General features: G+C 61.0%; 58 protein-coding genes and 4 tRNA genes (2 of these 62 running past the window's edge). 16 read left to right on the top strand and 46 right to left on the bottom strand.

The annotated features are described in order from the left end of the window. Positions 1–283: the beginning of a CaiB/BaiF CoA-transferase family protein gene (locus tag AAC029_RS05795; protein ID WP_339745014.1), read on the bottom strand. It extends 812 nt beyond the left edge of the window; only the first 283 of its 1,095 coding nucleotides appear in the window; the start codon lies at positions 281–283; its stop codon lies off the left edge, out of view. A 93-nt stretch (positions 284–376) separates the two neighbouring features. On the opposite strand from AAC029_RS05795, the gene AAC029_RS05790 reads away from it, so the two are divergent. Further along, positions 377–1,693, top strand: coding sequence for a hypothetical protein (locus AAC029_RS05790; RefSeq protein WP_339745012.1), 1,317 nt, complete (start codon positions 377–379; stop codon positions 1,691–1,693). Here the strand turns inward: AAC029_RS05790 and mfd are convergent. Next, complete coding sequence (gene mfd, locus AAC029_RS05785; protein ID WP_339745009.1) at positions 1,690–5,193, bottom strand: transcription-repair coupling factor; 3,504 nt, start codon at positions 5,191–5,193, stop codon at positions 1,690–1,692. The genes AAC029_RS05790 and mfd overlap by 4 nt on opposite strands. A gap of 28 nt (positions 5,194–5,221) precedes the next feature. Then, complete coding sequence (locus AAC029_RS05780; RefSeq protein WP_339745007.1) at positions 5,222–5,515, bottom strand: succinate dehydrogenase assembly factor 2; 294 nt, start codon at positions 5,513–5,515, stop codon at positions 5,222–5,224. 76 nt (positions 5,516–5,591) lie between these two features. Here AAC029_RS05780 and recG point away from each other — a divergent pair, with 76 nt between their 5' ends. Further along, the gene (gene recG, locus AAC029_RS05775; RefSeq protein ID WP_339745005.1) at positions 5,592–7,676 is read left to right on the top strand and encodes an ATP-dependent DNA helicase RecG; all 2,085 of its coding nucleotides are present in this window, start codon (positions 5,592–5,594) and stop codon (positions 7,674–7,676) included. Here the strand turns inward: recG and AAC029_RS05770 are convergent. Further along, positions 7,673–8,347, bottom strand: a complete 675-nt coding sequence (locus AAC029_RS05770) for a DUF502 domain-containing protein (RefSeq protein ID WP_339745003.1) — start codon at positions 8,345–8,347, stop codon at positions 7,673–7,675. The two genes, recG and AAC029_RS05770, sit on opposite strands and share 4 nt — an antisense overlap. A gap of 149 nt (positions 8,348–8,496) precedes the next feature. On the opposite strand from AAC029_RS05770, the gene AAC029_RS05765 reads away from it, so the two are divergent. Continuing rightward, positions 8,497–9,693 (top strand): DUF3089 domain-containing protein, encoded by a 1,197-nt coding sequence (locus AAC029_RS05765; protein WP_339745001.1) that lies wholly within the window; start codon positions 8,497–8,499, stop codon positions 9,691–9,693. A gap of 10 nt (positions 9,694–9,703) precedes the next feature. Here the strand turns inward: AAC029_RS05765 and kdsA are convergent, their stop codons facing one another. Next, positions 9,704–10,552, bottom strand: a complete 849-nt coding sequence (kdsA, locus tag AAC029_RS05760) for a 3-deoxy-8-phosphooctulonate synthase (protein WP_339744999.1) — start codon at positions 10,550–10,552, stop codon at positions 9,704–9,706. Positions 10,553–10,699: 147 nt separating this feature from the next. On the opposite strand from kdsA, the gene AAC029_RS05755 reads away from it, so the two are divergent. The 3 genes from AAC029_RS05755 (at position 10,700) to metC (ending at position 14,463) form a co-directional block, all read left to right on the top strand. Next, complete coding sequence (locus tag AAC029_RS05755; RefSeq protein ID WP_339744997.1) at positions 10,700–12,166, top strand: deoxyribodipyrimidine photo-lyase; 1,467 nt, start codon at positions 10,700–10,702, stop codon at positions 12,164–12,166. A 309-nt stretch (positions 12,167–12,475) separates the two neighbouring features. Further along, positions 12,476–13,318: a sulfurtransferase gene (locus AAC029_RS05750; protein ID WP_339744995.1), complete on the top strand. Its 843-nt coding sequence runs from the start codon at positions 12,476–12,478 to the stop codon at positions 13,316–13,318. Then, positions 13,315–14,463 carry a cystathionine beta-lyase gene (gene metC / locus AAC029_RS05745; RefSeq protein ID WP_339744993.1) on the top strand — a complete coding sequence of 383 codons (1,149 nt, stop codon included), beginning with the start codon at positions 13,315–13,317 and terminating at the stop codon, positions 14,461–14,463. The genes AAC029_RS05750 and metC overlap by 4 nt, the downstream gene beginning before the upstream one ends. A gap of 115 nt (positions 14,464–14,578) precedes the next feature. Here the strand turns inward: metC and AAC029_RS05740 are convergent, their stop codons facing one another. The 11 genes from AAC029_RS05740 to AAC029_RS05690 all read right to left on the bottom strand — a co-directional run bounded on the left by AAC029_RS05740 (position 14,579) and on the right by AAC029_RS05690 (position 22,143). Then, positions 14,579–15,769: a hypothetical protein gene (locus AAC029_RS05740; protein ID WP_339744990.1), complete on the bottom strand. Its 1,191-nt coding sequence runs from the start codon at positions 15,767–15,769 to the stop codon at positions 14,579–14,581. Between the two features lie 172 nt (positions 15,770–15,941). After that, positions 15,942–16,018: transfer RNA gene (locus tag AAC029_RS05735), tRNA-Arg, on the bottom strand. 110 nt (positions 16,019–16,128) lie between these two features. Beyond that, positions 16,129–16,434 carry an ETC complex I subunit gene (locus tag AAC029_RS05730; protein ID WP_339744987.1) on the bottom strand — a complete coding sequence of 102 codons (306 nt, stop codon included), beginning with the start codon at positions 16,432–16,434 and terminating at the stop codon, positions 16,129–16,131. 48 nt (positions 16,435–16,482) lie between these two features. Then, positions 16,483–16,559 (bottom strand) — tRNA-Pro (locus AAC029_RS05725). A gap of 39 nt (positions 16,560–16,598) precedes the next feature. Continuing rightward, entirely contained in the window at positions 16,599–17,210 is a 612-nt protein-coding gene (locus AAC029_RS05720) for a DUF192 domain-containing protein (protein WP_339744984.1), read from the bottom strand. 74 nt (positions 17,211–17,284) lie between these two features. Continuing rightward, a complete protein-coding gene (locus AAC029_RS05715) occupies positions 17,285–17,809 on the bottom strand; it encodes a cold shock domain-containing protein (protein WP_339744982.1) in 525 nt (174 codons plus the stop codon). 315 nt (positions 17,810–18,124) lie between these two features. Beyond that, positions 18,125–18,655, bottom strand: a complete 531-nt coding sequence (locus AAC029_RS05710; RefSeq protein ID WP_339744980.1) for a 6-carboxytetrahydropterin synthase — start codon at positions 18,653–18,655, stop codon at positions 18,125–18,127. A gap of 116 nt (positions 18,656–18,771) precedes the next feature. Beyond that, positions 18,772–18,846 (bottom strand) — tRNA-Glu (locus AAC029_RS05705). A gap of 66 nt (positions 18,847–18,912) precedes the next feature. Beyond that, positions 18,913–20,742 (bottom strand): single-stranded-DNA-specific exonuclease RecJ, encoded by a 1,830-nt coding sequence (recJ, locus tag AAC029_RS05700; protein ID WP_339744976.1) that lies wholly within the window; start codon positions 20,740–20,742, stop codon positions 18,913–18,915. A gap of 26 nt (positions 20,743–20,768) precedes the next feature. After that, positions 20,769–21,725, bottom strand: a complete 957-nt coding sequence (gene glpX, locus AAC029_RS05695; RefSeq protein WP_339744974.1) for a class II fructose-bisphosphatase — start codon at positions 21,723–21,725, stop codon at positions 20,769–20,771. Between the two features lie 67 nt (positions 21,726–21,792). Continuing rightward, entirely contained in the window at positions 21,793–22,143 is a 351-nt protein-coding gene (locus AAC029_RS05690) for a hypothetical protein (RefSeq protein ID WP_339744971.1), read from the bottom strand. Between the two features lie 83 nt (positions 22,144–22,226). Here AAC029_RS05690 and phaC point away from each other — a divergent pair, with 83 nt between their 5' ends. Continuing rightward, the gene (phaC, locus tag AAC029_RS05685) at positions 22,227–24,293 is read left to right on the top strand and encodes a class I poly(R)-hydroxyalkanoic acid synthase (RefSeq protein ID WP_339744968.1); all 2,067 of its coding nucleotides are present in this window, start codon (positions 22,227–22,229) and stop codon (positions 24,291–24,293) included. Positions 24,294–24,406: 113 nt separating this feature from the next. On the opposite strand, the gene AAC029_RS05680 is transcribed toward phaC, so the two are convergent. From AAC029_RS05680 to rplM, 4 genes are all read right to left on the bottom strand, one after another. Beyond that, the gene (locus AAC029_RS05680) at positions 24,407–24,976 is read right to left on the bottom strand and encodes an HdeD family acid-resistance protein (RefSeq protein ID WP_339744966.1); all 570 of its coding nucleotides are present in this window, start codon (positions 24,974–24,976) and stop codon (positions 24,407–24,409) included. Positions 24,977–25,321: 345 nt separating this feature from the next. Beyond that, positions 25,322–26,683 carry a hypothetical protein gene (locus tag AAC029_RS05675; RefSeq protein WP_339744964.1) on the bottom strand — a complete coding sequence of 454 codons (1,362 nt, stop codon included), beginning with the start codon at positions 26,681–26,683 and terminating at the stop codon, positions 25,322–25,324. 197 nt (positions 26,684–26,880) lie between these two features. After that, positions 26,881–27,276, bottom strand: a complete 396-nt coding sequence (gene rpsI, locus AAC029_RS05670) for a 30S ribosomal protein S9 (RefSeq protein WP_339745255.1) — start codon at positions 27,274–27,276, stop codon at positions 26,881–26,883. Between the two features lie 100 nt (positions 27,277–27,376). After that, a complete protein-coding gene (gene rplM / locus AAC029_RS05665) occupies positions 27,377–27,841 on the bottom strand; it encodes a 50S ribosomal protein L13 (protein WP_339744962.1) in 465 nt (154 codons plus the stop codon). Between the two features lie 217 nt (positions 27,842–28,058). On the opposite strand from rplM, the gene AAC029_RS05660 reads away from it, so the two are divergent. Further along, on the top strand, positions 28,059–29,474 hold the full coding sequence (locus AAC029_RS05660) for an alkaline phosphatase PhoX (protein WP_339744960.1): 1,416 nt from the start codon (positions 28,059–28,061) through the stop codon (positions 29,472–29,474). Next, positions 29,375–30,460, top strand: coding sequence for a hypothetical protein (locus AAC029_RS05655; RefSeq protein ID WP_339744958.1), 1,086 nt, complete (start codon positions 29,375–29,377; stop codon positions 30,458–30,460). The genes AAC029_RS05660 and AAC029_RS05655 overlap by 100 nt, the downstream gene beginning before the upstream one ends. 85 nt (positions 30,461–30,545) lie before the next feature. Here AAC029_RS05655 and AAC029_RS05650 read toward each other — a convergent pair whose 3' ends face one another. The 8 genes from AAC029_RS05650 to AAC029_RS05615 all read right to left on the bottom strand — a co-directional run bounded on the left by AAC029_RS05650 (position 30,546) and on the right by AAC029_RS05615 (position 36,001). Beyond that, on the bottom strand, positions 30,546–31,568 hold the full coding sequence (locus AAC029_RS05650; protein ID WP_339744956.1) for a COX15/CtaA family protein: 1,023 nt from the start codon (positions 31,566–31,568) through the stop codon (positions 30,546–30,548). A 120-nt stretch (positions 31,569–31,688) separates the two neighbouring features. Continuing rightward, a tRNA-Pro gene (locus AAC029_RS05645) sits at positions 31,689–31,765 on the bottom strand. Between the two features lie 160 nt (positions 31,766–31,925). Further along, on the bottom strand, positions 31,926–32,297 hold the full coding sequence (locus tag AAC029_RS05640; protein WP_339744953.1) for a hypothetical protein: 372 nt from the start codon (positions 32,295–32,297) through the stop codon (positions 31,926–31,928). 149 nt (positions 32,298–32,446) lie between these two features. Then, positions 32,447–32,899 carry a MerR family transcriptional regulator gene (locus AAC029_RS05635; protein ID WP_339744949.1) on the bottom strand — a complete coding sequence of 151 codons (453 nt, stop codon included), beginning with the start codon at positions 32,897–32,899 and terminating at the stop codon, positions 32,447–32,449. Positions 32,900–32,934: 35 nt separating this feature from the next. Continuing rightward, positions 32,935–33,240, bottom strand: coding sequence for an integration host factor subunit alpha (locus AAC029_RS05630; protein ID WP_339744946.1), 306 nt, complete (start codon positions 33,238–33,240; stop codon positions 32,935–32,937). 98 nt (positions 33,241–33,338) lie between these two features. After that, positions 33,339–34,319 (bottom strand): beta-ketoacyl-ACP synthase III, encoded by a 981-nt coding sequence (locus AAC029_RS05625; protein ID WP_339744943.1) that lies wholly within the window; start codon positions 34,317–34,319, stop codon positions 33,339–33,341. Further along, entirely contained in the window at positions 34,316–35,371 is a 1,056-nt protein-coding gene (gene plsX / locus AAC029_RS05620; protein WP_339744940.1) for a phosphate acyltransferase PlsX, read from the bottom strand. Before plsX ends, AAC029_RS05625 begins: the two co-directional genes overlap by 4 nt. Before the next feature lie 96 nt (positions 35,372–35,467). Beyond that, entirely contained in the window at positions 35,468–36,001 is a 534-nt protein-coding gene (locus AAC029_RS05615; protein ID WP_339744937.1) for a ubiquinol-cytochrome C chaperone family protein, read from the bottom strand. A gap of 100 nt (positions 36,002–36,101) precedes the next feature. Here AAC029_RS05615 and bamE point away from each other — a divergent pair, with 100 nt between their 5' ends. Beyond that, positions 36,102–36,599, top strand: coding sequence for an outer membrane protein assembly factor BamE (gene bamE / locus AAC029_RS05610; protein ID WP_339744934.1), 498 nt, complete (start codon positions 36,102–36,104; stop codon positions 36,597–36,599). Between the two features lie 104 nt (positions 36,600–36,703). On the opposite strand, the gene AAC029_RS05605 is transcribed toward bamE, so the two are convergent. The 10 genes from AAC029_RS05605 to glyA form a co-directional block, all read right to left on the bottom strand. Further along, positions 36,704–38,794: a sodium-translocating pyrophosphatase gene (locus AAC029_RS05605; protein WP_339744931.1), complete on the bottom strand. Its 2,091-nt coding sequence runs from the start codon at positions 38,792–38,794 to the stop codon at positions 36,704–36,706. 201 nt (positions 38,795–38,995) lie between these two features. Beyond that, on the bottom strand, positions 38,996–39,496 hold the full coding sequence (locus tag AAC029_RS05600; protein WP_339744928.1) for a hypothetical protein: 501 nt from the start codon (positions 39,494–39,496) through the stop codon (positions 38,996–38,998). 40 nt (positions 39,497–39,536) lie between these two features. Continuing rightward, entirely contained in the window at positions 39,537–40,505 is a 969-nt protein-coding gene (gene thiL / locus AAC029_RS05595) for a thiamine-phosphate kinase (RefSeq protein WP_339744925.1), read from the bottom strand. A 3-nt stretch (positions 40,506–40,508) separates the two neighbouring features. Beyond that, positions 40,509–40,991 (bottom strand): transcription antitermination factor NusB, encoded by a 483-nt coding sequence (gene nusB, locus AAC029_RS05590; RefSeq protein ID WP_339744922.1) that lies wholly within the window; start codon positions 40,989–40,991, stop codon positions 40,509–40,511. Further along, a complete protein-coding gene (gene ribH, locus AAC029_RS05585; RefSeq protein WP_339744919.1) occupies positions 40,988–41,419 on the bottom strand; it encodes a 6,7-dimethyl-8-ribityllumazine synthase in 432 nt (143 codons plus the stop codon). The genes nusB and ribH overlap by 4 nt, the downstream gene beginning before the upstream one ends. Continuing rightward, positions 41,416–42,540 (bottom strand): 3,4-dihydroxy-2-butanone-4-phosphate synthase, encoded by a 1,125-nt coding sequence (ribB, locus tag AAC029_RS05580; protein ID WP_339744916.1) that lies wholly within the window; start codon positions 42,538–42,540, stop codon positions 41,416–41,418. Before ribB ends, ribH begins: the two co-directional genes overlap by 4 nt. Then, complete coding sequence (locus tag AAC029_RS05575) at positions 42,537–43,148, bottom strand: riboflavin synthase (protein WP_339744914.1); 612 nt, start codon at positions 43,146–43,148, stop codon at positions 42,537–42,539. The genes ribB and AAC029_RS05575 overlap by 4 nt, the downstream gene beginning before the upstream one ends. Next, the gene (locus AAC029_RS05570) at positions 43,149–43,727 is read right to left on the bottom strand and encodes a RibD family protein (RefSeq protein ID WP_339744911.1); all 579 of its coding nucleotides are present in this window, start codon (positions 43,725–43,727) and stop codon (positions 43,149–43,151) included. Next, a complete protein-coding gene (gene nrdR, locus AAC029_RS05565) occupies positions 43,724–44,227 on the bottom strand; it encodes a transcriptional regulator NrdR (RefSeq protein WP_339744908.1) in 504 nt (167 codons plus the stop codon). Before nrdR ends, AAC029_RS05570 begins: the two co-directional genes overlap by 4 nt. Before the next feature lie 9 nt (positions 44,228–44,236). After that, on the bottom strand, positions 44,237–45,544 hold the full coding sequence (gene glyA, locus AAC029_RS05560) for a serine hydroxymethyltransferase (RefSeq protein WP_339744905.1): 1,308 nt from the start codon (positions 45,542–45,544) through the stop codon (positions 44,237–44,239). Positions 45,545–45,830: 286 nt separating this feature from the next. On the opposite strand from glyA, the gene AAC029_RS05555 reads away from it, so the two are divergent. Next, entirely contained in the window at positions 45,831–46,253 is a 423-nt protein-coding gene (locus tag AAC029_RS05555) for a MucR family transcriptional regulator (RefSeq protein WP_339744902.1), read from the top strand. A 19-nt stretch (positions 46,254–46,272) separates the two neighbouring features. On the opposite strand, the gene AAC029_RS05550 is transcribed toward AAC029_RS05555, so the two are convergent. The 8 genes from AAC029_RS05550 to AAC029_RS05515 all read right to left on the bottom strand — a co-directional run bounded on the left by AAC029_RS05550 (position 46,273) and on the right by AAC029_RS05515 (position 52,609). Further along, entirely contained in the window at positions 46,273–46,509 is a 237-nt protein-coding gene (locus tag AAC029_RS05550) for a hypothetical protein (RefSeq protein ID WP_339744900.1), read from the bottom strand. Positions 46,510–46,522: 13 nt separating this feature from the next. Next, positions 46,523–47,746, bottom strand: coding sequence for a 5-aminolevulinate synthase (gene hemA, locus AAC029_RS05545; RefSeq protein ID WP_339744897.1), 1,224 nt, complete (start codon positions 47,744–47,746; stop codon positions 46,523–46,525). A 123-nt stretch (positions 47,747–47,869) separates the two neighbouring features. Next, positions 47,870–48,361, bottom strand: coding sequence for a MarR family transcriptional regulator (locus AAC029_RS05540; protein ID WP_339744894.1), 492 nt, complete (start codon positions 48,359–48,361; stop codon positions 47,870–47,872). Positions 48,362–48,428: 67 nt separating this feature from the next. Then, positions 48,429–49,322, bottom strand: a complete 894-nt coding sequence (gene mmsB / locus AAC029_RS05535) for a 3-hydroxyisobutyrate dehydrogenase (RefSeq protein WP_339744891.1) — start codon at positions 49,320–49,322, stop codon at positions 48,429–48,431. 45 nt (positions 49,323–49,367) lie between these two features. Continuing rightward, positions 49,368–50,429 (bottom strand): enoyl-CoA hydratase/isomerase family protein, encoded by a 1,062-nt coding sequence (locus AAC029_RS05530; RefSeq protein WP_339744888.1) that lies wholly within the window; start codon positions 50,427–50,429, stop codon positions 49,368–49,370. 4 nt (positions 50,430–50,433) lie between these two features. After that, positions 50,434–50,898, bottom strand: a complete 465-nt coding sequence (locus AAC029_RS05525; protein ID WP_339744885.1) for a hypothetical protein — start codon at positions 50,896–50,898, stop codon at positions 50,434–50,436. 97 nt (positions 50,899–50,995) lie between these two features. After that, entirely contained in the window at positions 50,996–51,400 is a 405-nt protein-coding gene (locus AAC029_RS05520) for a hypothetical protein (protein ID WP_339744882.1), read from the bottom strand. Between the two features lie 72 nt (positions 51,401–51,472). Continuing rightward, positions 51,473–52,609 carry an isobutyryl-CoA dehydrogenase gene (locus AAC029_RS05515; protein WP_339744879.1) on the bottom strand — a complete coding sequence of 379 codons (1,137 nt, stop codon included), beginning with the start codon at positions 52,607–52,609 and terminating at the stop codon, positions 51,473–51,475. Between the two features lie 121 nt (positions 52,610–52,730). Here AAC029_RS05515 and hemB point away from each other — a divergent pair, with 121 nt between their 5' ends. From hemB to AAC029_RS05490, 5 genes are all read left to right on the top strand, one after another. After that, a complete protein-coding gene (hemB, locus tag AAC029_RS05510) occupies positions 52,731–53,711 on the top strand; it encodes a porphobilinogen synthase (protein WP_339744876.1) in 981 nt (326 codons plus the stop codon). An 18-nt stretch (positions 53,712–53,729) separates the two neighbouring features. Beyond that, entirely contained in the window at positions 53,730–54,053 is a 324-nt protein-coding gene (locus tag AAC029_RS05505) for a hypothetical protein (protein WP_339744872.1), read from the top strand. Continuing rightward, positions 54,050–55,192 carry a PLP-dependent transferase gene (locus AAC029_RS05500; protein ID WP_339744869.1) on the top strand — a complete coding sequence of 381 codons (1,143 nt, stop codon included), beginning with the start codon at positions 54,050–54,052 and terminating at the stop codon, positions 55,190–55,192. The genes AAC029_RS05505 and AAC029_RS05500 overlap by 4 nt, the downstream gene beginning before the upstream one ends. 155 nt (positions 55,193–55,347) lie before the next feature. Beyond that, on the top strand, positions 55,348–55,674 hold the full coding sequence (locus AAC029_RS05495) for a hypothetical protein (protein ID WP_339744867.1): 327 nt from the start codon (positions 55,348–55,350) through the stop codon (positions 55,672–55,674). Positions 55,675–55,914: 240 nt separating this feature from the next. Then, a protein-coding gene (locus AAC029_RS05490; RefSeq protein WP_339744864.1) for a GNAT family N-acetyltransferase crosses the window boundary here: on the top strand, positions 55,915–56,384 show its 5' portion. Its footprint extends 7 nt past the window's final position; only the first 470 of its 477 coding nucleotides appear in the window; the start codon lies at positions 55,915–55,917; the stop codon falls past the right edge of the window.

Raw genomic sequence — 56,384 nt, 5'->3', positions numbered from 1 at the left:
CGAGCCGCTCCATCACGCCGGGACGAAAGCCTTCGATCAGAATTTCGGCCTTGGCGATCAGATCACGGCAGATTGTCAGATCACCGGCATCCTTCATATTCAGCGAAATCGAACGTCGGCCGCGCGCCAGCACTTCCGCGGCACCACCGCCATGCGCGCCAGGCCGGTCGATCCGCACCACATCGGCGCCCATATCGGCCAACATCATTGCGCAGAACGGGGCCGGGCCGAGCCCAACAAATTCCAGCACTTTAACGCCTTTTAGAGGTCCTTGCGCTTTCATGGGGCTTCCTTGCGAATCGTCGGTTTTGAAAGCGTGGCACTTGTGACAAACTCAAGAAACACCAAATCATCGGTGTCTGCGGCAGGGGGACGCATGGGGCGCGAACTGAATGTCCTGTTATTCGCGATGACCGACCGTGTGGACGGTCTGGGCCGCGAGCTCGAATCCTATGGCTTGCACGCCCGTGTCGTTCGCGCCGATTCACCGCCGGCGCGCCAGCCACGCGCTTGGGCCTGCAGCATCATACTGGCCGAATCCAACCGCGATGTCGAAGACGGGCTGAGCGCGGTTCAACGCTTCGCGCCAGGCCGCCGGCCAGTGATCGTTGTCCATCCTGATGCCCTGGCCGCCAATGACTCGGTAGATTCCTGGATTCGCGAGCCGACCTTGCCGGTCCAGATCGCTGCGCGGGCCCGCGCCCTCTCGCGCCTGCATGCGATGGAGGAAGTCGCCAAGCGACGCACCGCTGTCACCGCGCTCTATGGGGATCGAGGCCGCAATCTCGACCCGGTCGATCCCACGCCTTGCGTGCTTTATGTTGGCGATGCCTCGCCGCGCTTCATGGCCTTGCAGCATATCCTCAAGGATGCCGATGCCGAGGTGATTGGCGCGTTTTCATCCTATTCCGCCTTCGATTATCTGCATGAACGGCCGTTCGACGCCGTCGTACTCAATGCCGCAGGCAAGCGCGACACAGCCTTCACCATCTCCTCGGCAATGCGGCGCAATGCGCGGCTCTATCACACGCCAGTCCTGCTGCTCGACAGCGAAGACGGCAGCCAGAACGCCGAAGAGGCCTATGCCCGCGGCGTCTCCGACATAATTTCACCGCGCACGAGTGACGTGGAAATGCGTGACCGCATCCTCGCCCTGGCGGCGGAACGCCGGCGTCGCCGCCGCGCCAAGTCGGCACTGGAAGGCTGCCGCGAACCGCGCACGCTCGACATCGAGACGGGCCTGTTTCATGCCGGCTTCATCACCTCACACCTGCAGGATTTGATTCACGCCGCAGCCCGCGACGAGATCTCGCTCACCGTGCTGGCCCTCAAAGCGGTGGCGCCACTGGGCGTGGACCAGCCCGATGCGGCCTCGACCGAAAAGGCGATCCGGCAATTTGCCGCGATGCTGCGCCATTTACTGCGCACCGAGGATGCCGCCGCACGGATCGATTCCGATACATTTCTGGCCATTCTGCCCTTCACCGATCCGGCCGGCGTCGACTGCGTTGCGGCCCGGGTCGCGGCGATTGCCGAATGCACCGCTTTTGAAAGCGAAAACCCGCTGCAACCCTTCCGGCTCGGCATATTGTCAGTCTCGGTCGAGGTTCAACCTGACGAAACCGCCGAAGCACTGATCGAACGCACGGTGCGCCAACTTCACCGCAATGATCCGATGGCGGCGAACGCCTAAGCTGCCGTTTCAGCCAGTTTGCGCGCCCGCACAGCCATATCGGCGAGCGGTGCCAGTGCGCGCTCTACCGCACGCAATCGGTCATCCGGCGCATCCCATTCGGCCCGCAGTACCAGCTTGTGGTCAGGGCGAACCTTGAACAGGCCCTGATTCTTGGAGATGTGCTCGACCAGGCTCATCGGATCGATGAATTTGTCTGCCCGGAAATGGATCACGGCGCCCTTTGGCCCCGCATCAACCTTCTCAACGCCAGCGCGTTTGCAGAGCGTCTTGACCGCGACGACCCGAAGCAGAGTCTCAACTTCTGACGGCAAGTCACCGAAACGATCAATCAATTCGGCAGCAAAACTCTCGCGATCCGTCTTGCTGTCGAGCGAGGCCAGGCGGCGATAGAGCTGCAGCCGGACATCGAGGTCGGCGACATAATAATCCGGGATCAGAACGGCCCCGCCGGCATTGATCTGAGGCGTCCACTCGCCCTCCTCATGCTCCTCACCACCTTCGCGCAAGGAGGCCACCGCCTCCTCGAGCATGGACTGGTAGAGCTCTACCCCGACATCCTTGATATGGCCGGACTGTTCCTCGCCGAGCAGATTGCCACCGCCACGCAGATCGAGATCGTGCGAGGCTAGGGTAAAGCCGGCTCCGAGCGCGTCGAGGGAGTGGAGGACTTTGAGTCGCTTCTCGGCCCCGTCTGAGAGCTTCTGATGGGCCGGTGTCGTCATATAGGCGTAGGCGCGGGTCTTGGAGCGTCCAACGCGTCCACGCAGCTGGTAGAGCTGTGACAGGCCGAAACGGTCAGCCCGGTGAACGATCAGCGTGTTGGCCGTCGGGATATCAATCCCGGACTCGATGATCGTGGTTGAGAGCAGGACGTCATACTGGCCTTCATAGAAGGCCGTCATGATATCCTCCAGCTGCGTCGCCGCCATCTGGCCATGCGCCGCCACAAAGGAGACTTCGGGCACGGATTCGCGCAGGAAGATGATGATCTCCTCCAGATCGCTGATCCGCGGCACCACGAAGAAGGCTTGGCCGCCGCGATATTTCTCGCGCAGCAGGGCTTCGCGGATCGAAACTGTGTCGAAGGGGGCGATATAGGTGCGCACCGCGAGGCGGTCGACCGGCGGTGTCGCGATGATCGAGAGATCGCGAATACCGGTCAAAGCGAGCTGCAGCGTGCGCGGAATCGGGGTCGCCGTCAGCGTCAGGACGTGCACGTCGGCGCGCAATTCCTTGAGCCTTTCCTTGTGCTTGACCCCGAAATGCTGCTCCTCATCGACGATCAGCAGGCCGAGATCGGAGAATTTGACGGTCTTGGCCAACAGCGCATGCGTGCCGATCACGATCTCGACCTTGCCGTCGCGCAGCTCGTCCTTGGTCGCATTGGCCTGTTTGGTGCCGACGAGGCGCGATAATTGCCGCACCTTGACCGGCCAGCCGCGAAAACGGTCGGTGAAGGTCTTGAAGTGCTGGCGCACCAGCAGCGTGGTCGGGGCCACCACCGCCACCTGACGCCCGCTCATCGCGACCACGAAGGCGGCGCGCAGTGCGACCTCGGTTTTGCCGAAACCGACATCGCCGCAGATCAGCCGGTCCATCGGCCGTCCGCGCGCCAGATCACCGAGCACATCCTCGACCGCATTGAGCTGATCATCGGTCTCGGCAAACGGGAAGGCGGTACAAAACTCGTCCCAAGGGCCATGTTCCGGCGTGATCGGATCGGCAGTACGGGCCAGGCGTTTGGCGGCAATCTTGATCAACTGATCGGCCATGTCACGCAGGCGCTTCTTGGCTTTCGCCTTGCGCGCCTGCCAGGCGACGCCGCCGAGCTTGTCGAGCTGGGCCGTGTCGCTATCAGCGCCATAGCGCGACAGCAGCTCGATATTCTCGACCGGCAGGTAGAGTTTCGAAGCGCCGGAATATTCCAGCTCGAGGCAATCATGCGGTGCGTCCTGCACCGGCAGGGTTTTCAGCCCGATGAAGCGACCCAGCCCGTGATCGGCATGGATCACCAGATCGCCCGGCGATAGCGCCCCCGCCTCGACGATGATGTCGGAGGATTTGCGCCGCCGGCGTGGCCGCGCCAGCCGGTCACCGAGAATGTCCTGCTCGGAGAGGATGGCGATGGTCTCGGTCTCGAAGCCGCGCTCAACCGGCAGGATCGCTCGCAGCACAGCTTTTGGCGGGGCCTTGGCGACCTCATCCCAATGCTCGACCGCGATGATCTTGCCGACACCATGATCGCCCAGCACCGAAGCAAGACGATCCGACGCGCCAGCGCTCCATGAAGCGAGCACGACGCGCTTGCCCGATTTGACCAGTGCTTGGACATGCCGGGCGGCGGCATCGAATACATTGGTGTTTTCGGCGGCCCGCTCGGCGGTAAAGATCCGGCCCTGCTTGCCGCCAACATCGATCGTTTGAGGCCCAGCCTCATTAAACGCGGTAAAGCGGCGCACGGCGCGGCCGGCCAAGGTCTTGGCCCACTCTGCCTTGGCGAAATAGAGCTGGCTGGGCGGCAAAGCGCGATAGGTCGGCGCTGACAGGCTGGACTGGTGGGAGGACTGGCTCGCCTCTTGGCGGGCATCGAAATAATCGGTGACCTGTTTGGCGCGCTCGGCAAAGGCATCATCGGCGAGATGGTCAATCGCGATCAGGGCCGTGTCGGGCAGATAATCGAACGCCGTTGCCAGCTGATCATGAAACAGCGGCAGCCAGTGTTCGACCCCGGCTGGCCGGGCCCCCGCGCTGACGGCTTCATAGATCGGATCGCCACCCTTGGCAGCGCCAAAACTGCGCACGAAAGCGGCGCGGAAGTGCGAGATGCTGGCTTCGTCGAGCAGAACTTCGCTGACCGGGTTGAACTCGATGCTCTGCAATTGCCGCAAGGAGCGCTGGGTCTCCGGATCGAAGGAGCGGATCGATTCCAACGTATCGCCGAAGAAATCCAGCCGTACCGGTTCCGGTGCACCCGGCGGATAGACATCAATCACCCCGCCGCGCACGGCATAATCGCCAGGCTCGGTCACGGTAGCGGCGCGGGCATACCCGTTGATGGTGAAATGCTGTTTGAGTACCTCGACATCAACACGATTGCCTGGCCGGGCGATGATCCCGGCCAGCGCCAGCACATCCTTCGGCGGACAGCGCTGGGCCATCGCATTGACCGTGGTGACGATCAGACAGGTTTCCGGCAGATCGCCGGAGGCGAGCCGCGCCAGGGTTGCCGCCCGGCGTGCCGCCACACGCGGCGATGGCGAAATGCGGTCATAGGGCTGACAGTCCCAAGCCGGCAGGCGCAGGATTTCCAGGCCCGGCGCGAAGAATTGCAGTTCCGCGACGAAGGCGGCCGCGCGGCTGTCATCGCGCGCAATGAAGACATTGACGCCGCGCCGCAGCCGCGCCGTATCGGCAAAAACCAGCGCATCCAGACCTTCCGGCGCGCCGCAAACAGTGGCGGTGCCCTGAACCCGGGCGATCATCTCAATTTCGGACATCTAGCCAGTTTTCACTTCTGGTGGGGCTTCAGCGCTTGGGGCCGTCGCCAAAGGCGGCGTCGCGATCAACACGGAAACGCTTGAGGGCAGTCATGACAGGCGTATCAAACGCCGGCGGTGTTGGCGCACTGCCGATGACCCAGCTATAGATATCGGCATCGAGCTGGTCGAGCAGTGTGTCGAAATCGGCGATATCGGTTTGTGACATCGTTTCAAGCGCTTGGTCGGCATAGCGGCCAAGGATCAGATCAGCTTCCTTAAAGCCACGCCGCCAGGCCCGGATGCGAAGTTTCTTGCGGCGGTTCTCGAGTGTTTCGGTCATGGTGGCGGATATAGTCCGGGAATGAAGCCGCGTCGACCAGTGGCAGATGCAGAACTTGGCGATAGAGTGCAAAACGATGCGACCCGAGATTCTCTTCCCCCTGTTCCAGGACGTGATCGTTCTGCCCGGTATCGGCCCGAGACTGGCCGCGCTGCTGTCCAAGGCCGCCGGGCCGCGCGTCAAGGATGTGCTGTTCCAGCTGCCCACCGGCTTGGTTGACCGTAGCCAGACCACCTCCATCGCCGAAGCGCCTGACGGGCAGATCGTCACCCTGACCGCCAAGATCGAGGAACATTTTCCCAGCTCACGCCAGGGCAAGCCCTACAAGGTGCGGCTGTTTGACGGCACGGCCTTTTTGCATCTGGTCTATTTCCACGCCCGCCGCGAATATCTCGAAAAACTCCTGCCGGTTGGCGAGACCCGGATCGTTTCCGGCCGGGCCGAACGTTTCGGCTCGGAAATCCAGATGGTGCATCCCGATCTGATCATGAGCGAGGAGGAGGCCGCCGACACGGCCCTGCTCGAACCGGTCTATCCCCTCACCGCCGGCCTGACCGCGAAGGTGATGCGCAAGGCTGCCGCCGGCGCGCTCAGCCTGCTGCCCGTCATCCCAGAATGGCAGGATGAGGCGCTGTGCATCGAGCACACCTGGCCGGACTTCAAAGGCGCGATGGACGAGGCGCATCACCCGCAAACCGCCGCCGAACTGGAGCCCTTGCATCCGGCCCGCGAACGACTGGCCTTCGATGAATTGCTCGCCCACCAGCTGGCGCTGCAATTGGCGCGGGCGCGCCGCAAGGCGCAGCCAGGACGCAGCCTCGATGGCGACGGGACCAAGACCGGTGCCGTTCTGACCAATGCCCCCTTCAAGCCGACCGGAGCCCAGGCCCGCGCCTATGAGGAAATCCGCGCCGACATGGCCTTGCCCTCGCGCATGACCCGGATGCTGCATGGCGATGTCGGGGCCGGCAAAACATTCGTCGCCGCCCTCGCCGCCGCCAAGGCCGCCGAATCCGGTTGTCAGACGGCGATCATGGCGCCGACCGAAATTCTCGCACGGCAGCACGCCAAGACTCTGGCTGAACTGCTGGAGCCGGCCGGGATGAGCGTCGCCATCCTCACCGGGCGCGACAAGGGCAAGGGCCGCGCTGAGATCCTCGAACAAATGCGCACCGGCGCCGTCGATGTCATCTGCGGCACGCATGCGCTGTTCCAGGACGGGGTCGAGTTTGCCGATCTCGCCCTGGTCGTGATTGACGAGCAGCATCGCTTTGGTGTCTCCGACCGGATGCGGCTCACCGCCAAGGGCCATCGCCCCGACACGCTGGTGATGACCGCCACCCCGATCCCGCGCACGCTGGCTCTGGCCGTCCATGGCGATCTCGATGTGTCCAAGCTCGATGAGAAGCCCGCCGGCCGCATTCCGCCCGATACGCGTCTGGTGCCGATGGAGCGGCTCGACGATGTGATTGAAGGCGTACGCCGCGCGATATCCAAGGGCGACCGGGTTTATTGGGTTTGTCCGCTGGTGGAGGAATCGGAGGTTTCCGAGCTTTCAGCCGCCGAGGACCGCTGGCGGCATTTGCGCGCCGCGTTCGGCGATGAGCGGGTCGGACTGATCCATGGCCGCATGAAAGCCACCGAAAAGGAAAGCGTCGCGACCGCTTTTCGCGAAGGCAAGATGGATGTGCTCGTCGCCACCACCGTGATCGAGGTCGGCGTTGATGCGCCCGATGCGACAGTGATGATTATCGAGCATGCCGAGCGCTTTGGCCTGGCACAATTGCACCAGCTCCGTGGCCGGGTCGGGCGCGGCGAAAAGCCCTCCTCCTGCCTGCTGCTCTATAAGGGCCCGATCGGCGAGACGGCCAAGGCGCGGCTGGAAATGATGCGCGAAACGGATGACGGCTTCGTCATCGCCGAGGAGGATTGGCGCCTGCGCGGCGCCGGCGATCCGCTGGGCTTGCGCCAGAGCGGCTTGCCCGATTTCGCGCTAGCGAAGCTGGAGGCACACGGCCATCTGATCGCCCTGGCGAATGATACCGCCAAGCTGGCGGTCCACCGCGATGCCGAATTGACGACCCCTCGCGGCGAGGCGTTACGCGTCCTGCTCTACCTGTTCGAACAGGATCGTGGCATCCGCCTGCTTAAATCAGGCTAAACGGCAGGATCGGGCGCACCGGCGACTTCCGGCGGCAGCGTGTCACGGACGGTTTTGGGCAACCGGTCCGAAGTGACCATGCCGAAGGAAATGATCAGCTTGGCCGCCTCCTCCACCGTCATATCGATTGGGATGGTGTTGGCGCGCGGAGTGTAGAGCAGGAAGCCCGAGGTCGGATTGGGCGTCGTTGGAACGAACAGGCCAACGACATCATCACCAATCGCCGCCTCCAGCGACCCGCGCCCTTCCGCCGATACGAAGGCGACGACATACAGCCCCTTCATTGGATATTCGATCAACACGACTTCCTTGAAGGAGTTGGCTTTGCCGGAAAAGACGGTCTCGACGATCTGTTTCAGCGCACCATAGACATGGCGCACCAGCGGTACGCCATCGACCAGTCGCTCACCCATCGAGATCAGGGTGCGGCCGAACAGATTGGCGGCCAGCGCGCCAACGAAAGTCAGCAACACGACAGCAATCACGACACCCAGGCCGGGAATGGTGAAATCGCCGGGCAAATAGCTTTCCGGATTATAGCGTGCCGGAATTAGCGGTTTGACGACATTGTCGACGAAACCGACGAAGCTGATGATCAGAAAAAGTGTGACGCCAAGCGGGGTCGCGATGGCGATTCCGGTCAGAAAGCTATTGCGAAGCCATCGAAACATTGTGTGCCTGCATCCTGTCTGCGCGATCCACGCGTCGGGCCACTCTGCCCCCCGGCCGGGTTACAATACGTGAACCCCCCGACCGCGCCAACCGGTTGCACACTCGGAGTGAGGCGGAGATGATGGGACCAGGTTTCGATGGAGCGATTGTGAGTTCAAACCCTGTCGTCCGGCACGCGGTTCCCGCCGTCGGCATTGCCTTGTTGGTCGTGCTGCTTCTGGCTGCTTGGGTGTTTCGTGACCAAGTCTATCGCACATTTCAGGATCCTGGCGTGCCGTTCCAGACCTACACGCCGCCGGCCGGGGCCGACTATGCCAGCGCCGATGGCTGGTATGTCCGGGATGTCTTTGGCGATGAGGACGAACCAGCCGTCTTCTTTGTCCACCCGACGACCTATTCCGGTGGCTCCAACTGGAATGGCCAGCTCGACAAGCCTAGCACGGTCGATGCGGTGACCGAGGTGATACTGCCCAATTATGCCGGACCGTTCGCCAAGGCGGGCGCCCTTTATGCGCCGCGCTACCGGCAGGCCTCCCTCTACGCCTTCATGAATAATCGCGAGGACAGTCTGCGCGCGCGCCGCTTTGCCTATGACGATATCCAGCGCGCTTTCGACGCCTTCGCCGCCCAGATCGGCGACACCCGCCCGATCATCCTGGCCGGCTACGGCCAAGGCGGACTGGATGTGCTCGGCCTGCTGTTGGACCGTTTTGCCACCGACGAAGCCCTTCGCGACCGGCTGGTGGCGGCCTATGTGATCGAATCACCCTTGCCGCTCGACCTGTTTGCCGGACCGCTGCAGACAATCCCGCCCTGCGCCACACCAGAGGCTGTACGTTGCGTCTACAGCTTCACCTCCGCGATGGCGTCGGAAGAGGGTCGGATCCATGTCATCACCGAACGCGCCATGAGCTGGACGCCCGACGGCAGGCTCGATTTCGTCGATGGACGCGGTCTGTTATGCGTCAATCCGCTCTTGTCGGCAGTGACCAATGAATATGCCTCGGCGCGGCAACATCGCGGCGGGGTCGCCGCCGAGGGGCTCGATCCCGATGCCGTGCCGGCGCCGATTCCCAATCAGACCGGCGCCCAATGCGCCGATGGCGTCCTGTTCTTCGAGCAGCCGCGTTCGCGCGCCCTGCACCGGCCGCATCGCCTGGTGGAGGATTACCGCCTGCCCCCCTTCAATCTCTTCTATGAGGATTTGCGCTTCGACGTCGCCCGTCGCAGCTTCAATCTCGCCGCCATCCTACAGGACGAACGCCAATGGGCGCCGGCCTTCGACGCACCGGAAGAGATCGACGATGCGCCGGTTGTGGCGATCCCGGGCCAGCGGCGTTTCTAACAGCGAAAATCTAAACCCGCTTGGCGATGGCGTCGAATTCCAGCAGGGTTTTCAGCAGGTCTTCAAACTCGCTCAGCGGCACCATGTTCGGCCCGTCAGATGGCGCATTGTCCGGGTCGGGATGGGTTTCCATGAAAACGGCGGCGACGCCGATGGCAACCGCAGCACGCGCCAGGGTCGGCACGAATTCGCGCTGACCGCCCGATGTCGCGCCCTGCCCGCCGGGCTGTTGCACGGAGTGAGTCGCGTCAAACACGACCGGGGCGCCAAAACTGGCCATGATCGGCAAGGACCGCATATCGCTGACCAGCGTATTATAACCGAAGCTGACACCGCGCTCGCAGGCCATCACATTTGGGTTGCCGGCGCCGGCAATCTTTTCGAGCACATTCTTCATGTCCCACGGCGCGAGAAATTGGCCTTTTTTGACATTGATCACCTTGCCGGTCTTGGCGGCGGCGACCAGAAGGTCGGTCTGACGGCACAGGAAGGCCGGGATCTGCAACACATCAACTGCTTGGGCGGCGATGGCCGCATGTTCGGCGGTGTGGATATCGGTCAGGACCGGCAGGCCAATGCTTTCGCGAATCTCGGCAAACACCGGCAACGAGGCTTCGAGCCCCATGCCGCGCTGACTGTTGACGCTGGTCCGGTTGGCCTTGTCGAAGGAAGTCTTGTAGATCAGGCCGATATCGAGCCGGTCGGAGATGGCGCGCAATTCCGCCGCCACTTCCAGCCCGTGCTGACGGCTCTCCAACTGGCAGGGCCCGGCAATAATGGTGAGCTTGCGGGCATTGCCGATCTCGATCGGAGCGCGACCGGGTCTGGCAAGAGAGATGACGGCATTGAGCTGGCTCACGAAAAATTCCTCTTGAAAGGACCGAACCGTTAGAAGCGGCTGAATGGCGCCGGTCCGGTCAATATTTCATTTCTGGCATGCGCGACTGATCCGATATCTGGTGTGCCGCGTACCCAATTCAACCCGTTATCTGATCACAGGGCTTTCATGGCAACCATTTCCGCCACCGGCGCCGCGCTCGTCTGGTTTCGCCGCGACCTGCGCCTCGCCGACAATCCGGCCCTGCATGCGGCCATACAGAGCGACCGGCCACTGGTTCTGGTCTTCATCGACCAGCGCGACCACGACCTTGGCGCCTCGCCGGGACCGGCGGCGGACTGGTGGCTGCACGGCTCTCTGGAAGGCTTGGCGCGTGACATAGACGCCCGTGGCGGCCAGCTCACCCTGCTGCGCGGCGATCCGGCCTCGTTGGTCCCTGAACTGGCGCGCAAGCACCACATCGCCGAAGCGTTCTGGAACCGATCTGGCGAACCTGCCATTGATCACCGCGACCACGCAATCGCCGCACGGCTACAGGAAGACAATATCCTGACCCAAATAGTGGCCGGCACAACGCTGATCGATCCCACCGCCCTGCTCACCGGGGCCGGCACACCTTACAAAGTATTCGGTGCCTTCTGGCGCACGGCGCTGCAGAGACTGGCACCCGGTCCAGCCCTGCCCGCTCCGCAGCACTTGCGTCTGGCCACTGATCTGCCCGCTGGCGATCAGCTTGCCGACTGGCAGCTACGTCCGGCAAAACCTGATTGGGCGGCCGGCTTCCACGCCGAATGGAAGCCCGGAGAGGCCGGTGCGGCTGACCGATTGGAACACTTCCTCGATCACGGCCTCAACGGTTATGCAAAAGGCCGCGACCGGCCTGACCAGCCAGGCACCTCAAAGCTCTCACCGCATCTTGGCTTTGGCGAAATCTCGCCGCGTCAGGTCTGGCACAGCGTCCAGGCGCGGCTGGCGACCGGTGCCGATATCCAGGCCAGCGAGCGCTTCCTCGCCGAGATTGGCTGGCGGGAATTCGCCTATTACCTGCTGCATCATTTCAACCATCTCAGAACCGCGAATTTCAACGCCCGCTTTGATCAGTTCGCCTGGCGTAACGATGCGTCGGGATTTGCCGCGTGGACGCGCGGGCAGACCGGCATCCCGCTGGTCGATGCCGGCATGCGGCAATTATGGGAAACAGGCTGGATGCATAACCGGGTGCGGATGGTGTGCGCCTCCTTCCTGGTCAAGCATTTACGCTGTGACTGGCGGGAAGGCATGGCCTGGTTCGAGCGCACGCTGGTCGATGCGGATCGCGCCGTGAATGCCGCCAGCTGGCAGTGGGTCGCCGGTTCGGGTGCCGACGCCGCGCCCTATTTCCGGATCTTCAATCCAGTGCGCCAGGGCGAGCGCTTCGATTCGGACGGGGACTATGTTCGCCAATGGGTACCAGAGCTGGCGGGATTGCCTCCACGCTGGATCCATGCGCCATGGCAGATGCCGGAGGCGGCGCGCCAGCAGTCCGGGTTCACGCCGGGGGAAAGCTATCCCCTGCCGGTGCGTGAGCTTGCGCGCGGCCGTGACGAAGCGCTGGCCGCCTATCGCAGCCTGAAAGACACCCCGGACATCGCCTGAACGGCACAGTCCCAGCATTCGACCGACGCAACGCACCATCCTCAGCGCCTTCTACCGCTGGATGGGCGACGAAAGGAATATCGCGTGCTAATGTGGCGTGATGAGCCAAGCCGTGACCGCAAGCCGATCTGCCAATGACCTGACCGGTCACACGCCGATTCTCCGCCATTCCCCCCGCCGCCTTCCCACCGGGAAGCGTCGGACTGTGGCGCATTCGCCGTGTGATAACGATTTCAGCTTCCATTCCAGGCTCGATATTCCAGTTTCTCCGCGCGAAAAGGGGCTCACAGTGACCGCATGGCTTGACACATGACCGACCCGCTCATCTCCGCCACCGAGGCTCTGACCCGTCTGGGCCAGCCCGGTACAATCTTCATCGATGCCAGCTGGACCTATGATGGCGGCCCAATGGTCGAGTGCGAGGGCTATATTCCCGGCGCGCTGGCCTTCGATATCGATACCGTCAAGGACAAGCGCTCCTCCCTGCCGCACATGCTGCCGGAGCCGGACGTGTTCGCACGCCATGTCGAAACCCTCGGGATCGGCAATGATAGCGAGCTGATCGTCTATGATCGCATCGGCCTGTTCAGCTCGCCGCGCGTCTGGTGGACCTTCCGGGTGATGGGGCATGACAATGTCCGTGTCATGGCGGGCGGCCTGCCAGCCTGGATCGAAGCCGGCGGCCCGATCGAGGACCAGCCCGGCACTGAGGCCGAGGAACCGGGTGTCTACACCCCGCGCTATCGGCGCGAATTGGTGGCCACCGTCACCGACGTCAAAATCGCCAGCCGCAACGCCTCGCACCAGATCCTCGATGCGCGTTCGGTGAGCCGTTTTGCCGGTCTGGAGCCAGAACGCCGCGCCGGCATGCGTAGCGGCCATATTCCCGGCTCCACCAGCCTGCCTTATGAGAGCCTGTTCGACGATGACAACAGGCTGCTCGAAATCGACGAGGAGCTCGCCGAGGATCTCCAGCTTGATCCGGACCTGCCGCTGATCGCCAGCTGCGGCTCGGGCGTCACCGCCTGCATTCTCGCCCTGGCGCTGGAACGCTATGGCCGCACATCGGCGGTCTATGACGGCTCTTGGGCGGAATGGGGCTCGCGCACCGATACACCGATCGTCAAGGGCGGCGGGCGCCGGCCGCGATGAAGGACGAGACCCGTCTCACCCGTCTCGGGCGTCCGCACGACAGCCGCGGTCTGGTCAATCCGGGCGTCGAGCGTGGCTCGACCATCCTGGCGCCTTCGGCGGGCCAGCTCTATGATTTCCCGCTGGGCATGCCGCATTACGGCCGTGTCGGCCTGGAAACCCAGAACGCCCTGCGCGAGGCACTGAGCGGACTACAGGGCGGCGCCGGCTGTGCCCTCACCTCGTCCGGTCTGCTCGCCAATACGCTCGCCATCATGACGGTCGTTGAAGCTGGTGGCACCGTGCTGGCGGCCGATTGCATTTACGGCCCGGTGCGCAATTTCCTGCTCAACACCCTGCCGCGCTTCGGCGTCACGGCGCGCTTCTTCGCGCCGCGGATGGGCGCTGAAATCAGCGATCTGATCACCGGCGACACGCAAGCCATCCTGCTGGAATCGCCCGGCTCGCTGACGATGGAATTGCAGGACATTCCCGCGATCACAAAGGTCGCCCGCGATAAAGGCGTCGCCACGATCATCGACGATACCTGGTCAGCCGGGCTGACGATGAAACCGCTGGCGCTGGGCGTCGATCTCGCGGCCCAATCGCTGACCAAATATGTCGGCGGCCATTCCGATCTGTTGATGGGAGCCGTGATCGCGCGCGATGAGGCGATGGCCAAGCGGCTGCAGACCACCGAGCGCGCCTTCGGCATCCATACCGCGCCCGACGATGCCTATCTGGCCCTGCGCGGCTTTCGCACCATGGCGCTGCGGATGCAGCGCAGCGAAGCGACCAGCCTCATCCTCGCCGACTGGCTCGCCGCACGGCCGGAAGTTGGCGCCATCCGCCACCCGGTCCGCACCGACCATCCCGATCATGCCATCTTCAGCCGCGACTTCACCGGCGGCTGCGGCCTGTTCGCGGTCGAGTTTCCCGGTTGGGACGTGGGCAAGAGCGAACGCTTCCTCGATGCTCTGGAGATTTTCGGCCTCGGCTTCTCCTGGGGCGGCTATGAAAGCCTCGCCATCCATTGCGACCCGCAACTCAAACGCACCAAGACCGCCCACAAGCATGACGGCGCCCTGCTGCGCTTCTCGGTCGGCCTGGAAGCCCGGGAAGATCTGATCGCGGATCTGGAGAAGGGTTTTGCAGCGGCGGGGTGAATCGGGGACATGGTCCTGTCGCAAAGAACCTAGTGTAAGGCTGACATCTCAAAAAGAAGATGACCTAGATAGCGATGTTAGCCCATCCAAATTCCAGACTCGAATCCCAAGGCCTCTACGCCTCTGTGAACGCCGGCAATCCGAAGTTTTCGGTGATGTCGTGAAGATAGGAGAATGGATTAGTGGCTCGGGCCCTTCGTTGAGCGAGGTATCCTCGAACTCCAATGTCAGCCGCCGCGAGCGCCGCCCCAGCACCCAACAAAGCTGGGCCGCTCAATCCGGTGAAGTATGCGAGGGCGCCTGCGGACGGCACCGATATTGTGATCGCCCGATAAGCTCCTTCCCAAACGGTCGAGATCGATTGTTGATCCAATTCCCGTTTCAACGCACGCAGACTGGGTTCAATCCCGGTCTTGTAAGCGGCCTGCGCCTTCTCAAATAACGCTTCGCCGCCGGCATCATCGTCAGTACGGAGCTGTTCCGTCAACTCGCCTAATTTCCCCGCGAAATCGAGGTATTGGTCGCGTCGACTTTCTCGGAACCTTAGGAGTTTCAAAACAGGCACCGATGCATCCACTCGCAACGCCCGCATTACGACACCAAGCATCGCACCTGTGGCATTGGTCGGCGACGAATCCACAACATCATCGAACATGAATCGGAACGCCATTCCCTGCGCGGTCTCATTCGAAGTGAGCGGCGAGAGATCAAGTTTCTGCGATAGATCGGCAGCCAGTGCGGACATATAGGCGTTTGCGAAGCGGCTATCGACCAGCAACCATTCGTTGTCGGCAGCATCGAACCGTTCGCTTTGCCGATAAAATCGCTCGAAGATGCGTGGTAACTTTTGACGGTGTAGCGAACCTATTTCAAGGTCTTGGAACATGTCCCTAATATGGTACGGCATTTTGCCAGAATGGATCGTCGCCAGCCCAAATCTTAACGCAAACTCTCGAAGAGCCGGGGACATCTTATTGGAAAAGACACCGGTCTGCTGAAGCGCATCCTCAACCTCCTCGCCAATCGAATTACCATATCGCACCGCACGAAAAACCGAGTTGCGGATCGCGTTATATGGTTGGTAACCACCATTGTTCAAATCGGATGAGCGCAGGATTCTTCGCCCAAGATCATCAATCAAAGTGGGATGAAGGTCACACCTCAACGGACGCAGATATCCCTCTGCGTGACAAATACGTGCGTCCTCGTTTTGATAAGGCTCCTCAATCGCCGTTGGTGCAATAGTCTGAATTTCATCCCAAAACAGAATTGCCGACCGCAACCAAACAGGGTCGTCGATATCCATATGGGGGAAATACAATGCTGACCCAAGCATCGAGGATTACTCCTTGCAACCTCAGGCAGATTACCAAGTAAGCTAGGAAAGACAAGAAGGCGCTCACTCCATCCCTCAGGCTGGCCCCGGCACAACACCGGCAGTCCAATCAGGGCGCGCGCGCCGCAGAGGTTATTGGAAATGGTGACCCCGGCGTGGCTCGAACACGCAACATCCCGCTTAGAAGGCGGGTGCTCTATCCAGTTGAGCTACGGGGCCTTGAATTTCATTGATACGGGCTGGTGGGCGGGTTCGCAATACGCGGCGGCCTCGCAAGCACCTGTTCTGCCGCCTTTATTCACGGGCTATCCGCAAATCATGGCCAGGCCTCAGTGCGACCAGGGCTGTTTGCGGCTGGTGGCGAAATTGTCGGAATAGGATTTGATGTAGCGCTTGGCCTTCTGAGGCGTCGTGACCTGGTAGGGAATGCCCTGGTGGCGGGCATAGGCGACGGCCTCTTCCTTGGTCTCGAAGGTGAGACGGATCTGGGCGCGCATATCTGTGCTGGAGGTCCAGCCCATCAACGGATCAGGGCGGTCGGCCATTTCAGGCGTGAATTCGAGCAACCAGTGTTTGGAGAGCGCGCGGCCCGATTGCATCGCATTGCGGGCGGGCTGGTAAATCTTCGCAAACATGCGGCGTCCCCATCATGCTGCGGCCCTGCCTGTTGCGGGCCTTGTAAATGGTCGGGGCGGCAAGATTCGAACTTGCGACCCTCTGGTCCCAAACCAGATGCGCTACCAGGCTGCGCTACGCCCCGAGAGCGCCCTTATGAAAGCGCTTTTGCAGTTAGGCAAGTCTACTGAGCGTCTGAGGGCGATTCCGGTGCAGCAGCGTCGTCTTCAAGCGTGGTTTCAGGCGCTTCGACAGCTGCCGGCTCGTCTTCGAGCGAACCGAAGGCCTCATCGCGCAAAATGGCGCCCGGGCGAATCCCCAGTTCGGCAGCGCGGCCGCCGGCAATTTCCAGCACAGCAGCGACGTCGAAATCCGATTCGAGGCTGCGATGCGAGCCCGGCTGGGCGTAGGCGATCAGTTTGACCACTGTGCCACCCTCATCGATGAACAGCATGTCGAGGCTGACCAGGGTGTTTTCCATCCACATCGAAGCGCGGCGTGGCGGCATGTAAACGAACAGCATCGCCGCGTCGGGATCGAGCACCTCGCGGCCCATCAGGCCCCGTGCCAATTGTTCCTGGCTTGTCGCAATTTCGGCATTGAAGGCGTGTTGCGCCTCGCCGGTATCGATGATGAGGGTTTCCGGCCCGCCAAATGTGATCGGCGGCAGCTGCACCGCAGCCTGCGTTTCGGCGGTCGCCGGCGCAAGTTCGGTGCCGGCGGGCGGAAGGGCTTCGTCCTGCGCCCAAGCGGGCGCGGCGAAGATCAGGGCGGAGATCAGGATCAGTGTTTTCATGGCAGCAAGCTAGCCAAGCGCGCGACGCGGCGCAATCGCGCCGCGCCGTTCCGCGCAAGGTGAATTCACGTGAATTATCCGGCCGCTCCGGCACGGATTTCTGCCGCCAGTGCCCCCTTGGGGCCCTCAACGCAACGGATATGGAGCATTTCACCCGGCTGCACATCCTCCAGCCCGGCCCGACGCAGCGTCGCAGCGTGCAGAAAAATATCACCATCGACGTCGTCGCAGGTCACAAAACCATAGCCGCGCAGCGCGTCGAACCATTTGACCACGGCCTCATGGAACGGCGTATTGACCACCGTGTGCGGATGAAACCGCCGCGGGCGAATCTCGGCCTCGTCATCGCCACCGCTCATTTCGAGAATTTCGACCGCCTGGCGACCCTTTTCGCCCTTGACCGCGTGGCAAACCACCATCGCATCGGGTAGTGCCGGCCCGTGGGCGTAGCGACGCAAACAGCTGGCATGCAGAAGTATATCGCCGGATCCGTCGCTGGCATCGATGAAGCCATAGCCGCGCGCCGGGTCATACCATTTGATGCGCCCCTCAAGGCGGACGACTTCGGTCTCTTCAAAAACGTCGTTCGCAAAAACCATTACATCACTCGCTTCAACAACCCTACATGAACGAATTTACACAAATTCATTCATTAAGAGAAGTTTAATCGAACAAATGGTTGCATAAGCGATCCGCAATATCTTGCCATTGTAATCTGATCATCACACCTTACCCACTACATTTTGTGTCGGGGCGCGGCAAAACCCGCAACAAAAAGCGTCTTTTCTGTCGCAAACGGGTGAACTGCTTTTCGCGTAATACGCGAGTTTTTTGTGTGGAAAACTGTGCAAATTGACCGGATTCCGCTGTCACAGACCTTGATCTGTGACGGTATTTGACTGCCGACCTACGAATCAATCCTGGATCTTGGCCCGGATATCGGCCTGAATATCAGCCTGCAAGCGGTCGCATTCGGCCAAGCGGCTGATCGCGGCATGGCTGCGATAAATCGCGCTATTGGCGCCATGCTCGGAGCATTCTACCGATTCGACCCAACACCGCCCCTTGGTCGCCTCGCGCACGATGGCATCGGCGCGCTGGAAGGTCAGCTCGGCCATGCGCTCGCAGCTGGTGCCTTCAACGATGCGCACACGCGCAATACCGCGAGCGCCAAGCGCTTCAAGCGCCGGGCGTTCCGGGTCATCGCTCGCGACCAGCAGGGTGTGGTCGAACATCTCGTGCAGCCAATCGCGAATCGGGCCGAAACCACCGCGACCGAAATCGAGCACCCAGCCACGCGCATCGAGCTGTTCAGCCGCAAAAACGAAATGGAAGCCGAAGGAATAGCCGTGCAGCAGGTTGCAATCGCTTGTCGCCGCCCATTGCCGCGAGCAACAGGACAGTCCGCGATCATTGCCATAGGTCTTGGTTGAAAGATGGGCCATGCCCCGCTCTCCTGCGTGACGGCCAGGATCGGGCCGATTTGCGAAAGGCCAGTATCACCGCCCCGGCCCGCCCCCGGAAGGGGAAATTGACAGCCATAATCGGGTGGAAGATCGCGTGGTAGGCCCTAGGGGAGTTGAACCCCTCTTTCCAGGTTGAAAACCTAGCGTCCTAACCGATAGACGAAGGGCCCAACGCGATGAGGGCCGTCTAATACGTAAGCCCGGGCCTTGTGGCAAGCCACTGATGTGAAAAATCTTCAGCGAATGGCTGCTGCCATGTCCTCAAGCTGGAACTGGGCGCGATTGCGGCCATTCCACTGGTCCAGCTTGATACGGCCTGCGACGTGCCAGCGGCGCTCGTCGGCAGCCAGCAGGGCCTCGCCAACCGGCCCGTCGGCGGAGCGAAATGAGATGCCTTGCAGCGCCGCGCCGCCGCTATCAACCAGAGTGAATCGGACATGATCCTTGCCGACACGCTGGGCAAAACTGACACGCAGGTCAGCCAGGGCGAATCGCGGTTCCGAATTGCCTTGGCCAAACGGGCTCGCCGCTTCGAAGCTGCCGGCCAGTTCCGGCGACACGCCCTGGGCCGCCAACAGCCCGTCAAGGCGCAGGGCCATGGCATCGGTGGCCTGGGCCAATTCAGGCGCCAGCCGCTCATCGAGAAAGGCGACCAACTCGTGGATGCGCTCGGCATTGACCGTCAGCCCGCCGGCCATGGCGTGACCACCGCCGGAGATCAGCAGGCCGGCCTGGCGCGCGGCCGAGATGGCGCCGCCAAGATTGACCCCGGCGACGGAACGCCCCGACCCCTTTCCGAGCACCGGTGAAACGCCGGTATCCAGGCCGATAATGATCACCGGCTTGCCATAACGTTCCTTGACGCGGCCGGCGACGACGCCGATCACGCCGGCATGCCAGCCCTCGCCAGAGGCGACAAGTATGGCGCGGTCCTGGCCCTGACGTTCGATCTGGGCCAGCGCCTCTTCCATCACCTCGGCCTCAATGGCGCGACGTTCGGTATTGAGGGCATCGAGTTCGGCGGCGATCGTCCCGGCTTCCGCCTCATCATCACTGGCCAACAGGCGGGCGCCGAGATCCGAGCGGCCCACGCGGCCGCCGGCATTGATACGCGGCCCGAGCAGGAAGCCGGCATGATAGGTGCTCGCTGTGTCGTCCTTGATGCCCGCGACGAGCGCAAGCTGCCGCAGGCCCGGATTGTGCCAGCTTGCCATAGCCTTGAGGCCCTGGGCCGTCAGCGCGCGATTAATCCCGGTCAGCGAAACAACATCACAGATGGTGCCCAGCGCAGCGAGATCGAGCCATTGCATCAGATCCGGCTCGGGCGCGTCCTCGAAACGGCCACGGCGGCGCCCTTCCCGGTTCAGGGCCGCGAGAAATACGAATGTGACGCCGGCCGCAGCCAGATGGCCGCAGCCGGAGGTGTCGTCAGGCCGGTTGGGATTGACCAGGGCGGCCGTCGGCGGCAATTCGCCATCCATCAGATGGTGGTCGATTACGATCACGTCGAGGCCGATATCGCGGGCATGCTGCAAGGGGCCGTTGGACGTGGCGCCGCAATCGACCGTGATCACCAGATCGGCGCCCCGCTCGCGCAGGAGGTCGAAAGCGGCATCGCTGGGCCCATACCCTTCGGCGACCCGGTCGGGCACGTAGAGCCCGGCCTCATAGCCGACCGCCCGCATCCAGCGGCGCAGCTGCGCCGATGACGTCGCGCCATCGACATCATAATCGGCGAAAACCGAAATCGACTGGCCCGCATCGAGCGCGTCCCAGACGAGGCCAGCGGCCTTGTCCATGTCCTGAAAACTGGCCGGGTCGGGAAAGCTGTCCTTCAAGCGTGGGCGCAAAAATTGCGCCGCCTCGGCTGGCGCGACACCCCGCCCGGCCAGAACCCGGGCCAGGCTGTCGGAAATCTGTTGCTGTCGCGCAATAGCGACAATCTCGGCCTCGCCCGCTGCGCGCGCAATCCAGCGCCGGCCCGTCAGCGAGCGTTCGACACCAAGGAAGGCCGCCTCGAGAGCGGCGGGCTCTGGCTGTGTCGGACGATCCGCGTCGATTGCCATATGATCCTGACCGGACCCTTGCGGGATCAGTCCTCCGGCCGGGCGCTGCGAACCCGGCGAACCGAGAGGTCCGCGGAATCCAGTACCAGTGTGTGGGTATGAACCAGGCCGTCCGCGCGGCGCACGCCATTGACCAGATCGCCCTCGGTGACGCCTGCGGCGACGAACAGGCAATGGCCGGAGGCCAGCCCGTCGAGATCATATTTGCGGTCGAGATCGGTGACGCCGATGCGACGGGCGCGTTCGCGCTCATCATCGGTGCGGAAGAAGAGCCGGGCCTGCATCTGGCCGCCAATACAGCGCAGCGCCGATGCCGCAAGCACGCCCTCAGGCGCGCCGCCGCGACCGATATACATATCAACGCCTGTGCCGAGCCCCGCTGCGCCCATGATGCCGGCAACATCGCCATCACTGATCAGGCGCACGCGGCCGCCAACGGCCTTGACCCCATCGACAATGTATTGATGCCGCTCGCGCTCGAGCACGCAGACGGTAATTTCCGAGGGCGACACGCCTTTGGCGCGGGCCAGATTGATCACATTATCCTGGGGCGATGCATCGATATCGATCACGCCGGTCGGCATGCCCGGGCCGATCGCGATCTTGTCCATATAAGTATCGGGCGCGTTGAGCAGACCACCGCGCGGGCTGAAGGAGACCACGACCAGCGCATTATTCATGCCCCAAGCCGTCAGCGTCGTGCCCTCCAGAGGGTCGAGAGCGATATCGATCTCCGGCCCCTCGCCGGTGCCGACCTCTTCGCCGATAAACAGCATCGGTGCCTCGTCGCGCTCGCCCTCGCCGATCACGATACGGCCGCGCATCGGCATCGCGTTGAGCCCATTGCGCAATGCGTCGACTGCCGCTTGGTCAGCCGATTCTTTTTCACCGCGTCCAATCCAGGCCGAAGCGGCAATCGCCGCCGATTCGGCGGCATTGACCGCCATCAAGGCCAGGCTGCTCAAGGCGCGCGTATCACTCATATTCTCGTCTCCTTTGGCGCGTCCGCTCGTCGCGGCGCATCGAATTATCGTAAAACATGTCGCGGGATCACTCCGGCGGAGTGGTCCGGGCCCGGCCGTCGGCGACGAATTCATCGACATCGCCCCCGCCCTCGGCCTCAATCACAGCGATTTCGGCATTCTGGAGCGCACGCAGCAGCATCACCGCCCGCGCGTTGCTGTCGAGCTGAGCCGATTCCAGAGCCGTCGGACCATAAGCAGGCACGGTTCGCGGCGCCTCTCGGCCCTCAACATCATTGACCATACGTTCGCGGACCCAGTCGGGTGTCGAGCTTTGATCGGCCAGCGGTTCGAAGGCGGTACATGCCCCGACTGTGAGGCATGCAGCGAAGCACAATGTCAAAACGGGCAGAACTGCCAAGCGAAGGGGCGAAGTCATGCTATCTCCTGACGCTGGACGCGTGTATGGCTTTCTATACGCTCATCATCTCCTGAGTCACCATTCGAACACAAGGAATCGGCATGTCCAACGGGTCCGGCAGCGACGACAAGAGCGATCCCATCCATCCCTGGGCCAATATGACGGCGGCCGAGCTGGACGCGCTCGACACGGTTTCGCGCAATTTGATGCAGGCCTCGCTGCAATCTCAGAAGCTGATGTCGAATGTGATGCAGAAGGCGCTCGAAGGCGATGCGGTGATGCCGCAGGCCGATCCATTCCATTCGGCACCCGAATTCAAGGAAGTCTGGGGCCAGATCGCAAATCAGCCCGATCTGATGATGAAAGCCCAAGCCGAGCTGGCCAAGGGCTATCTCGATCTATGGACCAAGACGACCAAGCGCGTCTTTGACGGCGCCGCCGAGCCGTCGATCAAGCCGGAACCCGGCGACAAGCGCTGGCGCAGCGATGACTGGAGTGAGAACCCGGTCTTCGATGCGATCAAGCAATCCTATCTCATGAACCAGCACTTCATGATGGGGCTGGTTCAGGGCGTCGAGGGCGTCGATGAGCGCACCAAGCGCAAGGTCGAATTCCTGACCAAACAGATGACCGATGCCCTCTCGCCAACCAATTTCGCCCTGACCAATCCGGACGTATTGCGCGAAACGATGCGTACCCATGGCGCCAATCTGACCCAGGGGCTCGAAAACCTGGTCGGCGATCTGCAGGCCGGCGGCGGTGGCCGCCTCGCCTTGCGTCAGACCGATATGGACGGGTTCCGCGTCGGCGTCGATCTGGCGACCACGCCGGGCAAAGTCGTGTTCCAGAACGAGATCATCGAACTGATCCAATACGCCCCAACCACCGAGACCGTGAAGGCACGGCCGCTGCTGATCGCGCCGCCATGGATCAATAAATTCTACATTCTCGACCTGCGCGAAAAGAATTCGATGATCCGCTGGCTGACCCAGCAGGGCTTCACCGTCTTCCTGATCTCCTGGGTCAATCCGGGTAAGGAATTGAAGGACAAGACCTTCGAGGATTATATGCACCAGGGCCTGCTCGCCGCGATCGATGCCATCGAGGACGCCACCGGTGAGACGTCGGTCAACGCCGTCGGCTATTGCGTCGGCGGCACCCTGCTCGCCTCAACCCTGGCCTGGCTGGAAGCGACCGGAAAACCGCAGCGCATCGCTTCGGCAACCTTCTTCGCCGCCCAGACCGATTTCGAACTCGCCGGCGAGCTCTTGCTGTTCGTCGATGATGTCTGGATCGAGGAAATCGAGCGGCTGATGGATGCCCAGGGCGGTGTGCTCGACGGCCGCACCATGGCGGATACCTTCAACCTGTTGCGCTCAAACGATCTGGTCTGGTCCTTCGTCGTCAACAACTACCTGCTCGGCCGCCAGCCCCAGGCCTTTGATCTGCTGTTCTGGAATGCCGACCAGACGCGCATGCCCAAGGCGCTGCACCTCTGGTATCTCAAGAATATGTATCGCGACAACAAGCTGGCCAAGGGCGAGCTGGACTTCGATGGCGTCAAACTGACGCTCGGCGACATCAAGACGCCGGTCTATATGCAGGCCTCACGCGACGATCATATCGCGCCCTACCCGTCGGTTTATCGCGGCGCCAAATTATTCGGCGGTCCGGTGCGCTACATGATGGCCGGCTCCGGACACATCGCCGGCGTCATCAACCATCCCGACGCCAATAAATACCAACACTGGACCAATGATGCCCTGCCCGACACGGTCGAAGCTTGGATGGATGGCGCCGAGGAAAATCCCGGATCCTGGTGGCTCGACTGGCGCGATTGGCTGAAGCAGCGTTCCGGCAAGGATGTAGCAGCCCGCCAACCCGGCAGCGGCAAGCTAACAGTCATCCGCGACGCACCGGGCGAGAATGTATTGGTCAGGAGCGATGCGGGGGACGGTGTGAAGACTGAAGGGGTCGCTCCGGCTGCTGCCGCGAAAGCAAAGCCCGCTGGCACGGCAAAGGCGAAAGCCGCAGCAGAGCCAAAGCCTGCGGCGAAACCGCGAGCAAAGCCAAAGGCAAAATCCGCCGCCAAGTCCAAGCCTGCCACCAAAGCTGGCGCCAAAAAGCCGACCAGGCCTCGCGCCAAAACACCAACCTCGTCATCCTGACGTAAGTCAGGACCTCGACGCCCTAGAGCTCAATGATATCGAGGTCCTGACTTACGTCAGGATGACGGTGATCATTCGGATCTGGCGCTGCAATTGCCTTGCAGCGCGGAACCTCAATCGCCACCCACGGGCAGCACCGGCCGCAAACCCAGCCCAAACAAAACCATCGCCGCGCCTTGCACCGTCAGATCGACGGCGAGGATCAGGCCAAGCAGCCACAAGCCGCTGGCGGGCCAGCTGAAGGCGATGATCAGGCCGATCAGGGCGGTCACCGCGCCGCTTAGCGCGATCAGCTGCCAGCCGCGTCCGGGGCGCAGCTGCAGGCCGAACCAGATGCGAAACGCGCCGGCCGCCATGAACGATACCGCCATCACCAGAGTAATCACCGTCGAGGCCAGGGTCGGATTGATGAAGGCGAGCAGGCCAGCGATCGTGTAGAGGCCGCCGCTCAGGGCCCAGAACGTCACATTCTGCCAACCGCGCACCTGGAAGGCATGCACCAGGAACGCAATCCCCGCCGCACCGACCAGAATGCCGACGAACAGGACCGAAACCATCGTTGCCGCGAACAGATTGCCGAAAGCGATCAGCCCGAACAGCAGAAAGACAGCGCCCAGCCCGACAAACCAGCCCCATTGCCGGTTGAGATCGAACACGCGGACTTCGTCTAGATCATTGGTCATAAGGGCCTCCAGAGGCTGAATGCCCCCCGGTGTAACGCGATGCGCCTTCGCCGTCAGCGGGATTCATGCCGCCATATCGTCGCACCGCAAACAAAACGGGCGGCTCCGATAGGAACCGCCCGTAATCGTGTAGCCGATAATCGTGTAGCCGATAATCGCAGACGCGATTAGCGCTCCGAGAACTGAAAGCTACGAAGGGCTTCCGCGCGGCCGTATTTCTTGCGCTTCACGGTTGGTACCGTCGCGCGCTCCCCCACGGCAACAACCAACGCATCCTCCGCTCCGCGCGATGTCGCAGCGAGTGTAAAACTGGTCCCTCAATAAGTATCCGAAAGGGCAATAAGGTCATCTCTCACTGACTTCAAGCAACAATGCCCCCTTGGCAGCGGCCCAGCTCCAAACATCTTGGCAGATTCTAATCAAATTATCCCACCCATCCTGTTTAACATCACTCGGAATAAATTCCGAAAAGATTGAAACTAGCGCCACGAACAACATGACCAAAGTTAAACGTTTCATGTATAAACCAAGTAACAAATTTGCTTCAATAGCTTTCGTTTCAGTGATTCTCAATGATGTGAAATCAAACATTTTTATTCTATTATTTAAAATTTCTTCATTTTTACGATACAATTCTTTCATTCGATTTTTTCTTAAACGAATACAATTAATGACTCCTGTATAAACAAATCCCAAATCTATATTTGTTCTATACCGATCAAGTATAACATCACTTTGTTCACGGAGCAGGTTATCCATTTTTGAGTTACTAAAGAATTCATTTCGGAATAACTCATCGTTCTCTAAGAGTATTTTTAGAGCCACATTTCGCCGATTCATATAATCGAGATTCAATGTTTTAATTTCTTTATCAAAATCAAATTCGTTACTGTTTGAATTCACTTCAATTTTTAATGATAATAGACCTTTCGCTCTCATTTCAAATATTCTTGCTGATATCATTTCATCCAATACAATATCATTTATCGCAGACGTATATATCCTATCTCCACCAAATCTTTTAATCGGAGATCCATTGAAATGTCTAAAAGTCTGTCGATTCAAGAATGTAAAAATTCCATTTATACTATATATTAATGCCCCAGACGCATAAGTACTATGAATCTTGTTTATGCATTCTCCAACAACTGTCAGTTTAGATTCGAGATATTTGATTAAATCCGCTTCAAATTTTTCTTGACTTCTCACTCCAATTGTCAAACTCAAAACATAATCCATCTCAACGTCTTCTATGCGTGCTTCAAATGCAAGTTGAGACAATTTTGAAAAATATGTTTTTGGCAAAAAGTAATGCCGAGCCTTGGAAATGCGATGCATTACGTCCCATCGCTTCGTCGCGTCACTATTGGCGGAACAACATTCTTCTCTGCCTTGATCCGTTAATACGCCAATCCATTTCAATACCACTAACGATCCGACTTGCTTTTTAAGGCCGAAAATTTCCCTAAATATCGAGTTATCGACATCCCCTAAGGGTAATCTCGAATACCTCGTCACCCGGGTTAACATGCCGTCAGCATTCATAAATGAAACCATAATATCGTCATCTGCTGATCTTATAGATGCCCAGTATTTGTCATCGAAAGACGTTCTCGACATATTGATGATCGGATCGCCACTGTCAGACTCCTCGACGAGGACTTCAAAACCGAACACATAGCCCGACTTCCAATCTGCATCCTTCATGGCAGCCCCACCTCGCTCTATCTACCCGCTAGACAATCTATTCCCGTATGGCGAGAGTCAAACCCGCATCGGTTGCGTGTGAGGCCTCTCAAAGACGGGCGGTCACCGCTCTAGTTGAGTAGCAAGCACGAACAAAAAAACGGGCGGCTCCCATAAGGAACCGCCCGTAATTCTGTAGCCGATAATCGCAGGTGCGATTAGCGCTTCGAGAACTGGAAGCTACGGCGGGCTTTCGCGCGGCCGTATTTCTTGCGCTCGACGACGCGGCTATCGCGAGTCATGAAGCCACCGGCTTTCAGAACGCCGCGCAGCGTTGGCTCAAAATAGGTCAGAGCCTTGGAGATGCCGTGACGCACAGCACCAGCTTGGCCGGACAGACCGCCGCCCTTGACGGTGGCGATGACGTCAAACTCGTTGACGCGTTCGGCACATTCGAGCGGCTGCTGCAGCAACATGCGCAGAACCGGGCGGGCAAAATAGGTTTCCTGGTCGCGGCCATTGACCGTGATCTTGCCGGAACCGCGCTTGATCCACACACGGGCAATCGCATTCTTGCGCTTGCCAGTGGCGTAGGCACGGCCGAGGGCGTCGATCTGAGGTTCGACAGGAGCGGTTTCAGCTTCAACCTTTACGGCATCGGCTGCTTTCATCACGACCTTGAGGTCGTCGAGCGAGCGGGCTTCTTCAGACATATCAGCCTCTCGAATTCTTGGAGTTCATGGATTTGAAATCGATCAGCTCGGGCTGTTGGGCCTCGTGCTTGTGATCGGTTCCGGCATAGACGCGCAGCTTGGAATATTGCTGACGCGCGAGCGGGCTGTCCTTGGGAAGCATGCGCTTGATCGCATTTTCCAGAACGCGCTCGGGGAAACGGCCGTCGAGCAGCTTGGCCGGGCTCGTTTCCTTGATGCCGCCCGGGTGACCGGTGTGGCGATAGTAACGCTTGTCTTCGCGTTTCTTGCCGGTGAAGACGCACTTCTCGGCATTGACGATGATGACGTGGTCACCGGTATCGGTGTGGGGTGTGAAATCCGGGCGATGCTTGCCACGAAGACGGGTTGCGACGAAAGCGGCGAGACGGCCAACAACGACCCCCTCCGCATCAATCACGATCCACTTGTGGACCACATCCGCGGGCTTTGCGGAAAAGGTTTTCATATCAGTCCTGCCTCAAGCCAGTTGGCCATGGGTTTGGTTTCGAGCGCGCGGTGTAGGTGGTGTTTCACACCCGGTCAAGCGGGGAGCGAATTTCCATTGCGTTTTTATGCAGCTAGCGCTGTGGTTACATAATACCGCATCTAACTGTCATCGTCATCTTTCCGTCGCGATGCACTTGTATTAGCAGAATAATCCCGACCGCATTCGGAGCCACACCATGCCTCTCACGCGCCGTCTTTTCCTGCAAAATTCGATCGCCACCTCTGCTGCCTTCGCCGGGTTGGCTACGCTGGCGGGGTGTGAGTCGAACGAGATACCCGGTTATTTAAACCAGGTCTCCAGATTTGGCCCGCTCCAACCTGACCCGGCCCGCCTGTTCGATCTGCCGCGTGGCTTTTCCTACCAGCTGATCTCCACCGTCGGCGATGAAATGACGGACGGGCTGCTCGCACCAGGTGATTTTGACGGTATGGGCTGTTTTGCACGCGATGATGGCCGCCTCGTTCTGGTGCGCAATCACGAACTCAGCCCGGCTCAAACCGAAGTTTCCCCCTTCGGACCGGACAATGAGCGCATCGGCCTGATCGACCGCAGTCGGGTTCACGACTGGACTTCAGACGGCCTGCCCAATCTGGGGGGCACCAGTCATCTCGTGCTCGATGCGCAAACGCTTGAAGTCGAGGAAGAATATCTCTCCCTGATCGGGACATACAATAATTGCGCTGGCGGGATGACGCCTTGGGGCAGCTGGATCACCTGCGAGGAAACCACGGTCGGGCCCGGCGATGTCGCGCGCGTCGAGCATGGCTATTGTTTCGAAGTACCCGCCGCCGCCACAGGCTTGGTGGAACCCGTACCGCTCAAGGCGATGGGGCGGTTTCGCCACGAAGCCGTCGCCGTCGATCCGGACACCGGCATCGTCTACGAGACCGAAGACGAGTATGACGGCGCCTGCTTCTATCGCTTCCTGCCGGATGTCCCCGGTCAGCTTGCCCAAGGCGGGCGTCTGCAGGCACTGGCGATCAAGGGCCAGCCGGGCATGGACATCCGTAATTGGGCCGAGACCGGCCCGACGGTGACCGTCGGCGCCTGGCTGGAAGTTGAGTGGATCGATCTGGACGATGTCGAATCACCCAATGCCGATCTGTGGATCCGCGGCGTGGCAGCAGGTGCCGCCCATATCAGCCGCTGCGAGGGGCTCTACTGGGGCGATGGCGAGGCCTATCTCGCTTCAACCGATGGCGGCCCGGCCCACATCGGCCAGATCTGGCGCTACCAGCCCAGCCCGCTTGAAGGCCAACCCGGCGAATCCGGTCATCCGGGCCGGCTGCAGCTCTTCGTCGAGAGCGATGATCCGAAAATCATGGAGAAATGCGACAATATCTGCGTCGCACCCTGGGGCGATCTGATCGTGGTTGAAGATGGCGCTGATGACCAGTACATCCGCGGCGTGACGCCCGCCGGTCAGGTGTATACGATTGGCCGCAATGCCGCCTCCGGCCCGGATGGCGATAAAAGCGAGATTGCCGGTCCATGTTTCAGTCCCGATGGTTCAACCCTGTTCTTCAACATTCAACGCTGGCCCGGCCGCACCTTCGCAGTGCGCGGTCCCTGGGGCGACCGCTCCTTATAGCGGCAGCGCTCAGCATCCTGGCCTCCTGCGGGCCAACGCCGGAACAGGCGATCGAGGATGCAGCAGCGGCCGAAGCCGCCAATCGCGAAGTTCTGGTGACGGCGGCCTTCGTCAGCGTCCAGGGCGGTGCGGCGGCCCTCGCCTTCCTGCCCAATAACGATGCGGCCTCGCTCGGCCTGATCGTCTCGGCCTCTCGCGAGGGTGGGCTTGACCTGTTCGACGCCGACGGCGTGCTGCGGACCCGCCATGCCGGTGAGCGCCTGTCTGGTCTGGCCACGGCACCGGGCTTCCAATTGCGCGGCGAGAACCTGCCGCTCATCTTTGGCGCCGCGCCAGACAGCAATCGGGTGCTCGGCTACGCCGTTGTTACCGACGGCATTCGCGTGCTCGACCTGCCTTTGCCCGTCACCACGCCTGCCGACGGTGTCGCCGGTCTGTGTCTCTATCACGAGGGCGTCGGCTATGTTGACCTGGTCATCCTGGGCACCGGTGCCACAGCCGAGATCTGGCGCGTCCGCGATGCCGGTGGAGACGCCCTCGATGTCGAGCGGCGTCAAAATTTGACCCTGAACGCACCCGCACGCCAGTGCGCCACGCTCGACGGCGACATCTATCTTGCCAGCCCGGCTGGCGGCATCACCCGGATCGGGCCGGACGGCGTCATCCAGGCCGAAAACGACCAATCAGTGACGAGCTTGGCCGTTGGCGATTTCAATGGCTCGCGCCTCGTGCTCGCCACCGACGGCGCCAGCGCGCAGGTTCACACCTTCTATGCGCTCGACCTGACACCAGCCTCGGAACTGACCGTGGTCGATGGCCTGAGCACCCCCGGGATCACCCAACCGGCCGGGATTGCGATTACGCCGGTCACCTACGGCTTTACGGCCTATGCCTCGGGCATGATCGCTGTGTTCGACCAGGACGATCAGCGCATCAAGGTGATCTCCAACACGGCCGCAGCGCGGGCATTGGTCAGCGCCGGCTAGCAAGCCGCATGGCCAAGATGACACGCAATCAGGGCCTGTCCGACGGACAGGCCCTTTTTGAATCGCGCAACCAGTCTCGAATAAGTTACATCGCGCGGCGGGCTGTCCAGGTGGCGCTGAGCGTGGCGACAAACAGGATAATCGCTCCGGCCTGGTGGGCCAGTGACAGGCCCAGTGGTGCCACAGCGAGCAGGGTTGAAATGCCCAAGGCGATCTGGCCGACCACCAGGGCTGGCAGGATGATCATGAAGGGCTTGAGCGCCACCCGTGGCTCGCGCCAGATCGTGATCGAAAGAGCCAGCACCGCCAGCGCGACGAAATAGGCCATCCAGCGGTGATCCATCTGAACGGCGGCCCGGCTCTCGAAAATGGCCTGCATGAACGGTAGACCTCCGAGATAGTCCTCTGGCACCAACTGCCCGTGCATCAATGGCCAAGTATTATAGATGCGGCCAGCATCGAGCCCGGCCACGAAGGCACCAAGCAGGATTTGGATAAAGACCAGGGCCAGAACTGCAGCGGCCGCCCCCACGAGCCGTCCCTGGCGCACTGGTGGCGGGCCGAAACGGGCGGTCAGACCCAGCCAGACGCTGGTGCCCAGAATCAAAATTGCCATGCCGAGATGAACGGCCAACCGGTATTGGCTGACATCGAGCCGACCGGCCAAGCCGCTGGCGACCATCCACCAGCCGATCCCGCCCTGCAGCGCACCCAGGCCGAGCAAAGCCAGCAGGCGCGGCTTGAGGTGGGCGCTGATCGAGCCGCGCAGCCAGAACACCAGAAGCGGCAGGCCGTAGACCAGGCCGATCATGCGACCGAGCTGGCGATGTGCCCATTCCCACCAGAAGATCGACTCGTAATCAGCCAGCGTCATCGCGGAATTCTGGTCCTGGAATTCCGTTGTCTGTTGATAAAGGCGGAAGGAGGCCTCCCAGTCAGCGTGGCTTAGAGGGGGAATTGCGCCGGAGAGCGGCTTCCACTCGGTGATCGAGAGCCCGCTATCGGTGAGCCGGGTTGCACCGCCGACCAGGATCATGGCGCAAACCATCAGGGCGACAAAAAAGAGCCAGTTCGAAACGGCGTGGCTGGATTTGGAGCGATAGGACATGGTGCCTCCTGCGATGGGAGGCTTGGTAACGCATCGCACGCCGGGGACAAGCCAAAATGGCGGCGGTTTGATGTCGCAGGTCGAAAGTGCAAAATGCTGCTGACGGTTGCGTCAGGAAAATGGTCGGAACGGCGAGATTCGAACTCGCGACCCCTCGCCCCCCAGGCGAGTGCGCTACCGGACTGCGCTACGCTCCGACATTCTCAATCAGGCTGGCCGAAACCAGTCTCAACGGGGAAGGCGGTTATAGGCACAGGCCCCCAGCTCCGCAACTGCGCGTTCAGCACAAAGGCAGGCTGGTGCGCAAGCTCGAGCGGGCCAGCTCTCGCCCCCCGCCCGATCTCTCGCGCGCCTTGGCTATTTCGTGTCGCCCTCGCCCTTCATGCCGCTGTCGCGGTTGATTTCGAAACGCTGGCCATTAATAGCGCAGATATCGACCTGGTATTCCTCATAGACATCGCCATCGGCGAAATCATAGCGCAGGTCATAGAGGCATTCGCCGGTATCATTATTCATGGTGACGATCAGATCATCACCTGGCCACACCTGGGCGACATCGAGCGTGTTATAGCCCCATTCCGGCTGGCTGGACGGGCCGGCATAGACGGCCGTGATGGCCGCGCCGGAACCGTTATAGATGGTAACTTCACTGAAGACGGATTGTGCGCTTGCAGAAGCAGACAGGGCCGCAGCGGACAGCAGCGCGGCGGCGAACACACGGGTAATCATCGGAGTTTCCTCGAAAGGGGGCGGAGCAAGAGACGACCGCCAATCCCCCCGATCAGCGGCGCTCCACGCATCACTACTCTGGTCCTTGAGCGACGGATATCGAAATATTGTTCCAAGCCATGGCGTCGGCAGCGGGCCAAGGCAGACGCTTATTCCCGTCGCAGATCGAGTACGGATTTCAACTGGGCGCGGGCATCCTCAAGCTCGTGCAGCACATCAGCCAAGCCACGCTGTGGGCTGCCTGGCGATCGCGGCGTATGCGGCGGCGACGCTGGTGTTTCGCGATCAGCGGCATCCACCGCGACGGGTTCGCGTGCCATGCCGCCCTCAGCCGGGTCGAGCAGAGCGGCGACGCCCTGGTCGGCGATGAATTTGCGGGCGCCCTTGATGGTGAAGCCATCTTCATACAGCAGACGTTTGATCCCGCGCAGCAGCGCGAGATCTTCAGGCCGATAAAAGCGGCGGCCCCCGGCCCGCTTGAGCGGACTGATTTGCGGAAATTTGCTTTCCCAAAACCTCAGGACATGCGCCGGAACGTCAAGCGCGTCGGCAGCTTCGCTGATGGTCCGGAAGGCCCCGGGCGATTTCTCTGTGACCGACATGTTGTTCTCGCGTCGGCCTTCGGCTCAGACGGGGTCTAGTCTTTCGACAGAGCCGAGTCGACGCGCTCCTTGAGCACTTGGGACGGTTTGAAAACCAGCACCCGCCGCGCTTCGATCGGCACTTCAATCCCGGTCTTCGGATTGCGTCCGACCCGGCCGCGCTTGTCGCGCAGCAGGAAGGACCCGAAGGAGGAAAGTTTGACCGAGCGCCCCGACGCCAGGGTGTCTGACACCATGGCGAGCACGGATTGAACCAGATCAGCCGATTCCTGCCGGGACAAACCGACTTCCCGGTAGACAGCTTCGGCGAGGTCTGCACGCGTTAAAGTTTTATCTGACATAGTAGTCCCCAAATCAGAGTCCCTACGTTAAGCCCGCAATGGGTCGCTGGTCAACGCCAAGGTCTTGGATAAGCGCGTGAAACCTGAAATATCTGGTTTCAAACCCGCACCAGTACTGCTCCCCAAGTGAATCCGCCGCCCAACGCCTCCATCAAAACAAGGTCGCCGGGCTTGATCCGGCCATCCTGCATCGCGCGATCGAACGCCAAAGGTACTGAAGCCGCCGAAGTATTGCCATGGTCGGCGACCGTTGAGATCACCTTGTGAGTCGGAATGGACAGCCGGCGTGCCACGCCCTCCAGGATCCGTTGATTGGCCTGATGCGGCACGAACCAGTCGATATCGGCGATTGCGATGCCCGTCCGGCTGGCAAGCGTACTCATCGATTCTGCGATATTGGTCACCGCATGACGGAAAACCTGATTACCGAGCATGCGCAAATGCCCGACCGTCCCGGTGGATGACGGTCCGCCATCGACATGCAACAGATCCTTGAAGCGCCCGTCGGAGCGCAAATAGGTTGCGAGCACACCACGCTCAAGCGCCGGATCGGGACCGGGCTCATGCGCCTGCAAGACCATGGCGCCAGCCCCGTCGCCGAACAGGACGCAGGTCGAACGGTCGGTCCAGTCGAGAATGCGCGACATCGTTTCGGCGCCGACTACGAGCACGGTTTTCGCCTGGCCACGGGCGATGAAATTATCAGCGATCGACAGGCCGTAAATGAAGCCAGAGCAGACCGCCTGCACGTCAAAGGAAGCGCCACCGGACACACCGAGCCGGGCCTGGAGCAGCGTTGCAGTCGAAGGAAAGGTGAAGTCTGGGGTGGTGGTGCCGACAATGATCAGATCGATATCGTCCGGTGTCAGCCCGGCCTGTTCGATCGCGCGTCGCGAGGCCTTTTCCGCGAGATCGCAGGTGGTCTCGCCCTCGGCGGCGATATGGCGTTGGCGAATCCCGGTGCGCTCCCGAATCCAGCTATCGCTGGTGTCGACCATGCGCGAGATCTCGTCATTGGACAGAATGCGGTCCGGTAGATAGGAGCCCACCCCGGCAATGCGCGCTTTGAATTCGATCATGACGCCGCAGCGATATCCTGTTCTTCGAAACTGGCGAACTGGTCCAGATTCTTTCGAATCTGACTCATGAAATCGCTCCGCGCCATCACTTGGGCCAGGCCAAGCGCCGAGGCGAAACCCTCGCCATCAGCGCCACCATGGCTTTTGACCACGATCCCTTTGAGACCGAGCAAAACGCCGCCATTGATATAGCGCGGATCCATCCGCCGTTTCAGACGGTCGAGAGCTCCCAAGGAGAGCAGACCAGCAGCCATCTTCGCGAAGAAGGAGCTGGTGAGCGCTTCACGCACCCAGCCGGCCACCAGGCGGGCGGTGCCCTCGGCGGTCTTCAGCGCAATATTGCCGGTAAAGCCGTCGGTGACGACGACATCGATAATGCCGGCGCTGATATCATTGCCCTCGATAAAGCCCTGATAGGCCATGTCGAGGCCGGAATTGCGGATCAGCCCGTCGGCTTCACGCACGGTATCATTGCCCTTGAGTTCTTCCTGGCCGACATTCAATAGTCCGACCGTTGGATGCTCGCCGCCGAAAACGGCGCGGTGATAGGCCTCGCCCATAATCGCGAATTCGACCAGCTGGGTCGCGCCGCACTGCACATTGGCACCCACGTCAAGGACGACGGTGTGCCCTTTTGGCGTCGGCCAATTGGCGGAGATTGCCGGACGGTGAATGCCCTTTTTCATCCGCAAGATAACTTTGGAAATCGCCATCAGCGCGCCGGTATTGCCCGATGAGACAACAGCGTCAGCCTCACCGGTTTTGACGCTCTGGATCGCATTCCACATCGATGAACCGCGGGCCCGGCGCACCGCTTCCGACGGTTTGTCGGACATCTGGACCATGGTGTCTGTATGGCGCAGCTCACACACTGCAGCGACTTTGGGATGTTGTGCCAGCAAGGGCGTTAACGCCACTTCGTCGCCGTGGAGCAGGTAACGGGTCTGGCGTTCGGGCCAGCGCTTGATGGCAAATCCGATCCCCTCGACCACAGCCTTGGGACCGAGATCGCCACCCATGGCGTCTACGGAAATGGTTATTTCAGCATTCATAGACAAAACATATCTGTCCCAAACGACGGGGTCAGCCGCCGGACGATGGCGGAACTTAGCCGATGACCGATGAGATGCAAGACGCGAACTCGGTTGTCAGGAAGACGGGAAAACAGGCCGTTCACCAAGCGACAGCGCAGCGCCGCCTGTCGCATCGAGTGCGGCCACTACAGCCTGGACATGGCTGGCGAGTGCTGCTGCGCGCGGGTCTGGGCGTTCGCTGGCAAGAAGATTGCGCGCCAACACGGCCTCAAGCGCAGCCGGATCGGCATCGTCGAGCGCGGTGGCATAGCCCTGGGCCCGACCGTAAAACCCCTCTGCCATAAAGCGGATTTTCTTGCCAACGCCGGAATCGCCCAAGCCCAATTCGCGCATCGCGATGTCAAAATCCTCGAACATCGTGTCGAATACGACCTGGCTTACAAGCCGGCCTGGCTCGCCGCCATCCCGACGCAGGACGCGGATCGTCAGGGCTGCATGCAGCAGGATCAACTCCAGCCGGCCCTCCAGGGTGTCCGGCACGCCGTCCTCACCATACAGTGACGCTTGCCGCGCCGCCTGCACAATGGCGGCGTAGAGGGCCTTGCCGATCGCTTTTTCGGGCCGGGGTTTGAACCAGTTCCGCCACATGTGATCGGGGCTCCCTTAACTTCGCGCTTGAAGCTAAGCTGCAGCTTGTTTAGGTCAAGGTTGGCATACAGACCGCCGGTGCGGTCTCGAGGAGTGTTACATGAGCCGTCGCGTTCGCCTGTCTCTTATCATTGCCGCATGCGCCATTGGGGCATCGGCCTGCAACCCCGTCCTGCGTACGCACGGCTACCGCTACACACTCGGCGAAGAGCCGTCGATCATGCCCGACGAGGACACGCGCGACACCGTGATGCAGCGCCTCGGCAACCCTTCGACGCGCGGGACTTTTGACGAAAATACCTGGTTCTACATTTCCGCGACGCGCGAATCCCTCGCCTATCTACGGCCGGTGACGCGCGATCGCCGCATCGTCGCCATCCGTTTCAATGACGAAACCGGTGTCGTCAGCGATGTCGTCGAGTACACCCTGGCTGATGGCCGCATGGTGGATTATGTCAGTCGCGAAACGCCGACCCGCGGCCGCGAGCTGAGCCTGCTTGAACAATTGCTCGGCAATATCGGTCGCCTGCCGGCCAGCCAGTTCGGTGGCGAAGAGAACCTGCCCGGCGGCGCCGGCGGCCCTCGCCGCAACCAGTAACCCGTTGTAAAGACCAGAAACAAAGAAAGCCCCGGTCCAACGACCGGGGCTTTCTTGTATGCGTGAATCGCCGGGACGGACGCCAAGCGCCCGCCCCGAGACAATCAGCCCCTGGCCAGGAAGGCCAGCAGCAACAGAGCCACGATATTCGTGATCTTGATCATCGGATTGACCGCAGGACCGGCTGTATCCTTGTAGGGATCGCCGACTGTGTCACCGGTGATGGCAGCTTTATGGGCTTCGGAGCCCTTGCCGCCATGATTGCCGTCTTCGATATACTTCTTGGCATTATCCCAAGCACCGCCGCCCACGGTCATTGAGACCGCGACGAACAGACCATTGACAATCACACCCATCAGCATGGCACCAACGGCTGCGAGCGCCTGTTCCTGGCCAGCCAGCGCATGGATCGCAAAGTAGAGCACGATCGGCGACAGCACCGGCAGGAGGGATGGCACGATCATTTCTCGGATCGCGGCCTTGGTCAGGATATCCACGGCGCGGCCATAATCGGGCTTTGCCTTGTATTCCATGATCCCCGGGATTTCCTTGAACTGGCGGCGCACTTCAGCCACCACGGCGCCAGCCGCACGGCCAACCGCCATCATCGACATGCCGCCGAACAGGTAAGGCAGAAGCCCACCGAACAGGAGGCCGACGATCACGTAAGGGTTTTTCAGGGAGAAGTCGGGGTCGAGGTGGAGCAAGTGTTCCACATCGGTCGTGTAGGCCGCAAACAGCACCAGAGCGCCAAGACCGGCGGAACCGATCGCATAGCCCTTGGTGACGGCCTTGGTAGTGTTACCCACCGCGTCGAGCGTGTCTGTCGTTTGACGGACACTCTCGTCGAGCCCCGCCATTTCCGCGATACCGCCAGCATTGTCAGTGACAGGGCCGAAGGCGTCGAGGGCCACGATCACACCGGCCAGGGCCAGCATGGTGGTGACGGAAATCGCGATGCCGAACAGTCCGGCGAGCGAATAGGTGGCAATGATACCGCCAATGATGATCAGCGCCGGGATCGCCGTCGCTTCAAGCGAAACCGCCAGACCCTGGATGACATTGGTACCGTGGCCGGAAACCGAAGCTTCCGCCACCGAACGCACCGGACGGTATTCCGTGCCGGTATAGTATTCGGTGATCCAGATAATCGCGCCAGTAACCGCCAGGCCAACCAGGCCCGAGAAGAACAGGTTCTGCCCGGTAATCATCAGCCCAGAGACTTCGGCGATATCGCCCATGCCATTTGGCAGGAAATAGGACGTCACGAGCCACAGGCCACCGACCGACAAAACGCCCGCAGCAATGAGACCCTTATAGAGGGCGCCCATCACATTGGAGCCCTTGCCGAGGCGCACGAAGAACGTACCGATAATCGAGGTCACGATACAGATCGCCGCAATCGCGAGTGGGTACAACATCATGGTCGCGCCAAGCTCGCCGGTGAAGAAGATCGAGGCCAAAACCATCGTGGCAACAATGGTCACCGCATAGGTTTCGAACAGATCCGCAGCCATGCCAGCGCAGTCACCAACATTGTCGCCGACATTGTCGGCAATGGTGGCCGGATTGCGTGGATCGTCTTCGGGAATTCCTGCTTCAATCTTGCCAACCATATCGCCACCAACATCAGCACCCTTGGTGAAAATGCCGCCGCCGAGACGGGCGAAAATCGAGATCAGCGAAGCGCCGAAGCCCAAGGCGACGAGCGAATCAACCACCATGCGGTCGGCAGGCACGAAGCCCATCGTATTGGTCAGGACCCAGTAATAGCCAGCAACACCCAACAGGGCGAGACCTGCCACCAACATGCCGGTGATCGCACCGGAGCGGAAAGCGATATCGAGACCGGCTGCGAGGCTTTTGCTCGCCGCCTGGGTCGTGCGCACATTGGCGCGGACCGAGACCAGCATGCCGATGAAGCCAGCAGCGCCGGACAGGATCGCCCCAACAAAGAAGCCGACAGCAACCTGCCAGCCAAGGAAGAAACCAATCAGGATGCCGACGACGACGCCGACCATGGCGATCGTGGTGTATTGGCGTTTGAGATACGCGTTCGCGCCTTCCTGGATGGCAGATGCAATTTCCTGCATCTTCTCTGATCCGGCACTCTCTTTCATCAAACGTTGCGTCTGCACGACGCCGTAGATGAGTGCGAGAATGGCCGCTGCAATTGCTAGTAAAAGCATGTTCATGGCAGGTAGCCCCGTTTTTATCTTCGGATTGGTCGAGGAAGGAAGCGGGGAAAGTACAAACGTGAGAATCACGTCGACCGATTCATACCCCCCCGATAAGCCGGACTATGCCCAAAGCCTTCGAGCGGCGCAACACGCCTTGTGGAGAGAATGAATTGAAGGCGTTGGACCGCCGATTGCGAGGCCGAATTCGGTCGCCGTTCAGCGCCTGATCATGCGGGTATCATTGCCCCGCACCTGGATATCTGCAATCGCCGCCTGCCCGTAATACTCGCGCAACACCGCACCCCAAACCCGGGTCGCCAGGTCGCGGTCAAGGCCGGAACCATCGGCATTGGAGAGCGAGATGCGCGCGGCCGCCCGTACCATGGCATCAAGAGCGAAATGGGTATGCTCCTGCATCGTCCAGACATTCTGGCCATCGGCGGCACGGACATGCACGCGCACATAGGCATAACCGGTCAACCGCCCATCAACGGAAAGCGGTGCGACAACGGCGGGCATGGTGAAAACGCGTGGATCGTCGATCATCGCGTCTTCGGCATCAGCCTGCTCGTCGGCTGCTGTGCTGGAGAGGTTAAACAGGGTCAAAAAACGGTTCACGGCACCGGAGCCGGACGAGCTTCCGCCGCCCCCGCCACTATTGGCCAATGCCGCCGAAGCGAAGCAGGCCGACAGGAATATTGCCAAGACTATGCGCATGATCACCTCACCCTTGAGCGGAGATCATGGCAGAGGGGCGTCAAAAATGCGTGAATCCGCCTGCACCCGTCTCAAGCACAACGCCATTGGGTCCGATCAGCGCGCCCCCCTGCCCCTCGGTGACGGTACCGATCCGGGTCAGTGTCAGGTCGAAATGTTCGCCCAATCCGGAAATCAGCGCGCGCCGTGCGGACGGCGCACAAAACAGCAATTCATAATCATCACCGCCTGTCACCAGCCGAACCAGACCATCGCTCGGAGCACTGGCCAGCCAGATGCGAGCCGGGGGAGAGAACGGGATCTGGTCGGCTTGAAGCTCCAGACGCACGCCGCTGACCTCGGCGATATGGCCGGCATCGGCGACTAACCCGTCGGAGATGTCGAGGCAGGCTGAAGCCAGGCCGCGCAGGCTGATTCCCAGCTCCAACCTCGGTATTGGTCGCCGATAGCGTTCCAGCAAAACGGAATTGTGTGCCACATCGCCGCGCGCAATCGCCAGGCCAAGCCAGGCATCGCCAATCGTGCCGGACACCCAGACATCATCGTCAGGGCGCGCGCCGCGACGCAGCAGCGCCGTCCCCGCCGGCACTTGACCCAACATCGTCAGACTGATCGTCAACGGGCTGGGCCCCGATGTGGTGTCTCCGCCCAGCAGGCTGAGGCCGAACGTGTCCTGCGCTGCGGCGAGACCGGCAATGAAGCCGTCGCGCCAGCTGGCCTCGATGCCAGTGGGCCAGGCTATAGAGCTGAGATAGCCGAGCGGCTGGGCACCCATCGCGGCGAGGTCGGACAGATTGCTGCGCACCGCGCGTTCAGCCGCGATCTCCGGCGGGTCGGTCTCGAGAAAATGCACACCCGCAACCAGCATGTCGCTCGCCACGACAATCTGACAGCCGGGCGCCGGATCAAGCAGCGCCGCATCATCACTCAGATCAAGTGCAGCCCGATGCCCACGGGTCAGCGGCAGCAGACGCGTTCGAATGAAACCGAACTCGCCGCCGCCTGTCATCGCTCAAAGCTCGCCGGGACGAGCCTGGCGCGCGCATTTGTCGAGCGCCGCATTGACGAATTTTGGCTCGGAGCCTTCGAAAAAAGCGTGCGCGACATCAACATATTCGTCAATCACCACGCGGGCCGGCACGTCGCTCTTCTCGAACAATTCATAACCGCCAGAACGCAGGATGGCGCGCACGGTCGCGTCCAGCCGCTCGAGGCGCCAACCATCGGCCAGCAGAGCATTGATGGCCAAATCGACCGTCGCCTGTTTCGTCACCACACCGGCCACGAGCGCGGCGAAGAATTCCTCGTCGGCTTCAACAAAATCGGGATTCTCGCCCTCATGTCCGAAACGGTGTTCGCGAAACTCGGCGATCACATCGGCGGCGCCGCGTCCGGAGATTTCCATTTGGTACAGCGCCTGGACGGCAGCGAGCCGCGCGGCCCGGCGCAGACGTGCGCGACTGTCCGAGGGGGTTTCTTTGCTCTGCGCGCTCATGGAGCTCTCCTGAACCGGTCTCTCAGCGCGATCAGTGCGAGGCAGGCCCCGGCCACATCTGCGCCCTTATTCTTGTCGATCGCCCGTTTGAGCGCCTGGTCACGGTTCTCCACCGTCAAAATGCCATTACCCAGCGGTATGCCCCGCAAGGACAGATCCATCAGACCGCGCGCCGATTCACTACAAACATAATCGTAGTGCGTGGTCTCACCCCGAATAACACAACCCAGAGCGACATATCCGTCATAGCTTGCCTCGCCAAGCACCGCTTGCGTGATGGCACCGGGAATTTCCAACGCCCCGGGCACTTCGACAATCTCAAAACTTGCACCTGCGGCGGTTAGAGCTTCGCTGGCACCGGTAATCAGGGCGTCGGCGATCTCACGATAGAAGGTCGCGACAATCATCAGGATGCGACGCTGGCTCATGAAAGGGCCTCCGGAAAATGGCGTTCTTCGGCCACGCTCAGGCCATAACCGTCAAGCCCGACAATGGTCTGAGGCTTGGTCATCAAAAGGATCATCTTACGCACGCCGAGATCGAGCAGGATTTGCGCACCGACGCCGTATTCGCGCAAGCGGCGGGCGTGGCGCTCGTCCTCGGGCAGGACCGGGTGCGCACCGAGCCGTTCGACAATCGCCGTATGGCTGGTTTCACGGATAAACACCATCACGCCGGGCCCGTCATGGCGCGCCAGCGAGCGGATGCCCGCCTCGACCAAGCCACCGCGACCGCCATCATCATTGAGGACGTCATCGACGAAGGACACCTTGTGCATGCGCACCATGGTGGGCGCTTCGCCGGAAGGCTGTCCCTTGACGAGCGCGACGTGCTCAGACCCGTCGAGCGTATTGCGGAACACGACCAGCTTGAATGGGCCGCCCCATTCGCTGTTGAATTCAGTCTCTTCCAGGCGCCGTTCGATGAAGCGGTCATGCTTGCGGCGATAGGCGATCAGATCGGCGATCGTGCCAATCCTCAGCCCGTGCAATTGCGCGAAGGCGACCAGGTCGGGCAGGCGTGCCATGGTGCCATCTTCATTCATGATCTCGCAGATCACCCCGGCCGAGCCGGCACCCGCCAGTCGCGCGACATCGAGCGAGGCTTCTGTATGCCCGGCGCGCACCAGCACGCCGCCATCGCGCGCGACGAGCGGGAACACATGTCCCGGCGTGGCGATGTCATCGGCGCCCAGTGCCGGATCGGTCGCGACCTGGATGGTGCGCGCGCGATCATGCGCAGATATGCCCGTGGTGACACCTTCGCGTGCCTCTATTGATACCGTGAAGGCCGTCTGGTGACGCGAGCGGTTATCCGAGGCCATCAGCGTCAAGCCGAGCGTGTCGCAACGCTCCTGGCTCATCGCGAGGCAGATCAAGCCGCGGCCATGCTTGGCCATGAAGTTGATCGCGTCAGGGGTGGCGAATTTAGCCGGGATGACCAGATCGCCCTCATTCTCGCGGTCTTCAGCATCGACCAGGATGAACATGCGCCCATTTCGCGCATCCTCGATCACGTCCTCGATCGGAGACAGGGGGATATCACTCACGCGGAAGCCTCCGGAAACTCACTCAGACGGGCGGCGTAGCGCGCCATGAGGTCAACCTCAAGGTTGACGCGCGCCCCCGCGCGCAGCTGACCCAGTGTGGTCGCAGCTGCCGTATGGGGGATAATCATCACTTCAAAGCTGTTCGGCGTCACCGCATTGACCGTCAGCGACACGCCATCAATCGTGATCGAGCCCTTGCGGGCAATAAAACGGTTGAGTGCTGGGGGTGGCGTCACGGTAAAGGCTGTCCACACCCCCTCCTCGCGCTGCGCCTGGATTTCTCCAACCCCGTCGACATGACCCGTTACGAGATGGCCGCCCAGCTCGTCACCGATTTTCAGGGCCCGCTCTAGATTGACAGCACTTCCAACGGACCAGTCACCGAGAGTCGTCAGACGCAAGGTTTCCGGCGAAACCTCAACGGCATACCAGCCACCGCCTGCAGTCGGGCCTTTCTCGACGATTGTGAGACAGGCACCGGCATGGGCAATCGAGGCGCCCAGCTCCAAGTCGGCAGGTAGGTAGGGACTGTCGATCTCGTAGCGCTTGACGCCCTCACCGCTGACTGCGCGGATATGCCCGAGGGCCGTGACAATTCCGGTAAACATCTAAAGAACCCGCTCATAGCTTTCATGCAGATCACGCCCGCGCTCGACCAGGCCCACACGTTGGAATGTGGGGGCCAGCTGCAACCGCTCAAGGCCCAGCGCTGCAATCGCCGCCAATCCGTCACCGCCAAGTACGACCGGGGCGCGAAACCACTCGATTCTGTCCACCAGATCGGCCGCAAGAGCCGCCGACGCGATCGCGCTGCCCGCCTCGATCATGACGTGAGCATAGCCCGCCATCGCGGCCTTGAGGTCCCGGTCGGCAAAAATCCGCACGCGGCGCAAGGGCTCGGCATAAACCGCCGCGCCAGAAGGCGTGCGCCCGGCGCTGTCCATGATCAAAACATCAGGTTGGCGCGGAGCGGCAACCCCATCCGGCCGCGCCGTCATACACGGATCATCGGCGAGAATGGTGCCGATCCCGGTCAGGATCGCGTTATGAGCCGCCCGCATGCGGTGAACCTCGGCGCGGCTTTCCAACCCGGTAATCCATTGTGATACGCCGTTGGCGAGGGCGATGCGGCCATCGAGGGAGGTGGCGAGTTTGAGGGTGACACGTGCTCGGCCGCCCGCGCTCATTCGTCTTCGGCGCCCTGGGCGTCGCCGTCATCCGGCTCTGGATGGCCCGGGGCGAGATCTTCATCGGTGATGAATTCGCGAAAATCTTGGACCTTGTGGAAATCCTTGTAGACCGAGGCGTAGCGAACATAGGCAACGGCATCGAGGTTTTTGAGCGCTTCCATCACCATCTCGCCGACCCGGCCCGAGGTGACATCGCTTTCACCGGTCGATTCGAGACGGCGCACGATGCCGGAGATCATCTGCTCGATCCGCTCCGGTTCAATATTGCGTTTCTGCATCGCGAGATGGATCGAGCGATTGAGCTTCTCACGGTCGAACTGAACCCGCCGTCCTGATTTCTTCAACACCGTCAGCTCGCGCAATTGCACGCGTTCAAACGTGGTGAAACGGGCCGAGCATGCCGGGCATTGCCGGCGGCGCCTGATGGCATTCCCGTCCTCAGCCGGACGGGAATCCTTCACTTGGGTGTCGAGGTGACCGCAAAAAGGACAACGCATTCGGGTATCTTAGGCCAATTCGGGATAGATGGGGAAGTGCGCAGTGAGCGCTTTCACTTCTTCGCGAACCTGGCCCTCTACCTCGGCATCGCCCTCAGGGCTGGCCACCAAGGCGTCGAGCACGCGAACGATCATCTCGCCGACCTGACGGAATTCGGCTTCACCGAAGCCGCGCGTCGTCGCCGCTGGCGAGCCGACCCGTAAGCCGGATGTCACGGTTGGCTTCTCCGGATCGAACGGCACACCATTCTTGTTACAGGTCATGTAGGCGCGCTCAAGCGCCTGTTCGGCCAGATTACCCTTGAGCCCCTTGGGCCGCAGATCGATCAGAGCGAGATGGCTGTCGGTGCCACCAGACACGATGGCATAGCCCCCCTCGGTGACAGCTTTGGCCATTACCTGGCAATTGGTGATCACGTTGCGGGCGTAGGTTTTGAATTCCGGCCGCAGGGCCTCGCCGAAGGCAACGGCCTTGCCGGCGATGACGTGCATCAGGGGACCTCCCTGCATGCCGGGGAAGATCGCCGAATTGAATTTCTTGCCGAGCTCGAGATCATTGGAGACGATCATGCCACCGCGCGGGCCGCGCAATGTCTTGTGGGTCGTCGTCGTGCAGACATGCGCGTGCGGCGTTGGGCTTGGAATCACACCACCAGCGACCAGGCCGGCAATGTGCGCCATATCGACCATCAGATAGGCCCCGACTTCATCGGCAATCTTGCGGAATTGCGCGAAATCGATCTCGCGCGGATAGGCGGAACCGCCCGCGATGATCATTTGCGGGCGCAGCGCATTGGCCTGGATGCGCAGCTCATCGTAATCGATCAATGCATCACTCTCGCGGACACCATAGCTGTGTGCCTCGAACCATTTGCCGGACACGTTCGGTTTGGCACCATGGGTTAGATGCCCGCCAGCACTGAGCGACAGGCCCAAAATTTTGTCACCCGGCCGGAGCAGCGCCAGAAAAACGCCCTGATTCGCCTGGCTGCCAGAGTTCGGCTGAACGTTGGCGTATTCGACGTTGAACAACTCCTTGGCGCGGTCGATTGCCAGCGTCTCGACCACATCGACATGTTCGCAGCCGCCATAATAGCGTTTGCCCGGGTATCCTTCGGCGTATTTGTTGGTCAGCGGCGAACCCTGCGCCTCCAGCACGGCGCGCGAAACAATGTTTTCCGAAGCGATCAACTCGATCTGGCTTTGCTGACGCAAAATCTCCGCATGAATCGCCTGGGCGACCTCGCGGTCGGAATCAACCACCGACTGGGTAAAAAAGCGGCTCTCTGGCACTGCTGTCGCAACATTATCCGGCATAACCTGTCCTCTTTGACGCGCACACGAACGTATCTACGGGCGCCGATTTGATAAGGCCGGTTCCCGCGACAAACAAGCACCGAGTTGCGCATCAGGCAGGACGAAATTCAGAACGCGCAACTGGATTGCGCCATATTTCGAACCACGCTCCATACGATATGTGATTACCGCTATTCATGCTTTAGTGCTTGAACTGGAGAGCAACTCACAATATACATTAAGAAATAAGTATTGAACTGGCACGCCCTCCCCCGAACACGCCAAGCGAATTTGAAAGGCCTGAACTATGTCAGAAGAAAATATTATGGCAGTTGATCAAGAAGAACTATTGCGGATGACGACGGATGTGGTTGCATCCTACCTGTCTCACAACTCGATGCCCGCGGAAAATGTGCCCGAGTTGATTCGCTCGGTCCACACCGCAATGAAAGAAGTTTCGGGCGTTGAACTGAAGCAGGAAACGAAATCGAAACCTGCCGTGTCCGTCGCAAAGTCCATTAGCGATGATTACATCGTCTGCCTGGAAGATGGCAAAAAGCTCAAAATGCTGAAGCGCTATTTGCGCTCGCAATACAACATGTCGCCAGACGACTACCGCCGGAAATGGAATTTGCCTTCGGATTACCCAATGGTGGCACCGGCCTATTCACGCAAGCGCTCGCAGTTTGCCAAGGATATCGGCCTGGGTCGGGGCAAGAAAGAAGCCTGACGCGTCCTGCAGTCAGATTTCAAACCGAAATACCGCGGCCGGGCCTTGTGCCCGGCCGTTTTTCGTCCGGGCTTTCCGGATCGATCCGACCCATTTTCCAAGCCAGTTTGGCGAGCGCCAGTTGATTGATTTCGTTCTTGGTCGTGCGCGGCGGTACTTGGAACACAACTTCCTCGCCGGTCGCTGCATCGACGACGGCAACGCGAACACTACCCCCGACCTGTTGGGTCTCGATATAGATCTCGCGATCACTCATCGAGACACCAACCTCATCCGCTGACCGCCACGTCCTGTTTGGAGGCGCTCTGCCACACCTGGTGCAGCGCTTCGATCAGCGCGTCAATCATCGCATCGGTATGCAGCGGCGTCGGCGTCAAGCGCAGACGCTCAGTGCCCTTGGGCACGGTGGGATAGTTGATCGGCTGGACATAGATGCCGTGCTCGTCGAGCAGCATGTCGGTCATGCGCTTGCACAACACCGGATCGCCAACATGGATCGGGACGATGTGGGTCTGCGATGGCATCACCGGGAAACCAGCCTCAGCCAGACGCGCCTTCACGGTCGCCGCCCGCTCCTGATGCTTCTCGCGCAATTCATGCGCTGACTTCAGGTATTCAACGCTGGCGCGGGCACCCGCCACCAGAGCCGGCGGTAGCGCGGTTGTGAATATGAAGCCGGAGGCCATCGAACGGATCGCATCGACAATAGCCCCGTCGGCGGCGATATACCCCCCCATGACGCCATAGGCCTTGCCCAGCGTGCCTTCGATAATGTCGATCCGGTTCATCAACCCTTCGCGTTCGGCGATACCACCGCCGCGCAGGCCGTACAGGCCGACGGCGTGGACTTCGTCGAGATAGGTCAGGGCATTGTATTTATCGGCCAGATCGCAGACGGCCTTGATCGGACCGATATCGCCATCCATCGAATAGACGGATTCGAACGCAATCAGTTTTGGCGCGCCCTTGGGGGCAGCGGCCAGCAATTCTTCCAAATGCGCGACGTCATTATGGCGCCAGACATGCTTTTCGCAGCCCGCACCGCGCACGCCGGCAATCATCGAGGCGTGATTGAGTTCGTCGGAGAAAATAATCAGGCCGGGCAGAATTTTGCCCAGTGTCGATATCGTCGCCTCATTGGAGATATAGCCCGAGGTGAAGAGCAGTGCCGAATCCTTGTCATGAAGATCAGCGAGCGAACGCTCCAGTTCGACATGATAGTGAGTGGTGCCCGAAATATTGCGGGTGCCACCGGCGCCGGAGCCAACATCATCAATGGCTTTCTTCATCGACTCCACGACGCAGGGCAATTGACCCATGCCGAGATAATCATTGGAACACCAGACCGTGACGTCCTTCACTTGGCCCTCGGGAGAGCGCCAGCGGGCAACGGGGAACTCGCCCTTGCGTCGCAGAAGATTGGCGAAGACGCGGTAGCGACCTTCAGCTTTCACGCGGCGCACGGCCGTTTCAAACGCGTTCTGGTAATCCATGCCGGCCTCGTTAGCGGTCTGCGACGATCAATCAAGCTTGAATCGACATATAGACCGTTAACGCGCGCGCCGCGAATGGACGAAGCGCCGCACCCTCAAAAAATCGCAGTCAGGGAAATCCGCCTACATCCGGAAACGGATGTGATCGGCCCAAAAACGCTCGATACGGGTCAGCGCAGTGTTGACGGCCGGTAGACTGTCGGCATCGACACCGCCAACCGGGCTCAGCGAGGTGCCCTGACGTTCGAACAGGGCTGAAAGCTTGGCACACACGGCCGTGCCGCGTTCGGTCAGCGAAACCCGCACGGCGCGGCGGTCGACCGCCGAACGCTCATGGCGGATATAGCCGGCATCAACCAGCTTTTTCAGATTATAGGAGACATTGGAGCCGAGGTAATGGCCGCGTGTGCGAAGCTCGCCGGCCGTCAATTCCTGGTCACCGATATTGAACAGCAACAGCGCCTGAACGCTGTTGAGATCATCGAGATTGTCGCGATCAAGCTCGTCCTTGACCACATCGAGCAATTGCCGATGCAGGCGTTCGACCAGCTGCAGCAGTTCAAGATATTGCGTGTCGGGATTCGCATCCGGAACCAGTTTCTCTGCCAATGCCATGTTACCCACTCCACCTGATCGTTCTGATCCTTGGGTGGGACGCTAGCAGCAACAGGCTAAAAAGCGCTTAATCGGCCTTCCAGCTCCCGTTAAGCATTTTGTAGATGGCCGAAAAGTCGAGCTCCTGTCCGCCAAGATTGCCGAACATGGCGTAGAGTGCTTCGGCTTGGGCACCGAGCGGGGTCGAGGCGCCGGAGGCCTGGGCCGCGTCCTGGGCCAGTTTGAGATCCTTCAACATCATCGCGGTCGCAAAGCCGGGCTTGTAGCCGTTATTGGCCGGCGTCGTCGGGATTGGACCGGCGACCGGGCAATAGCTCGTCATCGACCAGGACTGGCCGGAAGCTTTCGACGAAATGTCGAAGAATTTTTGTTGATCGAGCCCCAGCTTCTCGGCCAGCGCGAAAGCCTCACACGTGCCGATCATGGTGATACCCAGGAGCATGTTATTGCAGATCTTCGCCGCCTGGCCTGAGCCGGTATCGCCGGCATGCAGGATCGCCTTGCCCATCGCTTTGAGGATCGGCTCGGCGACCGCGAAATCAGCCTCGGCACCGCCAACCATGAAGGTCAGTGTCCCAGCCGCTGCCGCAGCGACGCCGCCGGAGACCGGCGCATCGACAAAACGGAAACCTTTTTCGGTCGCGGCCTTGCCGACGAAGCGGGCGCTATCGACATCAATGGTCGAACAATCGAGGAAGAGTGTGCCCGGCGCGGCAGCGGGAAAGACGTCATTGGCGTAGACGGCGCGCACATGCTTGCCCGCTGGCAACATGGTGACGACGGCAGCCGCGCCGGCAACGGCGTCGGCGGTCGACTTGGCAGCTTTCGCGCCACTTTCGACCGCATGCGCCAGGGCGGCCGCGCTGAGGTCGAACGCCTGAACCTGATGGCCGGCCTTGACGAGATTAGCCGCCATGCCTGAGCCCATATTGCCCAGGCCGATGAATGCGATGATCGCCATGTGAAATCTCCCGTATTGCGTTGTTGAACCCGCTCGGCCTTGGCCTCAGTCGAGGAAAGTCATTTCATGTTGCTCGTCAAGCGGCGCAAATGCCGCAGCGATCGCCAGATCATCAACTTCGGCCAAGCTGGCTGGCGCCCAGACTGGCGTATTGTCCTTGTCGATAATGACAGCGCGCACGCCCTCATAGAAATCCGTCCCGGTCAGGCACCAAGCGCTGAGCCGCAAATCTTGCCGCATCACGCCCTCAAAGCTCAAATCGGCACCGGCACGCAAGGCGGCCAGGGTCAGCTTCAACGCAGTCGGCGACTTACTCGCCAAAATCTTGACCTGTTTCAACGACCAAGCATCGCCAGCCTCAACCATCCGCGTCACCATCGGCTCGACGCTATCGCCGGCGAAGGCGGCGTCGATCAGGGTGCGGGTCAGGGCCAGATCGCTCGTCCCGGGATCACCGGAGAATTCCTCCAACAACACTTCCAGCGCATCTTCGCCGGCCAGATCCGCACTCTCCAGCGCCGCAATCAAGGCCTCGTTTTGGCCAGACGGACAATAATGCGTGGCCAAGCCAGCCGCGATGCAATCGGGCGCCTTCAGGCGCGCACCAGTCAGGCCCATCCAGGTCCCGATCTCGCCGCCCAGCCTCGGCAGGAACCAGGCGCCGCCGACATCGGGGTGAAAGCCGATCCCGGTTTCCGGCATGGCAAACATCGTCCGATCACCGGCAACACGGTGCGAGCCATGCACCGACACGCCGACCCCGCCACCCATGACGATACCGTCGATCAGCGCGACATAGGGTTTGGGATAGTGATGGATCAGCGTGTTGAGCCGGTACTCATCCCGCCAGAACAGCCAGGCATTATCATCGCCGGCCTTGCCGCTATCGTGAAGCTTGAGGATATCGCCGCCGGCACAAAACCCCTTCTCCCCGGCCCCGTCGACGACGACAGCCTGCACGGCATCGTCCTCGCGCCAGGCCTGCAGCGCCTCGATCATCGCCAGGCACATGCCATGGGTCAGCGCATTGAGCGCCTTGGGGCGATTGAGGGTGATGCGGCCGATATGGCCGGTCTTGCGGGCGATGATTTCGGGTTCTTCGGTCACTCAGCTAATCCTCGTCCTCGATACAAAAAATTCCAACCAGGTCGCCGTCAGTCAATCCGAACGCCATGTCAAATGTCGACTCTGAAATCGGTTCCCAACTGGAAAGCCCACCACCGAGAGCCAGACTCAAACCAGAACCCCAATTCGAAAAAACTCGCGCCTGTCCCGTGAAACGCTCGAAAAACATCCGAACCCTTGGTTCCTCAAGACCAGGCCGCAGCCGGTCTCTGAGCGCATAGGCAATACCGGTCTTGGCAAAATTGTGAGCCCGCAGCTCGGCGTCCTCACGGGAAATCTCCAGCCAGCTCTTCCCTATAGGACGCCCCACTGTTCCATTTCCAACCAGCACCATGCGCTGAGCCAATGAATCCAGACGGTGTCGCGCGGACCGGGCAGAGAGATCGCGCGCCACGATCCAGGAGAGCCAGCCCTTTTGGCCCTCGTCCAGCACCTCAAGCTCCTGCGTCATGACAATTCCGGTTCGCTTATATCATGACAAGGGATGGCGTTTGCCCGCGCCACCGTCAACAGCGGCTGTCTCTGGACACCAGTTCAGCGCCGCGCCGTCATTCGAAAAACTCGCGCACCACCCATTCATCCTCGATCCATTCCGGCTCGAATGTGGCGAAGGCCAGACCGACCCAGCCGAAGCGCGAATCCTGGGCGCGTGCGGCGAGTTCGGCGTCCTGTTGCAAGGGCACCCAGCAGACAAGATCTCCTGGATTCAGCCTTTGTTTCGGCGGGAAGGTTGTGCGGGAAATGACGACGAAACCGTCATCTTCGGATGCGACTTTCAAAGTCAGAACGGCACAGCCATCACCTTCGGCGCGTTCACCCGCATCGGTAACCGATTCAAGCACCATGGCCAGCATGGGCTGTTCCGCCACAATCTCGGTGTCATGCTCAGCGCAGGCATGCTCGAAGGCCTCCATGGTGGAGGCGAATTTTCGGTGGGGTGCGTCTTCGGCCATGCCCGCTCCTGCTCTTCGCCTTGTCGTATTTTCGAACCGCAAAACCGGTTCCCACTCTTGCTGAAAATGCTCCTAGCGCATCAAATCCTTGGCGATGATGACGCGCATGATCTCATTGGTGCCTTCCAGGATCTGGTGCACCCGCAAATCGCGAACGATGCGCTCGAGTGGGTAATCCTTGAGATAGCCATAGCCGCCATGCAGCTGCAGCGCCTGGTTGGCGATGTCAAAACAGGCATCGGTCGCGAAACGCTTGGCCATGGCGCAATATTTCGCCGCTGACGGGTCGTCGGCATCGACCGAGGCGGCAGCGCGGTAGAGCATCAGGCGTGAGGCTTCGAGCTCAGTTGCCATGTCGGCGAGTTTGAATTGCGAGACTTGGAACTGGCCGATCGGGCGACCGAATTGCTGCCGTGTCGAGACATAATCGAGCGCCTGGTCCAGCGCTTCGCTGGCACCGCCGAGCGAACAGGCCCCGATATTGATGCGGCCGCCATTGAGCCCCTTCATCGCCAGGGTGAAGCCCATGCCCTCATCGGCGAGACGGTTGGCGACAGGAACACGGCAATCGGCGAAGCTGACCACACGGGTCGGCTGAGCATTCCAACCCATTTTCTTTTCATTGGCACCGAAGGTGAGGCCCGGCGTGTCCTTCTCGACCACCAGGGTGGAGATGCCCTTGGGGCCCTCGCCGCCGGTGCGGCACATGACGATGTAATAATCCGAGGTCCCAGCGCCGGAGATGAAGGCCTTGGCACCGTTGAGCACATAGTGGTCGCCATCGCGCACGGCTTTTGTGCGCAGGCTGGCCGCATCGGAACCGGCACCCGGCTCAGTCAGGCAGTAGGAGGCAATCTTGTCCATCGACATCATGTCGGGCAGGAAGCGCTGGCGCTGCTCCTCGGTGCCCCAGGTGTCGATCATCCAGGAACACATATTGTGGATCGACAGGAAGGCAGCCGTTGCGACACATCCGCGCGATAATTGTTCGAAGATCAGACAGGCATCGAGCCGCGACAGCCCGGAGCCGCCGACATCCTCGCGGGTATAAATCCCGGCAAAGCCCATCGCAGCAGCATCGCGCAGCGCGTCGACCGGGAAATGCTTCTCCTCATCCCAACGCGCCGCATTAGGCTTGAGGCGGTCGTTTGAGAATTTGCGGGCGGCGTCCTGAATCAGTATCTGATCTTCAGTGAGAGCGAAGTGCACAGCGGGCTTCCTGTCAGCTATGAATGTTTGTGATGGCGTATCGCGACCGCGCCAATGCTGCAAGTTAGTGCCGCAAGTTTGTGATGTTTGACGAGACCACCACCAGACAAGGACAAGACCCATGGGCCTCTTCCCCGCCACCCGCCTGCGCCGCCTGCGCCAGCACGACTGGACGCGCCGCCTCGTGCAGGAAAACGCCCTCACCAGCAACGACCTGATCTGGTCGGTCGTCATCACCGACCAGGACACACCCGAGCCGATCGCCGCCATGCCGGGCGTCGAACGCCTGACGCTGAAGGGCCTCGCCAAGGCCGCCAAGGAAGCCCAGGCGCTGGGGATACCGGCGCTGGCCATTTTCCCGCATATCGACCCCGCCAAGAAGGACGAGGACGGTTCCGAAGCGCTCAATCGCAACGGGCTGATCCCCAACGCGATTCGCACCATCAAGGCCGCCGCGCCCAATCTCGGGGTGATCTGCGATGTCGCACTCGATCCTTTCACCACCCACGGCCATGACGGCGTGCTCGACGGCGAGACCATTGATAATGACGCCACCATCGAGCGCCTGATCGAACAGGCTCTGGTGCAAGCGGAAGCGGGCTGCGATGTCTGCGCCCCGTCCGACATGATGGATGGCCGCATCGGCGCCATCCGCGAGGCGCTCGAGGCGGAGGGTCACAGCAATACGATGATCCTCTCCTACGCCGCCAAATACGCTTCGGGCTTTTACGGGCCGTATCGCGAGGCGATCGGCTCGGCGGCAGCGCTGAAAGGCGACAAGAAGACCTATCAGATGAATCCCGGCAATGCCGCCGAAGCCTTGCGCGAAGTCGAGCTCGACATTGCCGAGGGCGCCGACATGGTGATGGTCAAGCCGGGCCTGCCCTATCTCGATATCGTGCGCCTGCTGGCCGACAATTTCGACATCCCCGTCTTCGCTTTTCAGGTTTCGGGTGAGTACGCCATGATCGAGGCCGCCGCCGCCAATGGCTGGATCGATGGCGAACGCTGCATGCTCGAGAGCCTGCTGGCGTTCAAGCGCGCCGGGGCGAGCGGGATTGTGACCTATTATGCGCGGCGGGCGGCGATGGCGTTGGGATGAGAGATTTGGGGACGTCGCATGTCTTTTAGCCTGGCGAAACCATGCCCAAATTGCGGCGCCGCAGCCTACGCCAAATTGTGGGCGCAACGCAGCTTTACCGAACGCCTTTCCGACATGGCTTCCGGCCCACTCACCATTCGATGTTGGTCGTGCCATCAACAGATTCGCGCCGACAATCGATTGGCGATCGCGATAATGATGGCCGGAATGGTCCTGTTCGGCACGCTCCACATGCTTGGATATCTCCCTAGAGAAGTTGCCGTATGGATGAGTGTGGTCTTCGCGCTCATCTCCGCCTTTTTGTTCGTCCGGTACGTGGTCGTGAAAGAGTCTGAAGAATGACCAAGCCCCCCTCCCGCGAATCCCTCACTGCCCAGGCGATGCACGCCATCGACGCCGCCACCGGTGCCGTGATCCCGCCGATCCATCCGGCGACGACCTTTGCGCGCGATGCCGATAACCAGCTGATCGGCGAGACGGATTATCGCCGGCCGGCGGGGCCGAACGAGTTTCAGGCGGCGCGGGTGCTGGCGATGCTGGAAGGCGCGCCGGAGGCCAAGCTGTTTGCCTCCGGCATGGCGGCGATTGCGGCGGTGGTCGAGAGCGTGCCAACGGGCGGGCATGTCGTGGCGCAGAGCGAGATGTATTACGGCGCCAAGGCGCTGCTGCAACGCGCTGCCGCGAAGGGCCGCATCACGCTCGATCTGGTCGCGCCCGGCGATGAGGCCGCGCTGAAAGCCGCCTGCAAGCCGGGCACCGATCTGGTCTGGATTGAAAGCCCTGCCAATCCGTCCTGGGCGATTGTCGATATTGCGGCGAGTGCCGAAATTGCCCATGCGGCGGGCGCGACACTGGCGATCGACTCAACCTGTGCCCCGCCCTGCACCACCCAGGCGCTGGCCCTGGGCGCCGATATCGTGATGCATTCGGCGACCAAATATCTCAACGGCCATTCCGACGTGCTCGCCGGCGTTCTGGCAACGCGCGAGCTCAATGATCGTTGGGCCGAGATCACCGAGATCCACACCCGCACCGGCGCCATTCCGGGCGCTTTTGAGACCTGGCTGATGCTGCGCGGCCTGCGCACGCTCTGGGTCCGTTTTGCCCGCCAGAGCGAGACGGCGCTGTTTCTGGCGCAGAAACTCACCGGCCATCCCGCCCTCGACGCTGTGTTGTATTGCGGCCTGTCGACCCACCCGGGCCACGCCATCGCCGCGCGTCAAATGACGGGCGGATTCGGCGGCCTGTTCTCGCTGAGGCTCAAGGGCGGATACGAGGCGGCGCGCAAGCTCGCCTCCGGCACCAAGCTCTTCATCCAGGCCACTTCGCTGGGCGGGGTGGAGAGCCTGATCGAGCATCGCAAGCCGATCGAAGGCCCGGCGAGCCCGACGCCGGACGATCTGGTGCGCGTCTCGGCCGGGCTGGAACGGGCAGAAGACTTGCTCGCCGATCTTGAACAGGCGCTGGCACAGACGCGCTGACGTAAAGGTCAAATCCCAGATATAGCGCACTCTTGGTGGCAATCCACAACATCTTGCCGAATTACACTTGCGTCGCCTTCAATATCGGGCGTAACGTTTGGCGATGTGTTGTGGTTGACGGGCGTTGTTCCAATAATCACCCTGGGGAGACACACATGTCACTGGACAAAATCATCTGGGCCATTGCGGCAATCGTCGCAATCCTGTTCGCATTCATCTCATTCGAAATGGCAGGGTTGATCCTGGCCATTGTCGGCTTGGTCAGCGGCTATTTCATCAAGGGCGATCATCGCCGCGCCGTCATCCTGGCCGCCATTTTCCTGATGGGCGGAGCCGGTGCTCTCGGCGCCATTCCAACAGCGGGCGAATATCTGACGGGCATCTTCACCAATTACGGTGCGGTGCTGTCAGCGGCATCGCTGATGGTCATCATCATGGCCACCGTTGAGCGCCTCGTGCCGGGCATGGCCGCGAGCGAATAACGCTTGAACACATCAACAGCAATGAAAAGAGCTCCGGGAATCGTCCGGGGCTTTTTTTTCGCCCGAGCCCAATTGACCGGGTCAGCGGGCCGATCTAGCTTTGATCACCTTCAATTGGAGCGTTTATGCGCCTTATCTCTGAGTCCTGATACAGCCCGCTGACGCAGCGGGCTGGTTTGAAAACCCCATTCCGCCTGGCCATGCCGGCGCGGACCGCTTTTCTATTTCAGGAACAGACCATTGAAAAATAACCCAAACCTACACCTTCGTCCGGCCAGGCCGGACGATGTCGAGCCGCTCACTGCCCTCTCCTACAAAACGATCCGAGCCAAATATCCCGACGTCATCGGAGCGGACATGGTGGAGGGCTATATCGCCTCCGGGGCGGTGCCTCACTACTATACCGAGCGCAATGCCTTCACCCGCGTCGCCGTGGCTGATGGCGAGGTGATCGGTGCCTGCGCCCTGCGCGACAATAGCGTCGATCTGATGATGGTGACGCTGGAGCGGCATCGCAGCGGCGTCGGCGCAGTGCTGTTGGCGGATGCAGAATCCATCCTGTTCGCGGAACACGCGCTGATCAGTCTCGAAAGTTTTCGGGATAATCACCAGGCGGTGGATTTCTACGCCAAGCATGGCTGGGCACTGGGCGAAGCCTTCACCGACCCCGATTACGGGATCGCGATGGTACGCATGACCAAGCAGCGCGG

It is taken from the genome of uncultured Maricaulis sp. (assembly GCF_963975345.1).
In the GTDB taxonomy this organism is placed as follows: domain Bacteria; phylum Pseudomonadota; class Alphaproteobacteria; order Caulobacterales; family Maricaulaceae; genus Maricaulis.
This window is presented reverse-complemented; position numbering and strand designations above follow the sequence as displayed.

Bases quoted from the DNA above. Each gene is read 5' to 3' on its own strand.
- AAC029_RS05650 (WP_339744956.1), bottom strand. From the start codon at position 31,568: ATGTCCTATCGCTCCAAATCCAGCCACGCCGTTTCGAACTGGCTCTTT.
- glpX (WP_339744974.1), bottom strand. From the start codon at position 21,725: ATGAGTGATACGCGCGCCTTGAGCAGCCTGGCCTTGATGGCGGTCAAT.
- AAC029_RS05600 (WP_339744928.1), bottom strand. From the start codon at position 39,496: ATGCGCATAGTCTTGGCAATATTCCTGTCGGCCTGCTTCGCTTCGGCG.
- AAC029_RS05550 (WP_339744900.1), bottom strand. From the start codon at position 46,509: ATGAGTGATCGCGAGATCTATATCGAGACCCAACAGGTCGGGGGTAGT.
- AAC029_RS05575 (WP_339744914.1), bottom strand. From the start codon at position 43,148: ATGTTTACCGGAATTGTCACGGCCCTCGGGCATATCCGCGCAGTCAGC.
- AAC029_RS05770 (WP_339745003.1), bottom strand. From the start codon at position 8,347: ATGTTTCGATGGCTTCGCAATAGCTTTCTGACCGGAATCGCCATCGCG.
- AAC029_RS05750 (WP_339744995.1), top strand. From the start codon at position 12,476: ATGACCGACCCGCTCATCTCCGCCACCGAGGCTCTGACCCGTCTGGGC.
- hemB (WP_339744876.1), top strand. From the start codon at position 52,731: ATGGGCCTCTTCCCCGCCACCCGCCTGCGCCGCCTGCGCCAGCACGAC.
- AAC029_RS05520 (WP_339744882.1), bottom strand. From the start codon at position 51,400: ATGGCCGAAGACGCACCCCACCGAAAATTCGCCTCCACCATGGAGGCC.
- AAC029_RS05635 (WP_339744949.1), bottom strand. From the start codon at position 32,899: ATGTCGGTCACAGAGAAATCGCCCGGGGCCTTCCGGACCATCAGCGAA.
- AAC029_RS05660 (WP_339744960.1), top strand. From the start codon at position 28,059: ATGCCTCTCACGCGCCGTCTTTTCCTGCAAAATTCGATCGCCACCTCT.
- AAC029_RS05755 (WP_339744997.1), top strand. From the start codon at position 10,700: ATGGCAACCATTTCCGCCACCGGCGCCGCGCTCGTCTGGTTTCGCCGC.
- metC (WP_339744993.1), top strand. From the start codon at position 13,315: ATGAAGGACGAGACCCGTCTCACCCGTCTCGGGCGTCCGCACGACAGC.
- AAC029_RS05690 (WP_339744971.1), bottom strand. From the start codon at position 22,143: ATGACTTCGCCCCTTCGCTTGGCAGTTCTGCCCGTTTTGACATTGTGC.
- AAC029_RS05495 (WP_339744867.1), top strand. From the start codon at position 55,348: ATGTCACTGGACAAAATCATCTGGGCCATTGCGGCAATCGTCGCAATC.
- AAC029_RS05710 (WP_339744980.1), bottom strand. From the start codon at position 18,655: ATGGCCCATCTTTCAACCAAGACCTATGGCAATGATCGCGGACTGTCC.
- recJ (WP_339744976.1), bottom strand. From the start codon at position 20,742: ATGGCAATCGACGCGGATCGTCCGACACAGCCAGAGCCCGCCGCTCTC.
- rplM (WP_339744962.1), bottom strand. From the start codon at position 27,841: ATGAAAACCTTTTCCGCAAAGCCCGCGGATGTGGTCCACAAGTGGATC.
- AAC029_RS05505 (WP_339744872.1), top strand. From the start codon at position 53,730: ATGTCTTTTAGCCTGGCGAAACCATGCCCAAATTGCGGCGCCGCAGCC.
- AAC029_RS05675 (WP_339744964.1), bottom strand. From the start codon at position 26,683: ATGAAGGATGCAGATTGGAAGTCGGGCTATGTGTTCGGTTTTGAAGTC.
- AAC029_RS05605 (WP_339744931.1), bottom strand. From the start codon at position 38,794: ATGAACATGCTTTTACTAGCAATTGCAGCGGCCATTCTCGCACTCATC.
- mfd (WP_339745009.1), bottom strand. From the start codon at position 5,193: ATGTCCGAAATTGAGATGATCGCCCGGGTTCAGGGCACCGCCACTGTT.
- bamE (WP_339744934.1), top strand. From the start codon at position 36,102: ATGAGCCGTCGCGTTCGCCTGTCTCTTATCATTGCCGCATGCGCCATT.
- recG (WP_339745005.1), top strand. From the start codon at position 5,592: ATGCGACCCGAGATTCTCTTCCCCCTGTTCCAGGACGTGATCGTTCTG.
- AAC029_RS05655 (WP_339744958.1), top strand. From the start codon at position 29,375: ATGTTTCAGTCCCGATGGTTCAACCCTGTTCTTCAACATTCAACGCTG.
- AAC029_RS05715 (WP_339744982.1), bottom strand. From the start codon at position 17,809: ATGGTTTTTGCGAACGACGTTTTTGAAGAGACCGAAGTCGTCCGCCTT.
- AAC029_RS05555 (WP_339744902.1), top strand. From the start codon at position 45,831: ATGTCAGAAGAAAATATTATGGCAGTTGATCAAGAAGAACTATTGCGG.
- AAC029_RS05570 (WP_339744911.1), bottom strand. From the start codon at position 43,727: ATGAGCGCGGGCGGCCGAGCACGTGTCACCCTCAAACTCGCCACCTCC.
- AAC029_RS05625 (WP_339744943.1), bottom strand. From the start codon at position 34,319: ATGATCGAATTCAAAGCGCGCATTGCCGGGGTGGGCTCCTATCTACCG.
- AAC029_RS05720 (WP_339744984.1), bottom strand. From the start codon at position 17,210: ATGAAAACACTGATCCTGATCTCCGCCCTGATCTTCGCCGCGCCCGCT.
- AAC029_RS05640 (WP_339744953.1), bottom strand. From the start codon at position 32,297: ATGATTACCCGTGTGTTCGCCGCCGCGCTGCTGTCCGCTGCGGCCCTG.
- AAC029_RS05630 (WP_339744946.1), bottom strand. From the start codon at position 33,240: ATGTCAGATAAAACTTTAACGCGTGCAGACCTCGCCGAAGCTGTCTAC.
- AAC029_RS05780 (WP_339745007.1), bottom strand. From the start codon at position 5,515: ATGACCGAAACACTCGAGAACCGCCGCAAGAAACTTCGCATCCGGGCC.
- AAC029_RS05730 (WP_339744987.1), bottom strand. From the start codon at position 16,434: ATGTTTGCGAAGATTTACCAGCCCGCCCGCAATGCGATGCAATCGGGC.
- AAC029_RS05540 (WP_339744894.1), bottom strand. From the start codon at position 48,361: ATGGCATTGGCAGAGAAACTGGTTCCGGATGCGAATCCCGACACGCAA.
- nrdR (WP_339744908.1), bottom strand. From the start codon at position 44,227: ATGCGTTGTCCTTTTTGCGGTCACCTCGACACCCAAGTGAAGGATTCC.
- thiL (WP_339744925.1), bottom strand. From the start codon at position 40,505: ATGACAGGCGGCGGCGAGTTCGGTTTCATTCGAACGCGTCTGCTGCCG.
- AAC029_RS05615 (WP_339744937.1), bottom strand. From the start codon at position 36,001: ATGTGGCGGAACTGGTTCAAACCCCGGCCCGAAAAAGCGATCGGCAAG.
- AAC029_RS05740 (WP_339744990.1), bottom strand. From the start codon at position 15,769: ATGGATATCGACGACCCTGTTTGGTTGCGGTCGGCAATTCTGTTTTGG.
- AAC029_RS05500 (WP_339744869.1), top strand. From the start codon at position 54,050: ATGACCAAGCCCCCCTCCCGCGAATCCCTCACTGCCCAGGCGATGCAC.
- hemA (WP_339744897.1), bottom strand. From the start codon at position 47,746: ATGGATTACCAGAACGCGTTTGAAACGGCCGTGCGCCGCGTGAAAGCT.
- ribH (WP_339744919.1), bottom strand. From the start codon at position 41,419: ATGAGCCAGCGTCGCATCCTGATGATTGTCGCGACCTTCTATCGTGAG.
- AAC029_RS05790 (WP_339745012.1), top strand. From the start codon at position 377: ATGGGGCGCGAACTGAATGTCCTGTTATTCGCGATGACCGACCGTGTG.
- mmsB (WP_339744891.1), bottom strand. From the start codon at position 49,322: ATGGCGATCATCGCATTCATCGGCCTGGGCAATATGGGCTCAGGCATG.
- AAC029_RS05525 (WP_339744885.1), bottom strand. From the start codon at position 50,898: ATGACGCAGGAGCTTGAGGTGCTGGACGAGGGCCAAAAGGGCTGGCTC.
- nusB (WP_339744922.1), bottom strand. From the start codon at position 40,991: ATGAGCGCGCAGAGCAAAGAAACCCCCTCGGACAGTCGCGCACGTCTG.
- glyA (WP_339744905.1), bottom strand. From the start codon at position 45,544: ATGCCGGATAATGTTGCGACAGCAGTGCCAGAGAGCCGCTTTTTTACC.
- phaC (WP_339744968.1), top strand. From the start codon at position 22,227: ATGTCCAACGGGTCCGGCAGCGACGACAAGAGCGATCCCATCCATCCC.
- plsX (WP_339744940.1), bottom strand. From the start codon at position 35,371: ATGAATGCTGAAATAACCATTTCCGTAGACGCCATGGGTGGCGATCTC.
- AAC029_RS05680 (WP_339744966.1), bottom strand. From the start codon at position 24,976: ATGACCAATGATCTAGACGAAGTCCGCGTGTTCGATCTCAACCGGCAA.